This is a genomic window from Pseudomonas sp. NPDC087029 (assembly GCF_044745345.1).
Lineage (GTDB): Bacteria > Pseudomonadota > Gammaproteobacteria > Pseudomonadales > Pseudomonadaceae > Aquipseudomonas > Aquipseudomonas faucium.
In genome coordinates this window covers 510,686-558,110 of record NZ_JBIVAB010000002.1, presented here as the reverse complement: position 1 = coordinate 558,110, position 47,425 = coordinate 510,686, and the positions used below count along the sequence as shown (strand labels likewise).

26 protein-coding genes, 1 rRNA gene and 1 pseudogene (1 of these 28 only partly in view) are annotated in these 47,425 nt (G+C 63.4%); 18 read left to right on the top strand and 10 right to left on the bottom strand.

Annotated elements, in window-relative coordinates; translation table 11 throughout:
• The first annotated feature begins 179 nt into the window (after positions 1-179).
• A 5S ribosomal RNA gene (rrf, locus tag ACIPG5_RS05835) occupies positions 180-295 on the top strand.
• 57 nt (positions 296-352) lie between these two features.
• Here the strand turns inward: rrf and ACIPG5_RS05830 are convergent.
• From ACIPG5_RS05830 to ACIPG5_RS05815, 4 genes are all read right to left on the bottom strand, one after another.
• The gene (locus ACIPG5_RS05830) at positions 353-2,767 is read right to left on the bottom strand and encodes a TonB-dependent siderophore receptor (RefSeq protein WP_401373746.1); all 2,415 of its coding nucleotides are present in this window, start codon (positions 2,765-2,767) and stop codon (positions 353-355) included.
• A gap of 168 nt (positions 2,768-2,935) precedes the next feature.
• Positions 2,936-3,940: a FecR domain-containing protein gene (locus ACIPG5_RS05825; protein WP_401373744.1), complete on the bottom strand. Its 1,005-nt coding sequence runs from the start codon at positions 3,938-3,940 to the stop codon at positions 2,936-2,938.
• A complete protein-coding gene (locus tag ACIPG5_RS05820; RefSeq protein WP_176515978.1) occupies positions 3,894-4,397 on the bottom strand; it encodes a sigma-70 family RNA polymerase sigma factor in 504 nt (167 codons plus the stop codon). Before ACIPG5_RS05820 ends, ACIPG5_RS05825 begins: the two co-directional genes overlap by 47 nt.
• Positions 4,398-4,482: 85 nt before the next feature.
• The gene (locus ACIPG5_RS05815) at positions 4,483-5,172 is read right to left on the bottom strand and encodes a GntR family transcriptional regulator (protein ID WP_176515976.1); all 690 of its coding nucleotides are present in this window, start codon (positions 5,170-5,172) and stop codon (positions 4,483-4,485) included.
• 199 nt (positions 5,173-5,371) lie between these two features.
• Between ACIPG5_RS05815 and lapG the strand changes: the two genes are divergently transcribed.
• Entirely contained in the window at positions 5,372-6,133 is a 762-nt protein-coding gene (lapG, locus tag ACIPG5_RS05810; RefSeq protein ID WP_176515973.1) for a cysteine protease LapG, read from the top strand.
• Positions 6,134-6,143: 10 nt separating this feature from the next.
• A complete protein-coding gene (lapD, locus tag ACIPG5_RS05805) occupies positions 6,144-8,090 on the top strand; it encodes a cyclic di-GMP receptor LapD (RefSeq protein ID WP_401373741.1) in 1,947 nt (648 codons plus the stop codon).
• Between the two features lie 51 nt (positions 8,091-8,141).
• On the opposite strand, the gene ACIPG5_RS05800 is transcribed toward lapD, so the two are convergent.
• From ACIPG5_RS05800 to ACIPG5_RS05790, 3 genes are read right to left on the bottom strand one after another with little or no spacing between them, the layout of a single operon-like run.
• Positions 8,142-9,500 carry an HlyD family type I secretion periplasmic adaptor subunit gene (locus ACIPG5_RS05800; RefSeq protein ID WP_401373766.1) on the bottom strand — a complete coding sequence of 453 codons (1,359 nt, stop codon included), beginning with the start codon at positions 9,498-9,500 and terminating at the stop codon, positions 8,142-8,144.
• A gap of 7 nt (positions 9,501-9,507) precedes the next feature.
• The gene (locus tag ACIPG5_RS05795; protein WP_176515969.1) at positions 9,508-11,664 is read right to left on the bottom strand and encodes a type I secretion system permease/ATPase; all 2,157 of its coding nucleotides are present in this window, start codon (positions 11,662-11,664) and stop codon (positions 9,508-9,510) included.
• Positions 11,665-11,707: 43 nt separating this feature from the next.
• On the bottom strand, positions 11,708-13,045 hold the full coding sequence (locus tag ACIPG5_RS05790) for a TolC family outer membrane protein (RefSeq protein WP_176515967.1): 1,338 nt from the start codon (positions 13,043-13,045) through the stop codon (positions 11,708-11,710).
• Between the two features lie 353 nt (positions 13,046-13,398).
• On the opposite strand from ACIPG5_RS05790, the gene ACIPG5_RS05785 reads away from it, so the two are divergent.
• The 6 genes from ACIPG5_RS05785 (at position 13,399) to ACIPG5_RS05760 (ending at position 35,570) form a co-directional block, all read left to right on the top strand.
• Complete coding sequence (locus tag ACIPG5_RS05785; protein WP_401373738.1) at positions 13,399-31,176, top strand: immunoglobulin-like domain-containing protein; 17,778 nt, start codon at positions 13,399-13,401, stop codon at positions 31,174-31,176.
• 156 nt (positions 31,177-31,332) lie between these two features.
• Positions 31,333-31,674 carry a tryptophan synthase subunit beta gene (locus tag ACIPG5_RS05780; RefSeq protein WP_176511654.1) on the top strand — a complete coding sequence of 114 codons (342 nt, stop codon included), beginning with the start codon at positions 31,333-31,335 and terminating at the stop codon, positions 31,672-31,674.
• 210 nt (positions 31,675-31,884) lie between these two features.
• Positions 31,885-32,784, top strand: a complete 900-nt coding sequence (locus tag ACIPG5_RS05775; protein WP_176511603.1) for a TauD/TfdA family dioxygenase — start codon at positions 31,885-31,887, stop codon at positions 32,782-32,784.
• Between the two features lie 18 nt (positions 32,785-32,802).
• Entirely contained in the window at positions 32,803-33,822 is a 1,020-nt protein-coding gene (locus ACIPG5_RS05770; protein ID WP_176511604.1) for an ABC transporter substrate-binding protein, read from the top strand.
• 6 nt (positions 33,823-33,828) lie between these two features.
• Positions 33,829-34,692: an ABC transporter ATP-binding protein gene (locus ACIPG5_RS05765; protein WP_176511605.1), complete on the top strand. Its 864-nt coding sequence runs from the start codon at positions 33,829-33,831 to the stop codon at positions 34,690-34,692.
• A gap of 14 nt (positions 34,693-34,706) precedes the next feature.
• The gene (locus ACIPG5_RS05760) at positions 34,707-35,570 is read left to right on the top strand and encodes an ABC transporter permease (RefSeq protein WP_401373735.1); all 864 of its coding nucleotides are present in this window, start codon (positions 34,707-34,709) and stop codon (positions 35,568-35,570) included.
• Between the two features lie 113 nt (positions 35,571-35,683).
• Here ACIPG5_RS05760 and ACIPG5_RS05755 read toward each other — a convergent pair whose 3' ends face one another.
• Entirely contained in the window at positions 35,684-36,241 is a 558-nt protein-coding gene (locus ACIPG5_RS05755) for a WYL domain-containing protein (RefSeq protein WP_401373733.1), read from the bottom strand.
• 205 nt (positions 36,242-36,446) lie between these two features.
• Between ACIPG5_RS05755 and ACIPG5_RS05750 the strand changes: the two genes are divergently transcribed.
• The 8 genes from ACIPG5_RS05750 to ACIPG5_RS05715 all read left to right on the top strand — a co-directional run bounded on the left by ACIPG5_RS05750 (position 36,447) and on the right by ACIPG5_RS05715 (position 45,088).
• On the top strand, positions 36,447-37,241 hold the full coding sequence (locus ACIPG5_RS05750; RefSeq protein ID WP_236235963.1) for a tetratricopeptide repeat protein: 795 nt from the start codon (positions 36,447-36,449) through the stop codon (positions 37,239-37,241).
• 138 nt (positions 37,242-37,379) lie between these two features.
• On the top strand, positions 37,380-37,832 hold the full coding sequence (locus ACIPG5_RS05745; RefSeq protein ID WP_176511609.1) for a MarR family winged helix-turn-helix transcriptional regulator: 453 nt from the start codon (positions 37,380-37,382) through the stop codon (positions 37,830-37,832).
• Positions 37,829-39,916 (top strand): FUSC family protein, encoded by a 2,088-nt coding sequence (locus tag ACIPG5_RS05740; RefSeq protein WP_401373730.1) that lies wholly within the window; start codon positions 37,829-37,831, stop codon positions 39,914-39,916. The genes ACIPG5_RS05745 and ACIPG5_RS05740 overlap by 4 nt, the downstream gene beginning before the upstream one ends.
• Positions 39,913-40,125: a DUF1656 domain-containing protein gene (locus ACIPG5_RS05735; protein WP_176511611.1), complete on the top strand. Its 213-nt coding sequence runs from the start codon at positions 39,913-39,915 to the stop codon at positions 40,123-40,125. The genes ACIPG5_RS05740 and ACIPG5_RS05735 overlap by 4 nt, the downstream gene beginning before the upstream one ends.
• Complete coding sequence (locus ACIPG5_RS05730; RefSeq protein ID WP_236235964.1) at positions 40,122-40,997, top strand: HlyD family secretion protein; 876 nt, start codon at positions 40,122-40,124, stop codon at positions 40,995-40,997. Before ACIPG5_RS05735 ends, ACIPG5_RS05730 begins: the two co-directional genes overlap by 4 nt.
• Complete coding sequence (locus ACIPG5_RS05725; RefSeq protein WP_401373728.1) at positions 40,994-42,412, top strand: efflux transporter outer membrane subunit; 1,419 nt, start codon at positions 40,994-40,996, stop codon at positions 42,410-42,412. Before ACIPG5_RS05730 ends, ACIPG5_RS05725 begins: the two co-directional genes overlap by 4 nt.
• 161 nt (positions 42,413-42,573) lie before the next feature.
• Positions 42,574-44,505, top strand: a complete 1,932-nt coding sequence (locus tag ACIPG5_RS05720; RefSeq protein ID WP_401373726.1) for an FTR1 family protein — start codon at positions 42,574-42,576, stop codon at positions 44,503-44,505.
• A 130-nt stretch (positions 44,506-44,635) separates the two neighbouring features.
• Entirely contained in the window at positions 44,636-45,088 is a 453-nt protein-coding gene (locus ACIPG5_RS05715) for a YaiI/YqxD family protein (RefSeq protein ID WP_176511616.1), read from the top strand.
• Here the strand turns inward: ACIPG5_RS05715 and elbB are convergent, their stop codons facing one another.
• Positions 45,089-45,754, bottom strand: a complete 666-nt coding sequence (elbB, locus tag ACIPG5_RS05710; protein WP_176511617.1) for an isoprenoid biosynthesis glyoxalase ElbB — start codon at positions 45,752-45,754, stop codon at positions 45,089-45,091. It abuts the gene before it with no gap.
• A 112-nt stretch (positions 45,755-45,866) separates the two neighbouring features.
• Here elbB and ACIPG5_RS05705 point away from each other — a divergent pair.
• Positions 45,867-46,493 (top strand): annotated as a pseudogene (locus tag ACIPG5_RS05705) (sterol desaturase family protein); the annotation flags it as partial.
• A gap of 501 nt (positions 46,494-46,994) precedes the next feature.
• Here ACIPG5_RS05705 and ACIPG5_RS05700 read toward each other — a convergent pair.
• A protein-coding gene (locus tag ACIPG5_RS05700; RefSeq protein ID WP_176511618.1) for a DedA family protein crosses the window boundary here: on the bottom strand, positions 46,995-47,425 show its 3' portion. The gene runs 214 nt beyond the window's last position; only the last 431 of its 645 coding nucleotides appear in the window; the start codon falls outside the window, past its right edge; it ends in the stop codon at positions 46,995-46,997.

The following is a 47,425-nucleotide window of genomic DNA, read 5'->3' as shown; positions in this document are numbered from 1 at the left end:
AGCAGTGAAACGATGCATCGCCGATGGTAGTGTGGGGTTTCCCCATGTGAGAGTAGGTCATCGTCAAGATTCATTTCGCAAAACCCCTATCTGCGTGAGCAGGTAGGGGTTTTGTCTTTAAGTAGAAGCCATAGAGATTCGCAGGCACGTCCCGAGGGACGGGCCAGCACACAGAATTTCTTGACGACCATAGAGCATTGGAACCACCTGATCCCATCCCGAACTCAGCAGTGAAACGATGCATCGCCGATGGTAGTGTGGGGTTTCCCCATGTGAGAGTAGGTCATCGTCAAGATTCAAAACCAAAGCCCCTGTCTGCACTGCAGACAGGGGCTTTGTCTTTTCCGGGTGGTCAGAACTGATAGCTGACCGTCGCGCTGACATTGCGCTCTTCACCCATGTAGCAGTAGTTCAGGCTGGCGCATGAGGTGATGTAGGTTTCGTTGGTGAGGTTGTTGGCGTTCAGGCGCACGTCCACACCCTTGAGCCCGACCTTGCCCAGGTCATAGCCCACCGAAGCGTCGAACAACGTGTAGGAGGGCACCTTCATGCTGTTTTCCGCATCCACCCAGCTGTACCCCACATAACGCACTCCGCCGCCCAGGCGCAGGCCATCCAGCGGGCCCTGGCGGAAGTTGTAATCGGCCCACAACGAGAACATCTGCTTGGGCGCCTGGGTCGGCGAATGGCCCTTGTTGTCGAGATTGCCGGCGACCAGGCTCGGCATCGACTTGGCATACTCGATATCGGTAAAGGTGTAGCCACCCAGCAGCTTCAGGTTGTCGGTCACCTGTACATGGGCCTCCAGCTCCAGGCCTTGCGAGCGCACTTCACCCACAGGCCGATAGAAGTTCTCGTCCGGCTGCTTGGATGCCAGGTTCTCCTGCTCGATGTGGAAGACCGAGGCGGTGAACAAGTTGTCGCTGCCCGGTGGCTGGTACTTGATACCCGCCTCCCACTGGGTGCCTTCGGTCGGTGCCAGCGGTCGGCCGTCCTGATCGGAAACGGTGTTGGGGTTGAACGACTCGGAGTAGCTGACATAGGGCGCGATGCCGTTCTCGAACAGATAGAGCACGCCCGCCCGGGTCGTGAACTTGCTGCGCTCGTCGCTGACCTTGGTATCGCTGTCACGGTTCTCTTCCGAAACCCTCACCCAGTCCTGGCGCAGGCCCAGCGAGAAGCGCCACTGGTCCAGCTCGACCAGGTCCTGCAGGTATACCCCAGTCTGTTGCAGGCGGCGCTGATAGCGGTTTTCGCCCAGCACCTGCAGGTTGCCATTGCCGTACTGTGGGTGACTGGCGTCCAGCGGATCGACCGTGCCATAGCGCCAGGCCACGTCGGCCTTGCGCCGCTGATAGTCGGTGCCCAGCAGCAGCGTGTGCTTGGCTGGGCCTGTGAAGAATTCGGCCTGCAGCATGTTGTCGATGATGTAGGAATGCAGCCGCTCGTCCCCGCCGGTATAGGCGCGGTTGAGGATATTGCTGTCGGCATCGGCCCACCCGGCCGAGTAGACCTGGTCCATCGTCACGTCGGAATCCTGGTAGCGGAAGTTCTGCCGCGCAGTGAACACGTCGTTGAAGCGGTGCTCGAACTGGTAGCTGAACGACTGCTGGGTGCGCTCGTAGTTGTCGATGCCCGGCTCGCCTTCGAAGAAGTGATCCGACAGGCGCTGGCCATTGCGCTTGTGCAGCATGCCATCCGCCGGGTTGCCGCCATGGTAGCCACCGTTGGGGTCGTGCTGCAGATAGGCCTGCAGGGTCAGCGAAGTGTCTTCGCTGAAGTCGATGCTGATTGCCGGTGCGATGGCGTAGCGTTCTTCCTTGTTATGGTCGAACTGCGTGTCGGATGCGTCCGCCAGCCCGGTCAGGCGATAGGCAATGCGCCTGTCGTCATCCAGCGGGCCGCTGAAGTCGAAGCCCATGCCTCGCTGCCCCTGGGTGCCCACGGTCGCCTGCACCTGGTGATAGGCCTCGAACAGCGGCTTCTTGGTGGTAAGGGCCACCAGCCCGCCCGGCGAGCTGCGGCCATAAAGCACCGAGGAGGGCCCCTTGAGTATGTCGATGCGCTCGAGGAAGTAAGGGTCCACCTGCATGGTGCTGTAGGTGCCGTTGTCGCCCATCGACTTGAGGCCATCGACGTAGATGTTGTCCACCGAGCCGTCATTGAAGCCGCGCATGGCCACGTAGTCATAACGGTGGGTGGCGCCATAGGGGTTGGTCAGCACCCCAGGGGTGTAGCGCATGGCCTGGGCGACGGTTTGCGAGCCTTGGTCATCGATCTGCTGGCGGGTCACCACCGATACCGATTGCGAGGTTTCCACCAGCGGCATGCTGGTCTTGGTCGCCACCTGGCTATGGGTGGCGTTGTAGCCCTCCATGCTGCCCAGCGCATTGCCGAGGCTGAAACTGCGCACATCGGTGTCCGGCAGTGACAGCGCGGCATCCTCAGGCTGTGCACGCAGCACGTAGCTGTGGCCGCCCTGGCCGACGGCTTCCAGGCCGGTACCGTTGAGCAGCTGGCGTAGCGCCTGGTCAGTCGAGTAATGGCCCTGCAGGCCGCTGGAGCGCAGCTCGCCGGTCATTTGCGGGGTACTCGACAGGGTGATGCCTGCCTGCCGCGCAAATTGATTGAGCACGTCATCCAGCGGCCCTGGCGGGATTGCATAGGGCTGGCTTACCTGCGCAGGCTCGGCGGCGGATGCAATGACCGGCAGGCCTGCCAGGCCCAGTGCCGTGCCGAAGAGGGCGGCGCGTATCGCCTTGCGCAACAGGGGTGAATCTAAAGAAGGTCGAAAATCATTCTTGTGAAGAGGGTGAGCAGAAGGTGAGGCGATGGGCATCGTGAGGTCCGTCGAGGGGTCAAGGGCAGAAAGGTTGGTTTACTGTCCTTGCCGGACGGTGAAGCAAAACCCGCCAGTTATTTACCGTAGCTAGCGTCAGCTCAAGCGCTCGAGGCGTATCCACCAGCGGGTACGTTGGCGCAGTTGCACCGGCAGCGTCTGCGGGAGCAGTTGCAGCAGCTGCTCCGGGTCTTCCAGGCGGAACACCCCCGACAGGCGCAGGTCGGCGATATCTTCATCGCAGGCCAGGTAGCCATGGCGATAGCGGCTCACCTGGGTCAGGAAATCTGCCAGGCGCATGTCCCGGGTGACGATCAGCCCCTCGCTCCAGGCTGCAGCGTCCATGGCAACCTGCTCCAGGCGCCGGGCGCCCGAGGCATCCACCCGCCAGTCCTGGCCGTTACCGATCCACTGCAGCTCGCCACCTGGTTGATGCACAGCCACCTTGCCAGCGGTGACGCTGACCCGCGTGCAGTCCTCGTCCTGGCGCACCACGAAGCGCCCGGCAAAACCCTCCACCAGCGCATCGCGCGATTGCACCAGCAGCGGGCGCCCCGGGTCTGCGGTTTCGCTGCAGCTGAGCATCAACTCGCCCTGCTTCAGGCGGACCAGCCGCTGCTGCTCGGTGAAGGCCAGGTCCACGGCGCTGCGTGTGTTGAGCTGCAGCAGCGAGCCATCGGGCAAGCGCAGGCTGCGGCGTTCTCCGGTTGCGGTGGCGTAGTCCGAGGCCCAGGCGCTGACGCTCTGCAGGTCCCTGGCCAGCCAGCTCGCCGAGCCTACCAGGGCCACCCCGCCGAGCAGCTTGAGCGCCTGGCGCCGATGCAGCCGGCGCTGGCTGGTCTCCAGTGTCTGCAAGGCGACGCCGGCGCCGGGTATGGCGCGCAGGTCGAGATCCTGGTGCAGGCGCATCACCCGTTGCCAGGCCAGCTCATGTTCAGGCGCGGCGTTGCGCCAGCGCTCGCACTGCTGCGCCAATGACGGGTCGTTGCCCCGTTCACGCAGGCTGAGCATCCAGTGGATGGCCTGTTTCACGGCCGCAGGGGAGGGCGCCACGTTACGGCTCGTCTGCGTAGCGAAGCAGGTAACAGTGATACAGCGCATCGGCCACATAGCGCTCCACAGAACGCAGCGACACGCCCAACCGCTCGGCCACGGCCTGGTGGCTCAACCCTTCGCACTGGGCCAGCAGGAACGCCTGGCGCACCTTTGGCTTGAGCCCGTCGAGCATGCGCGCGATGCGTTCGAGCAGCTCCAGCAGCAGCTCGCGGGTTTCGGCCGAGGGTGCCTGGGCCTCGGGTAGCTGAGCCAGGGCTTCGAGGTAGGCGCGGTGCAGTTCCTCGCGCCGCCAGTGGTCGATCACCAAGCCGCGCGCCACGGTGCGCAGGAAGGCACGCGGGGTGTGCAGTTGCAGTTGATCCCGGCGTTGCAGCAAGCGCACGAAGGTATCCTGGGCCAGGTCCGCAGCATCGGCGGCATTGCCCAGCTGGCTGCGCAGCCAGGTGTTCAGCCAGCTGTGGTGGTCACTGTAGAGCGCGTGCACGGAGTCGTTGGAGGGCATGACGAGCCATCGGCATAAATGATAATTAGTCTCATTGTTTGCCGCGGCGGGGTTGGTTTGCAACCGTCATTTGCCGGCCGGGCCGTCAGCGGGCTGCCTGCTTGTCCAGATAAGTGCGGATCACCCGGGCGCCATGGTTCAGATGCTGCTCCAGCACGCTCACGGCAAGCTCCACCTGCTTGTCGCTGGCGGCATCGACCAAGGCGTTGTGGTCGTCCTGGGTCAGCTTGCCCAGCCCCATCGATGACAGGTGAAAACGCAGGAAGCGCTCTTCCTCGTTGAGCTCGTTCTCGATCAGGCGCAAAAGCTTCTGGTTCGACGCCTTGCTGTACAAGGCCATGTGCAGCAGCCGGTTGAGGCGGCCGATCTCGGCATGGCGGGTTTCGTTTTCCAATTGCTCGATGTAGCCGCGGGCGCTGGCGATGTCCTCGGGCTCGAGCAGCGGGATGGACTGGCGCAGGGCTTCACTTTCCAGCAGCACCCGCAGCTCATAGGTATCGACCGCGTCCTCGCCGATCAGCGGCGCCACCACCGCGCCCTTGTGCATCTCCACGGTCAGCAGCGATTGCGCCTCCAGCTGGCGCAGGGCTTCGCGCACAGGCATGCGGCTGACGCCGTACAAGGTGGCCAGTTCCTGTTGACGCACGGCGGTGCCGGGCGGCAGGCGCCCATCGAGGATGGCGCTGCGCAGGCGCTCTTCGATCACGCCACGGGCCAGGTGCGCCGGTACCTGTTCGCTTACCAGCACATTACTGAGTTTGATTTTCTCGGCCACGCGGAGTCTGCCTCGACGAAGAAAGTTGGATCCAATGACACTAGTGATTGGCAAGGGGGCTTGTCAAACCAACGCACGGGGGCGTGCGAAGCAAGACCACGGATATGGTGGATGAAGTCGGCCGGCAAAGGAAGCGACACCTACTAAAGCGCTAGCAAGAAAGTGATGGCCGGCCGACTGCCGGTGCCATGATTGCAGGGTGCCATTGTCTTTTGCGCTGGCACACCGCACCATCGCTGCTTTCGATCGGTCAGAACAGGTCTTCGCAGTGGCGATACCCTGGGTGCTCAAAACCGCCATGCGACGTCTCGGCCTTGCCGTGCTGCTCGGCAGCTTGCTGCTGGGCGGTTTGCATGCGGATTGGGATTTTGCCCAGATCAGCCGCAAGGCCCAGGCCCTGTATGGCCCGCTGGGCGCCGGCAAGGGCCGGATCGACGCCTGGCAGCAGCTGATGGCCACGCAAGGCCAGGGCACCGAACTGCAGCGCCTGCAGGCGGTCAACCTGTTCTTCAACCAGCAATTGCGTTATGTCGAAGACATCGACCTGTGGCACGAAGTCGATTACTGGGCGACGCCGATCCAGGCACTGATCAAAGGTGCCGGGGACTGCGAAGACTACGCCATTGCCAAGTACTTCAGCCTGCGCCGCATGGGCGTGCCCAGCGAAAAACTGCGCATCACCTACGTCAAGGCCCTGCGCCAGAACCGGGCGCACATGGTGCTGACCTATTATTCAAGCCCACAGGCCCAGCCCCTGGTGCTCGACAGCCTGATGGACGCGATCAAGCCGGCCAGCCAGCGTACCGACCTGTTGCCGGTGTATGCCTTCAACGGCGAGGGCCTGTGGCTGACGGGGGCCGCGGGCAACAAGAAAGTCGGCGACACCAAGCGCCTGTCACGCTGGCAGGACGTGCTGAAGAAAATGCAGGCCGAAGGGTTCCCGGCCGAACCGGTTTACTGAAGGAGCACAGATGTCACTGTTCAAACAATTGCTGTTGGCCATTTGCCTGTTCCTGGTAGTCGCGTTCAGCGGCAGCTTCATGGTCAGCCTGGAGAGTTCGCGCAGCCAGTACGTCAACCAATTGCGCTCGCATGCCCAGGATGCAGCCACCGCGCTGGCGTTGTCGCTGACGCCGAACATCGACGACCCGGCCATGGTCGAGCTGATGGTCAGCTCGATCTTCGACAGTGGCTACTACGCGAGCATCAAGGTCATCGACATGGGCTCCAACGCCGTGCTGGTCGAGCGCCATGCCGAACCAGACCCAGGTGGCGTGCCGGCCTGGTTCATCCACCTGATCGGCCTGGAGCCGGCTGGCGGCGATGCCATCGTCAGCCGCGGCTGGCAGCAGGCGGCGCGGGTGGAGGTGATCAGCCATCCGATGTTCGCCATCGGCAAGCTTTGGCAGAGCGCACTGGGCAGCCTTGGCTGGCTGCTGCTGTGCGGGGCGGCGAGCGCTGTGCTCGGTGCCTTGCTGCTGCGCCGCCAGCTGCGCCCGCTGGACTACATGGTCGAGCAATCCCACGCCATTGCCCGTCGCGAGTTCCTCAGCCTGCCAGAGCTGCCGCGCACGCCAGAACTGCGGCGCGTGGTGCAGGCGATGAACCAGATGGTCGAGAAGCTCAAGGCGCTGTTTACCGAACAGGCCGAACGCAGTGAGCGGCTGCGTAGCGAGTCGTACCAGGACAGCCTCACCGGGCTGTCCAACCGCCGCTACTTCGAGATGCAGCTCAACACCCGGGTCAGCAACCTGGAAGATGCACGCGCCGGCTACCTGTTGCTGCTGCGCGTGCAGGACCTTGCCGGGCTCAATGCTCGCCTCGGTGGCCAGCGCACCGACCAGCTGCTGCAGGCGGTGGGCGAACAGCTGCGGCGCACCTGTGCCACCTTCCCCGAGACCAACGACCTGATTTCCCGCAGCCGCGGCGGTGAATTCGCGGTGCTGGCGCCCGGCATGGTGCACGAAGAGGCCGTGCAGCTCGCCCAGGCCCTCGAAGCCACCTTGCAGAGCCTGCACGAGACCGGCGCCACCGACGTCGACCCGGTCGCCTGCATCGGCCTTGCCCCCTTCAGCCCGGGCGACGCCCCGCAAGCGCTGCTCAAGCTCGCCGACGAGGCCCTGGCGCGTGCCGAAAACCAGCCGACGCCAGGCTGGGTGTGCCTGGAGCAGGGTGCGGCAGCGGTTGCCGGTGACAGCCATCACGACTGGCACACGCGGCTCGACCAGGCCTTCGTCAAAGGCCAGTTCGAGCTGTTCTTCCAGCCGGTGGTCGATTGCCGGGCGGTTGAGCGCGTGCTGCACCACAAAGTCATTTCACGGCTGCACGATGACCAGGGCGAGGCGCTGCCGGCCGGCCGCTTCCTGCCCTGGCTGGAGCGCTTCGGCTGGATGCCGCGGCTGGACCTGTTGGTGCTGGAAAAGGTGCTGGCGCACCTGCGCAGCCATGACCAGGTGCTGGCGCTGAACCTCTCCGCCGCGACGCTCGCCGACCCCAAGGCTCTGCAGCGGGTGTACGAACTGCTCGGCCAGCACAGCGCCCTGGGGCCGCGCCTGGTGCTGGAAATCGGCGAAGAGCAGTTGCCTGTCCAGGCCGTGCTCGAGCAACTGACCCGGCGCCTGCACAGCCTAGGTTTCGGCCTGGCGCTACAGCGTTTTGGCGGGCGTTTCAGCATGATCGGCAACCTGGCGCACCTGGGCCTGGCCTACCTGAAGATCGACGGCAGCTACATTCGCGACATCGACCACGAACAGCACAAGCGCCTGTTCATCGAGGCGATCCAGCGCGCGGCGCACAGTATCGACCTGCCGCTGATCGCCGAGCGGGTCGAGACCGAAGGCGAGCGGCAGGTGCTGCTGGAGATGGGTGTGGAAGGCATTCAAGGCCAGCTGGTGGGCGAGCCGGCGCCCTGGCGCTGAAAGCTCAAAGAAGCCTGAGGGTGGTTGCATCACACCCTCAGGCTGGCCGCCTCAGCGCTCGCGCAGGGCCTCGGAGCGGGCCTTCATGATCGGCTTGAGCAGGTAGCTCATGATGGTCTTCTTGCCGGTCATGATATCCACCGTGGCCACCATCCCGGGGATGATCAGCAACGGTTTGTCCTTGGTGCCCAGGTGGCTCTTCTCGGTGCGCAGCTTGATCAGGTAGTAGGTGGTCTTCTTGTCTTCATCGGTGATGGTGTCGGCACCGATCTGCTCCAGCTTCGCCTTCAACCCGCCGTAGATGGTGTAGTCATACGCCGTGAACTTGACCGTGGCTTCCTGCCCCGGGTGCAGGAAGGCGATGTCCTTGGGCAGGATCTTCGCCTCCACCACCAGGGTGTCATCCAGCGGCACGATCTCGATGATGTCGCTGCCCGGCTGGATCACACCGCCGACGGTGTTCACCAGCAGCTGCTTGACGATACCCCGTACCGGCGAGGTCACCATGGTGCGGTGCACCCGGTCGTCCAGGGCCTTGCCAGTGGCCGTGGCCTTGTTCAGCTCGGTACGGGCCTCGTTCAGCTGGGTCAGGGCTTCGCTGCGGAACTTGCCGCGGGTCTCTTCGATCTTGCTCTGGACTTCCTTGATCGCCGCTTCGGCACGCGGGATGGCCAGTGCGGTCGAGTCCATCTGGCCGCGGTTTTCCACCTCGGCGCGGCGCAGGCGCAGCACTTCCACCTGGGAGATCGCGCCCTGGGCCACCAGGGGCTCGGACATGGCGATTTCCTGGCGCAGCAGCTGCAGGCTGTTGGCGTACTGGGCGCGCTTGGAGGTGAACTCGCGCAGCTCCTGCTGCTTCTGCACCAGTTGCTGTTCCAGGCCGCTGATTTCGTCCTGCAGCTGCTGGCGCCGGCTCTGGTACAGCGACTGCTCGCTGGCCGCCTGGCTCGGCGCGGCCTTGCGCAGTTCTTCGTCGATCTGCAGGGGCTTGTCGTCCACCTCGGCGCTCAGGCGTTGCACGCGCAGGGCCATGGCCAGGCGCGAGGCCTCGGTTTCGTCGACGTTGGAGGCAAAGCGGGTTTCATCCAGGCGCAGCAGCGGCTGGCCGACCTCGACGATTTCCCCTTCCTTGGCATAGATCTGCGCGACGATGCCGCCTTCCAGGTTCTGGATCTTCTGCACCTTGGAGGAGGGAATGGCCTTGCCTTCGCCGCGGGTCACCTCGTCGATCGGCGCCACGCTGGCCCAGATGATCATCACCACGAAGAACGCGATGATGCCCCAGATGGTCAGGCGCACGATGCGCGGCGCGTCTTCGATCAGCGCCTTGTTGACCTCGGGCAGCGGCTGCCCGGCAAGTGACTCGGAGCCCTTGAAGTAGCGGCGCAGGCTGTCCTTGAAACGCCCCATATCCAGCTTATGCAACACTGATCTGCCCCTTCTTCAGCGCATCCATGACGGCGGCTTTCGGGCCGTCCGCGACGATCTGTCCACGGTCGATGACGATCAACCGGTCCACCAGCGACAGCAACGAAGCCCGGTGGGTCACCAGCAACACGGTCTTGCCTTCGATCACCGCGCCCAGGCGTTGCTTGAGGCGTTCTTCACCGGTGTTGTCCATGGCACTGGTGGGCTCGTCGAGCAGCAGGATCTGCGGGTTGAGCAGCAGCGCCCGGGCCAGGGCGACGTTCTGCCGCTGGCCGCCGGAAAGGTTCTGGCCGCGTTCGCCGACCTGCAGCTCGTAACCGTCGGGGTGCAGGCGGGCGAATTCGTGCACGCCGGCCAGCTCGGCGGCCTGCAGGATCAGCTCGTCCTCGATGTAGCGGGCGCCGCTGACCAGGTTGTCGCGCAAGGTCCCGGCCAGCAGCTGGATGTCCTGGGGGACGTAGCCGATGTTGTGGCGCAGTTCACTGACGTCGATCTGGCGAATGTCCACGCCATCGACCAGCAACGAGCCATTGTCCGCCTCGTAGAGGCCGACGATGAGCTTGGCCAGCGAGCTCTTGCCCGAACCGCTGCGGCCGATGATGCCGACCTTCTCGCCCGGGCGGATGTTCAGGTTGATGCCCCTGAGCGCCTGGTTCTGCTGGTTGGGGTAGGTGAAGTCGACGCCGCGGAACTCGATCGCGCCCTGCAGCACCTGGCGGCTCAGTGGGCGCTCCTCGAAGTTGCGCTCTTGCGGCAGCTCCATCATCTGGTCGGTCGAGACCATGGTCACCTTGGCCTGCTGGTAACGCGCCAGCAAGCCGTTGAGCGAACCCAGCGGGCCGAGCGCACGGCCGCTGAGCATGTAGCAGGCCACCAGGCCGCCCATGCTGAGCTTGCCGTCGATGATCAGGTACACGCCCACGCAGATCATCGCCACACCCGCCAGCTGCTGGATGAGCATGGTGATGTTCATGGCCAGGCTCGACAGCACCTTGACCCGCAACTCCAGGCGGCTGAGGGTGCCGAGGGTCTGCTCCCACATGTACTGGCGTTCGCTCTCGGCGTTGTTGACCTTGACCGCATCCAGGCCCGCCAGGGTTTCGATCAGGCTCGACTGGCGCTCCGAGGCCAGGGCCATGGTCCGTTCCATGGTCGCCATCAACGGTTTTTGCAACGCATAGCCGATGCCCAGGGCCAGCGGGAAGGCGAGGATCGGGATCCACACCAGGTGCCCGCCGATGATCGCGATCACCAGCAGGATCAGCAGCGTGAAGGGCAAATCGATCAGCGTGGTCAGCGTGAGCGAGGCGAGGAAGTCGCGCAGGCCCTGGAACTCGTGGATGTTCTGGGCAAAGCTGCCGACCCGCGCCGGGCGATACTTCATCGACATGCCGACGATGCGCTCGAACAGCGTGGCCGAAATGATCAGGTCGGTCTTCTTCCCGGCAAGGTCCAGGCACAACCCGCGCAGCCCTTTGAGAATCAGGTCGAAGACGTAGGCAAAGCCGATGCCCGCAGCCAGTACCCACAGCGTCGCGGTGGCCTGGTTGGGCACCACGCGGTCGTACACGTTCATCACGAACAGCGGCGCGGCCAGGGCGATCAGGTTGATCACCAGGCTGGCGGCGATGGCATCGATGTACAGCCACTTGCTGCGCAGCAACGTGTCGCGGAACCAGGAGCGCGCCCGCGGGATGAGGTTGCCGTGGTTGACGTCGAACTTGTGCTGCGGCTGGGCGAAGAACACCTTGCCGCTGTAGTCGTCCTGCAGCGCCTCGCGGCTGACCAGCACCTCGCCACCGTCGCTTTCGCTGAGCAGCAGGCGCGCGGTGTCGGTGTTTTCCCAGCCCACCAGGATGGCGCTGCGGCCCTCCTTGAGCAGCAACATGGCCGGCATGGCGATGCTCGGGATCTGCTCCAGCTTGCGCTGCAGCAGGCGGCCCTGCAGCCCCGCGCGCGCCGCTGCACGGGGCAGCAGCTCGGCGTTCAGGCGCTGGGCCGGCAAGGGCAGGCCGGTGGTCAGCATCGCCCGGCTGGCGGGCTTCTGATGCAGGACACACAGGGTCAGCAGACTATCCAGCAAGGGGTCGTCATGCTGACTGCGTGGATCGTGGCTGAGTTGAACTCGACTGACTTCGGATTCCACGCGGCGCTCTCTTCATCCTTGTGGTAGATGGATCGGGTGCGCCTCAGTTCATGCCTGGCAGGTTCACCCGCGGTTTCAAATCGTTCTGCACAACGGTGGCCATCGGCGCTACGACGCCCTGGCTCTTGAGCAGCTGGCCAATGGTCGCCTTGATTCGGTACTGAGTAAACAATTGTATGTTCTTCACCTCTACCAGACGGCGCTGTGCGGTGAAGGTTTCATTCTCGCTGTCGAGCAGGTCGAGCAGGGTCCGTTCGCCGAGGCTGAACTGCTGCTGGTAGGCGCTGCGCACCCGGTTGCTGTGGTCCACGTACTGCTGGGCGATCGGCACCTGGGCGTTGGCGTTCTCTTGAGCATTCCAGGCCAGGCCCAGTTCTTCATTGAGCTGGCGCAGGGCATTGTTGCGAATGTCCAGCGCCTGGTTGGCCAGGTACGACTTCGATTCGAGGTCGGCCTTGTTGCTGCCGCCGGCATACAGGTTGAAGTTCATGCGCAGCATGGCCTGCCACTCGTTGTTGTGGCCAACCGTGCCATCGATGTTGTTATCGGCCGTTCGTCCGAGTTCTGCATCGAAGCGTGGATAGAAGCTCGACTTCGCAGCGTCGTACTGCTTTTCTGCCGCGGCGATATCCGACTCGGCGGAGCGCAGCACGGGGCTGCTTTCTACCATTTGCGCGCGTGCCTCTTCCAGCGTGGCCGGGAGCATGTCGATGAAAGGTGCGGGTGCGCTCAGTTCTTCCGGCATCCGGCCAACGACGCTGAGGTAGTTGGTGTTGGCATCGGCCAGGTTGGTCTGCTCGGTGATCAGGTTGTTGCGGGCCTGTGCCAGGCGCGCCTCGGCCTGGTCGAGGTCGGCCAGGCGGCCGACGCCGCGGCTGGTGCGCAGCTTGATCTGGTCGAGGATGCGTTCGTGGTTGCGCAGGTTCTCTTCGGCCAGGCGCACCATTTCGCGGCGCGAGAGGACATCGAGGTAAACCTGGGCGACATCCAGTGCGGTGCGCTCGGAAGTGCCCATCAGCGAGTAGGCGCGGGCATTGGCGGTGGCTTGTTGGCGGCCCACTTCGCTCGAGGTGGCAAAACCGTCAAAAACCATTTGGCGAAGACGGATTGCTGACTCGCCTCGGTTGAGGCTTTCCCAGCGATTGCCGGTGCTGGGGCTGTCGGTGCGCTCACGGCCATAGCCTGCGGTCACATCGACCCGCGGCAAATAGCCGCCCTTGGCGGCACGTACCTGGTAGTCGGCAGCCACGCGCGCGTTGACCCCGGCCTGGATCTCCGGGTGCACGTCGAGGGCGTTCTGCATGGCTTCGGGCAGGGTTTGTGCTTGTACCAAAGAGGCGGCAAAGGCTAGTGGTAGAGCGGTAAACAGTGACGCACGCATTGTTGCTGATCCCCCGGGGGCGCTGTTGTCCTGAATCACGGCCGAAGCTGTTCAGGTCTGAAAAAATGGCAACCTGATTTGACCGCTGAGCAGACTTCCGAGGGGGCACTGGTATTAGTACTAAAGGAAGGGATGGCAAACGTTCAAATATCAATGTGACATTACATAGCCGATTGTTTAGGATGGCGGAGATAAGGTCAATAGTTTGGCATAAAGTTAATCGCCAAGAGTTATAGACAGAATTTTGACGTCAAATACGTCGAAAACATTATTGAAACAATTCCCCCGACAGCGGCCCCTGCGCGCCGCTCGGAGCTTGGAATCAGATCACATCGGGTCAGCCGGAGAGTCCAATGAGCAGCGTTGTAGCCATCGTTAAAAGTATTGTTGGCCAAGTCATCGCAGTATCCCCAGAAGGCATCCGGCGCGTATTGATCGAAGGTGATCGCCTGCTGGCCGGTGAAGAGGTTCTTACCGGCCCGGGCGGCGCCGTTACCCTGGAGCTGGCCGATGGCCGCCTGCTCGATCTGGGCCGTGATACCCAGTGGAGCGCCGATGCGCCCGACAGCAGCACCGACCTGAGCCAGGCTACCGCTCAGGCCGCGCCGTCGGTGGAAGAGCTGCAGCAGGCAATTGCTGCTGGCGCCGACCCGACCACCGAGCTCGAAGCGACCGCAGCCGGCCCAGCGGCGGCTGGCGGTGGCGCCGTGGGTGGCGGCCACAGTTTCGTCATGCTGCAGGAGACCGCCGGGGCGGTAGACCCGACCATCGGCTTCCCCACCGGCCCACTTGCCTTCAATGCCGGGCTGACCACCCAGGAGGTGGGCGGCCTCGAGCAGAACACCTCGACCACCGATACACCGTTTGCGACCGGCGTGGCCCTCAGCGCCACCCCTTCGATCACCGAAGCGGGTGGCGTCATCGTCTATACCGCCACCGTTGGCCGTGCGCCCCTGAGCGACCTGACCATCACGCTGTCCAACGGCAGCGTCATCGTCATTCCCGCCGGCCAGACCAGCGGCGCCGTCAACGTCGTGATCGCGCCCAATGACACGCCTTACATCGACGCTGGCCAGATCGCCACCACCATCACCGGCACCAGCGGCGGCAATGGCCTGGTGGTGACCCCGAGCACTACGCCGGCGGTGACCCAGGTCACGGACACCATCGACACCACTACCGTGGTGGTCACGGCGGATCCGGCGAAAGAAGGCGATGCGAACGTCACCTTCCACTTCCAGCTGAGCAACCCGCCGCAGGCTGGCAGCACCACGACGTTGACCGTGAACGTGGGGGGTACCAGCTACACCGTCAATGTCGATGCCTCGGGTAAAGGCACGCTGAGTGTTCCCAACGCCAATGGTGACGATGTCTACAAAGATGGCTCTACCGTCACTGCCGAGGTGACTGCCGTCAATGGCGGCAACTTCGAAGCGGTCGACTTGAGCAAGTCGAACGTCACGGCTGAGGTCAAGGACACTATCGATACCACCACTGTGGTGGTTACCGCTGACCCTGCGAAAGAGGGCGATGCGAACGTTACCTTCCACTTCCAGCTGAGCAACCCGCCACAAGCGGGCAGCGCCACGACGCTGACCGTGAACGTGGGGGGGACCAACTACACCGTTAACGTCGATGCTTCGGGCAAAGGCACTTTGAGTGTCCCGAACGCCAACGGTGAAGATGCTTACAAAGATGGCAGCACCGTGACTGCCGAAGTGACGGCCGTAAATGGCGGCAACTTCGAAGCCGTTGACCTGAGCAAGTCGAGCGTCACTGCTGAGGTCAAAGACACCATCGACACCACCACTGTGGTGGTCACCGCTGATCCTGCGAAAGAAGGCGACGCGAATGTCACCTTCCACTTCCAGCTGAGCAACCCGCCGCAGGCTGGCAGCGCAACCACCCTGACGGTGAACGTGGGTGGTACTAATTACACCGTCAACGTCGATGCCTCGGGCAAAGGCAGTTTGAGTGTCCCGAACGCCAACGGTGAAGACGTTTACAAAGATGGCAGCACCGTGACTGCCGAGGTCACTGCCGTAAACGGTGGTAACTTCGAAGCTGTGGACCTGAGCAAGGCCACCGCAACGGCCGACGTCAAAGACACCATCGATACCACCACTGTGGTGGTGACGGCAGATCCTGCGAAAGAAGGCGACGCCAACGTCACTTTCCACTTCCAGCTGAGCAATCCGCCGCAAGCGGGCAGCACCACGACTCTGACCGTGAACGTCGGCGGGACCGACTACACCGTCAAAGTCGATGCGACGGGCAAAGGTGTCCTGGAAGTTCCAAACACCAACCTGGAAGACGTCTACAAGGATGCAAGTACCGTTACTGCAGAAGTGACTGCAGTGAACGGCGGCAACTTCGAAGCCGTTAACCTCGATAACGCCACGCATACCGTTACGGTCGAAGACACCATTACACCGGAAGGCACCACTACCGTTGTGGTGACGGCAGATCCTGCGAAAGAAGGCGATGCGAACGTCACTTTCCACTTCCAGCTGAGCAACCCGCCACAAGCGGGCAGCACCACGACGCTGACCGTCAACGTCGGCGGTACCGACTACACCGTTAAAGTCGATGCGACTGGTAAAGGCGTTCTGGAAGTCCCGAACACCAACGGCGAAGACGTCTATAAAGACGGCACCACCGTGACTGCCGAAGTAACGGCTGTAAATGGCGGTAACTTCGAAGCCGTGGACCTGAGCAAGTCGAGCGTGACTGCTGAAGTCAAAGACACCATCGATAGCACTACTGTGGTGGTTACCGCTGATCCTGCGAAAGAAGGCGATGCGAACGTCACCTTCCACTTCCAGCTGAGCAACCCACCGCAGGCTGGCAGCACCACCACGCTGACTGTCAACGTCGGTGGCACCGACTACACCGTCAAAGTCGATGCGACCGGTAAAGGCGTCCTGGAAGTCCCGAACACCAACGGTGAAGACGTCTATAAAGACGGCACCACCGTGACTGCCGAAGTCACTGCCGTAAATGGCGGCAACTTCGAAGCCGTGGACCTGAGCAAGTCGAGTGTCACTGCTGAAGTCAAAGACACCATCGATACGACTACTGTTGTGGTCACCGCCGATCCAGCGAAAGAAGGCGACGCGAACGTCACCTTCCACTTCCAGCTGAGCAACCCGCCGCAGGCTGGCAGCGCAACCACGCTGACCGTGAACGTCGGGGGTACCGACTACACCGTTAAAGTCGATGCGACCGGTAAAGGTGTCCTGGAAGTCCCGAACACCAACGGCGAAGACGTCTACAAAGACGGCACTACCGTGACTGCCGAAGTGACGGCCGTAAATGGCGGCAACTTCGAAGCCGTGGACCTGAGCAAGTCGAGCGTCACTGCTGAAGTCAAAGATACGATCGACACCACCACGGTCACCGTGACGGCCGATCCTGCGAAAGAAGGCGATGCGAACGTCACTTTCCACTTCCAGCTGAGCAACCCGCCACAAGCGGGCAGCACCACGACGCTGACCGTGAACGTCGGTGGTACTGACTACACCGTCAAAGTCGATGCGACTGGTAAAGGCGTTCTGGAAGTCCCGAACACCAACGGCGAAGACGTCTATAAAGACGGCACCACCGTGACTGCCGAGGTCACTGCCGTAAACGGTGGTAACTTCGAAGCCGTGGACCTGAGCAAGTCGAGCGTGACTGCTGAAGTCAAAGACACCATCGATAGCACTACTGTTGTGGTCACCGCCGATCCAGCGAAAGAAGGCGACGCGAACGTCACCTTCCACTTCCAGCTGAGCAATCCGCCGCAAGCGGGCAGCGCCACGACCCTGACCGTTAATGTCGGTGGTACCGACTACACCGTCAAAGTCGATGCGACCGGTAAAGGTGTCCTGGAAGTCCCGAACACCAACGGCGAAGACGTCTACAAAGACGGCACTACCGTGACTGCCGAAGTGACGGCCGTAAATGGCGGCAACTTCGAAGCCGTGGACCTGAGCAAGTCGAGCGTCACTGCTGAAGTCAAAGATACGATCGACACCACCACGGTCACCGTGACGGCCGATCCTGCGAAAGAAGGCGATGCCAACGTCACCTTCCACTTCCAGCTGAGCAACCCGCCGCAGGCTGGCAGTGCCACGACGCTGACCGTTAATGTCGGTGGTACCGACTACACCGTCAAAGTCGATGCGACCGGTAAAGGCGTCCTGGAAGTTCCGAACACCAACGGTGAAGACGTCTACAAAGACGGCACCACCGTGACTGCGGAAGTGACGGCCGTAAATGGCGGCAACTTCGAAGCCGTGGACCTGAGCAAGTCGAGCGTCACTGCTGAAGTCAAAGATACGATCGACACCACCACGGTCACCGTGACGGCCGATCCTGCGAAAGAAGGCGACGCGAATGTCACCTTCCACTTCCAGCTGAGCAACCCGCCGCAAGCGGGCAGCACCACGACCCTGACCGTGAACGTCGGTGGCACTGACTACACCGTCAAAGTCGATGCAACCGGCAAAGGCGTCCTGGAAGTTCCGAACACCAACGGTGAAGACGTCTACAAGGACGGCACCACCGTCACCGCAGAGGTGACTGCAGTCAACGGCGGCAACTTCGAAGACGTTGACCTGAGCAAGGCCACTGCGACGGCCGACGTTAAAGACACCATTGACACCACCACTGTGGTGGTCACCGCTGATCCAGCAAAAGAAGGCGACGCGAACGTCACCTTCCACTTCCAGCTGAGCAATCCGCCGCAAGCGGGCAGCACCACCACGCTGACTGTGAATGTCGGCGGTACTGACTACACCGTCAAAGTCGATGCGGCCGGTAAAGGTGTTCTGGAAGTTCCGAACACCAACCTGGAAGATGTCTACAAAGACGCCAGCACCGTTACTGCAGAAGTCACAGCAGTGAACGGCGGTAACTTCGAGGCCGTTAACCTCGATAACGCCACGCATACCGTTACAGTCGAAGACACCATTACACCGGAAGGCACCACTACCGTTGTGGTCACCGCAGATCCTGCGAAAGAAGGCGACGCGAACGTCACCTTCCACTTCCAACTGAGCAATCCGCCGCAGGCGGGCACCACGACGCTGACCGTGAACGTCGGCGGCACCGACTACACCGTCAAAGTCGATGCCACTGGCAAGGGTGTCCTGGAAGTCCCGAATACTAACGGCGAAGACGTCTACAAAGACGGCACGACCGTGACTGCCGAAGTGACTGCCGTAAACGGCGGCAACTTCGAAGCCGTGGACCTTAGCAAGTCGAGCGTCACTGCTGAAGTCAAAGACACGATCGACACCACCACCGTGGCAGTCACGGCTGATCCTGCGAAAGAAGGCGATGCGAACGTCACCTTCCACTTCCAACTGAGCAATCCGCCGCAAGCGGGCAGCACCACGACGCTGACCGTCAACGTCGGCGGCACTGACTACACCGTCAAAGTCGATGCAACTGGCAAAGGCGTCCTGGAAGTTCCGAACACCAACGGCGAAGACGTCTACAAAGACGGCACGACCGTCACCGCCGAGGTGACTGCGGTCAACGGTGGCAACTTCGAAGAAGTTGACCTCAGCAAGGCCACCGCGACGGCCGACGTCAAAGACACCATCGATACGACTACTGTTGTGGTCACCGCTGATCCAGCGAAAGAGGGCGACGCGAACGTTACCTTCCACTTCCAGCTGAGCAATCCGCCGCAAGCGGGCAGCACCACCACGCTGACCGTGAACGTCGGCGGGACCGACTACACCGTCAAAGTCGACGCGACTGGCAAAGGTGTCCTGGAAGTCCCGAACACCAACGGTGAAGACGCCTACAAAGACGGCACTACTGTGACCGCCGAAGTCACTGCCGTGAACGGTGGTAACTTCGAAGACGTTGACCTGAGCAAGGCCACTGCGACGGCCGACGTCAAAGACACTATCGACACCACCATTGTGGTGGTCACCGCTGATCCAGCGAAAGAAGGCGATGCGAACGTTACCTTCCACTTCCAGCTGAGCAATCCGCCGCAAGCGGGCAGCACCACCACGCTGACCGTGAACGTCGGCGGGACCGACTACACCGTCAAAGTCGACGCGACTGGCAAAGGCGTTCTGGAAGTCCCGAACACCAACGGCGAAGACGTCTACAAAGACGGCACCACCGTCACCGCCGAGGTGACTGCGGTCAACGGTGGCAACTTCGAAGAAGTTGACCTGAGCAAGGCCACCGCGACTGCCGACGTCAAAGACACCATCGACACCACCACGGTCACCGTGACGGCCGATCCTGCGAAAGAGGGCGACGCGAATGTCACCTTCCACTTCCAGCTGAGCAACCCGCCGCAGGCTGGTAGCGCTACGACCCTGACCGTGAACGTCGGCGGGACCGACTACACCGTCAAAGTCGATGCGACTGGCAAAGGTGTGCTGGAAGTTCCGAACACCAACGGCGAAGACGTCTACAAAGACGGCACCACCGTGACGGCGGAAGTCACTGCCGTAAACGGTGGCAACTTCGAAGAAGTTGACCTGAGCAAGGCCACTGCAACGGCCGACGTTAAAGACACTATCGACACTACCACTGTGGTGGTCACGGCCGATCCTGCGAAAGAAGGCGACGCGAACGTCACCTTCCACTTCCAGTTGAGCAACCCGCCGCAGGCTGGCAGCGCTACCACCCTGACTGTGAACGTCGGTGGTACCGACTACACCGTCAAAGTCGACGCGACTGGCAAAGGCGTCCTGGAAGTCCCGAATACCAACGGCGAAGACGTCTACAAAGACGGCACCACCGTGACTGCCGAGGTAACGGCCGTAAACGGTGGCAACTTCGAAGACGTTGACCTGAGCAAGGCCACTGCCACTGCCGACGTTAAAGACACGATCGACACCACCACGGTGACCGTGATGGCCGATCCTGCGAAAGAAGGCGATGCCAACGTCACCTTCCACTTCCAGTTGAGCAATCCGCCGCAAGCCGGCAGCACCACCACGCTGACTGTGAACGTCGGTGGTACCGACTACACCGTCAAAGTCGATGCGACCGGCAAAGGTGTCCTGGAAGTCCCGAATACCAACGGTGAAGACGTCTACAAAGACGGCAGCACCGTGACTGCGGAAGTCACTGCCGTGAACGGTGGCAACTTCGAAGAAGTTGACCTGAGCAAGGCCACCGCAACGGCCGACGTCAAGGACACGATCGATACCACCACGGTCACCGTGACGGCCGATCCGGCGAAAGAAGGCGATGCCAACGTCACCTTCCACTTCCAACTGAGCAATCCGCCGCAAGCGGGCAGCACCACCACGCTGACCGTGAATGTCGGCGGTACCGACTACACCGTCAAAGTCGATGCGGCCGGAAAAGGCGTCCTGGAAGTCCCGAACACCAACGGCGAAGACGTCTACAAAGACGGCAGCACCGTGACTGCCGAGGTGACTGCGGTCAACGGTGGTAACTTCGAAGAAGTTGACCTGAGCAAAGCCACCGCGACTGCCGACGTCAAAGACACCATCGACACCACCACGGTCACCGTGACGGCCGATCCTGCGAAAGAAGGCGACGCGAATGTCACCTTCCACTTCCAGCTGAGCAACCCGCCGCAGGCTGGCAGCACCACGACGCTGACCGTCAACGTCGGTGGCACCGACTACACCGTCAAGGTCGATGCAACCGGTAAAGGTGTCCTGGAAGTTCCAAACACTAACGGTGAAGACGTCTACAAAGACGGCAGCACCGTGACTGCCGAGGTGACTGCGGTCAACGGTGGTAACTTCGAAGAAGTTGATCTGAGCAAGGCCACTGCAACGGCCGACGTTAAAGACACGATCGACACCACGACTGTGGTGGTCACCGCTGATCCAGCGAAAGAAGGCGACGCGAACGTCACCTTCCACTTCCAGCTGAGCAACCCACCGCAGGCTGGTAACACCACGACGCTGACCGTCAACGTCGGCGGGACTGACTATACCGTCAAGGTCGATGCGACCGGCAAAGGTGTCCTGGAAGTCCCGAATACCAACGGTGAAGACGTCTACAAAGACGGCACCACCGTGACTGCCGAAGTGACTGCCGTAAATGGCGGCAACTTCGAAGCCGTGGACCTGAGCAAGTCGAGCGTCACTGCTGAAGTCAAAGACACGATCGACACCACCACCGTGGTGGTCACCGCTGATCCAGCGAAAGAAGGTGATGCCAACGTCACCTTCCACTTCCAGCTGAGCAATCCACCACAAGCGGGCAGCACCACGACTCTGACCGTCAACGTCGGCGGTACCGATTACACCGTCAAAGTCGATGCAACCGGTAAAGGTGTTCTGGAGGTTCCAAACACCAACCTGGAAGATGTCTACAAAGACGCCAGCACCGTAACTGCGGAAGTCACTGCCGTGAATGGCGGCAACTTCGAGGCCGTTAACCTCGATAACGCCACGCATACCGTTACGGTCGAAGACACCATTACGCCAGAAGGCACCACCACCGTTGTGGTGACGGCCGATCCAGCGAAAGAAGGCGATGCGAACGTCACCTTCCATTTCCAGCTGAGCAATCCACCGCAGGCTGGCAGCACCACGACCCTGACCGTCAACGTCGGTGGCACCGACTACACCGTCAAAGTCGATGCCACTGGTAAAGGGGTCCTGGAAGTTCCGAATACCAACGGTGAAGACGTCTACAAGGACGGCACGACCGTGACTGCCGAAGTGACTGCCGTAAATGGCGGCAACTTCGAAGCCGTGGACCTGAGCAAGTCGAGCGTCACTGCTGAAGTCAAAGACACGATCGACGCCACCACCGTGGCAGTCACGGCTGATCCTGCGAAAGAAGGCGATGCGAATGTCACCTTCCACTTCCAGCTGAGCAATCCACCGCAAGCTGGCAGCACTACGACTCTGACCGTGAACGTCGGTGGGACCGACTACACCGTCAAAGTCGATGCGACTGGCAAAGGCGTCCTGGAAGTCCCGAATACCAACGGTGAAGACGTCTATAAAGACGGCACCACCGTCACCGCCGAGGTGACTGCGGTCAACGGTGGCAACTTCGAAGAAGTTGACCTGAGCAAGGCCATTGCGACGGCCGACGTCAAAGACACCATCGACACCACCACTGTGGTGGTCACCGCTGATCCAGCGAAAGAAGGCGACGCGAACGTTACCTTCCACTTCCAGCTGAGCAATCCACCGCAGGCTGGCAGCCCCACGACCCTGACCGTGAACGTCGGCGGTACCGACTACACCGTCAAAGTCGACGCGACCGGTAAAGGTGTCCTGGAAGTCCCGAATACTAACGGTGAAGACGTCTATAAAGACGGCACCACCGTCACCGCCGAGGTGACTGCAGTTAACGGCGGGAACTTCGAAGAAGTTGACCTGAGCAAGGCCACCGCGACGGCCGACGTCAAAGACACGATCGACACCACCACGGTCACCGTAACAGCCGATCCTGCGAAAGAAGGCGACGCGAATGTCACCTTCCACTTCCAGCTGAGCAACCCGCCGCAGGCTGGTAGCGCCACGACCCTGACCGTCAACGTCGGCGGCACCGACTACACCGTCAAAGTCGACGCGACTGGTAAAGGCGTCTTGGAAGTCCCGAACACCAACGGCGAAGACGTCTACAAAGATGGTTCGACGCTGACCGCGACCGTCACCAAAGTTGATGGCGGTAACTTCGAAGCGGTCGACCTGAGCAAGTCGAGCGTGACCGCCGACATCAAGGACACCCTCGACACCACCACCGTGGCAGTCACGGCTGATCCTGCAAAAGAAGGCGACGCCAACGTCACCTTCCACTTCCAGCTGAGCAACCCGCCGCAGGCTGGTAGCGCCACTACTCTGACCGTGAACGTCGGCGGTACCGACTACACCGTCAAAGTGGATGCAACTGGCAAAGGCGTCCTGGCAGTTCCGAACACCAACGGCGAAGACGTCTACAAAGATGGTTCGACGCTGACCGCGACCGTCACCAAAGTCGATGGCGGCAACTTCGAAGCGGTGGACCTGAGCAAGTCGAGCGTCACCGCCGAGATCAAGGACACCACCGACACCACCACCGTGGCGGTCACGGCTGACCCTGCGAAAGAAGGCGATGCCAACGTCACCTTCCACTTCCAGCTGAGCAACCCGCCGCAGGCTGGCAGCGCCACCACGCTGACTGTCAACGTCGGCGGTACCGACTACACCGTCAAAGTCGATGCGACCGGTAAAGGTGTCTTGGAAGTCCCGAACACTAACGGTGAAGACGTCTACAAAGACGGTACTACCGTGACTGCGGAAGTGACGGCCGTAAATGGCGGCAACTTCGAAGAAGTTGATCTGAGCAAGGCGACTGCGACGGCCGACGTCAAAGACACGATCGACACCACCACGGTCACTGTGACGGCCGATCCTGCGAAAGAAGGCGACGCGAATGTCACCTTCCACTTCCAGCTGAGCAATCCGCCGCAAGCGGGCAGCACCACCACGCTGACCGTGAACGTCGGTGGGACTGACTACACCGTCAAAGTCGATGCGACCGGCAAAGGCGTCCTGGAAGTCCCGAATACCAACGGTGAAGACGTCTATAAAGACGGCACCACCGTCACCGCCGAGGTGACTGCAGTTAACGGCGGGAACTTCGAAGAAGTTGACCTGAGCAAGGCCACCGCGACGGCCGACGTCAAAGACACGATCGACACCACCACGGTCACCGTGACGGCCGATCCAGCAAAAGAAGGCGACGCGAATGTCACCTTCCACTTCCAGCTGAGCAATCCACCGCAGGCCGGCAGTGCCACGACGCTGACCGTGAACGTCGGTGGCACCGACTACACCGTCAAAGTCGACGCGACTGGTAAAGGCGTCTTGGAAGTCCCGAACACCAACGGCGAAGACGTCTACAAAGATGGTTCGACGCTGACCGCGACCGTCACCAAAGTTGATGGCGGTAACTTCGAAGCGGTCGACCTGAGCAAGTCGAGCGTGACCGCCGACATCAAGGACACCCTCGACACCACCACCGTGGCAGTCACGGCTGATCCTGCAAAAGAAGGCGACGCCAACGTCACCTTCCACTTCCAGCTGAGCAACCCGCCGCAGGCTGGTAGCGCCACCACTCTGACCGTGAACGTCGGCGGTACCGACTACACCGTCAAAGTGGATGCAACTGGCAAAGGCGTCCTGGCAGTCCCGAACACCAACGGCGAAGACGTCTACAAAGATGGCTCGACGCTGACCGCGACCGTTACCAAGGTCGATGGTGGCAACTTCGAAGCGGTCGACCTGAGCAAGTCGAGCGTGACCGCCGACATCAAGGACACCCTCGACACCACCACCGTGGCGGTCACGGCTGATCCAGCAAAAGAAGGCGATGCCAACATCACCTTCCACTTCCAGCTGAGCAACCCACCACAGGCTGGTAGCGCCACGACCCTGACCGTGAACGTCGGCGGTACCGACTACACCGTCAAAGTCGACGCGACCGGTAAAGGTGTCCTGGAAGTCCCGAACACCAACGGCGAAGACGTCTACAAAGACGGCACGACCGTGACTGCCGAAGTAACAGCGGTCAACGGCGGTAACTTCGAAGAAGTTGATCTGAGCAAGGCCACTGCAACGGCCGACGTCAAAGACACGACCGACACCACCACGGTCGCCGTGACGGCAGATCCAGCGAAAGAAGGCGACGCGAACGTCACCTTCCACTTCCAGCTCAGCAATCCACCGCAGGCCGGCAGTGCCACGACGCTGACCGTGAACGTCGGCGGCACCGACTACACCGTCAAAGTCGATGCGACCGGTAAAGGTGTCCTGGAAGTCCCGAACACTAACGGTGAAGACGTCTACAAAGACGGTACTACCGTGACTGCGCAAGTGACGGCCGTAAATGGCGGCAACTTCGAAGAAGTTGATCTGAGCAAGGCGACTGTGACGGCCGACGTCAAAGACACGATCGACACCACCACGGTCACCGTAACAGCCGATCCTGCGAAAGAAGGCGACGCGAATGTCACCTTCCACTTCCAGCTGAGCAACCCGCCGCAGGCTGGTAGCGCCACGACCCTGACCGTGAACGTCGGCGGCACCGACTACACCGTCAAAGTCGACGCGACTGGTAAAGGCGTCTTGGAAGTCCCGAACACCAACGGCGAAGACGTCTACAAAGATGGTTCGACGCTGACCGCGACCGTCACCAAAGTTGATGGCGGTAACTTCGAAGCGGTCGACCTGAGCAAGTCGAGCGTGACCGCCGACATCAAGGACACCATCGACACCACCACCGTGGCAGTCACGGCTGATCCTGCAAAAGAAGGCGACGCCAACGTCACCTTCCACTTCCAGCTGAGCAACCCGCCGCAGGCTGGTAGCGCCACGACTCTGACCGTGAACGTCGGCGGTACCGACTACACCGTCAAAGTGGATGCAACTGGCAAAGGCGTCCTGGCAGTTCCGAACACCAACGGCGAAGACGTCTACAAAGATGGTTCGACGCTGACCGCGACCGTCACCAAAGTCGATGGCGGCAACTTCGAAGCGGTCGACCTGAGCAAGTCGAGCGTCACCGCCGACATCAAGGACACCCTCGACACCACTACCGTGGCGGTTACGGCTGACCCAGCAAAAGAAGGCGATGCCAACATCACCTTCCACTTCCAGCTGAGCAACCCGCCGCAAACCGGCAGCACCACCACGCTCACCGTCGATGTCGGCGGCGTCAGCCGCACCGTGAACATCGATGCGACCGGCAAAGGCACCCTGGTCATCGCCAACACCAACGGCGAAGACGTGTACCTGGACGCCAGCAGCGTCACTGCCAAGGTCACTGCCGTGAACGGCGGCAACTTCGAGAACGTGAGCCTGACCGGCGCCACTGCGACTGCCGAGATCAAGGACACCATCGACACCACGACGGTCAATGTGACCGCCGACCCAGCGAAAGAAGGCGACGCCAACGTCACCTTCAACTTCCAGCTGAGCAACCCGCCACAAGCCGGCAGCGCCACCACGCTGACCGTCAACGTCGCGGGCACCAACTACACGGTCAAGGTCGACGCGACTGGCAAGGGCACCCTGTCGGTACCGAACCCCAACGGTGAAGACGTCTACAACGACGCCAGCACCCTCAAGGCCACGGTCACCGCAGTCAACGGCGGCAACTTCGAGAACGTCAGCCTGACCGGCGCCACTGCGACCGCGAACATCGCCGACACAATCGATACCACCACCGTGGCGGTCACGGCCAACCCGGCGAAAGAAGGCGATGCCACCGTCATCTTCAACTTCCAGCTGAGCAACCCACCGCAAGCCGGCAGCACTACCACGCTGACCGTCAACGTCGCGGGCACCAACTACACGGTCAAGGTCGACGCGAGCGGCAAGGGCACCCTGGCGGTACCGAACCCCAATGGTGAAGACGTCTACAACGACGCCAGCACCCTCAAGGCCACGGTCACTGCCGTGAACGGCGGCAACTTCGAGAACGTGAGCCTGACCGGCGCCACCGCGACCGCTGAAATCAAGGACACCATCGACACCACCACCGTGGCGGTGACGGCTGACCCAGCAAAAGAAGGCGATGCCAACATCACCTTCCACTTCCAGCTGAGCAACCCGCCGCAAACCGGTAGCACCACCACGCTCACCGTCGATGTCGGCGGCGTCAGCCGCAGCTTGAACATCGATGCGACCGGCAAAGGCACCCTGGTCATCGCCAACACCAACGGCGAAGACGTGTACCTGGACGCCAGCAGCGTCACTGCCAAGGTCACTGCCGTGAACGGCGGCAACTTCGAGAACGTGAGCCTGACCGGCGCCACTGCGACTGCCGAGATCAAGGACACCATCGACACCACCACCGTGGCGGTCACAGCCAACCCGGCAAAAGAAGGCGACGCCACCGTCACCTTCAACTTCCAGCTGAGCAACCCGCCACAAGCCGGCAGCGCCACCACGCTGACCGTCAACGTCGCGGGCACCAACTACACGGTCAAGGTCGACGCGAGCGGCAAGGGCACCCTGGCGGTACCGAACCCCAATGGTGAAGACGTCTACAACGACGCCAGCACCCTCAAGGCCACGGTCACTGCCGTGAACGGCGGCAACTTCGAGAACGTCAGCCTGACCGGCGCCAACGCCACCGCGAACATCGCCGACACCCTCGACACCACCACCGTGGCGGTCACGGCCAACCCGGCAAAAGAAGGCGACGCCAACGTCATCTTCAACTTCCAGCTGAGCAACCCGCCACAGAGCGGCAGCCCGGCAACCCTGACCGTCAACGTTGCCGGCACCAACTACACGGTCAACCTCGACGCCACCGGCAAAGGCACCCTGGCGGTACCGAACCCCAATGGCGAGGACGTGTACAACGACGCCAGCACGATGACCGCGACCGTCACCGCGATCAACGGCGGCAACTTCGAAGCCACCAGCGTGGCCGGCGCCACCGCGGTCGCCAACATCGCCGATACCCTCGACACCACGACCCTGTCGATCACCGGCACCACGGCCGTCGCCGAGGGCGGCAACGCCACCTACACGCTGACCCTGACCAGCCCGGCGAAGACCGATGTCACGGTCAAGCTGAGCTACACCGGCACCGCTACCAACGGCGCGGACTACACCGGCGTGACCACGGTGACCATCAAGGCTGGCAGCTCCACCGCCAACTTCACCATCCCGACCCTCAAGGACAACGTCACCGAAGGCACCGAGCAGTTCACCGTCAAGGTCGACTCGGCCACCGGCGGCAACTTCGAGAAGCTGGAAGTCAGCGGTACCGCCGGCAGCGTCACCACGCAGATCTTCGAGCCCGCCCCGGTGCTGGACCTGGACGCCAACGATTCCAGCGGCAAGACCGGCGCCGACTACCAGACCACCTTCACCGAGAACCAGCCGGGCAGCGGCGTGTCGATCGGTGATGTGGACGTGTCGATCACCGACTTCGACAGCTCGATGCTCACCGGCGCCACCGTGATCCTGACCAACCGCCAGCCAGGCGATGCCCTGAACCTGGGCAACAGCGTCGGCGGCATCACCATCAACGCCAACAGCACCGACGGCAAGGTGGTGCTGACCCTGAGCGGCAACGCATCGCTGGCCGACTACATCCAGGCCATCAAGAACATCACCTTCATCAACACCAGTGAAGACCCGAGCACCACGCCGCGGATCATCACGGTGACCGTGACCGATGGCGTCAACACCTCGAACACCGCCACCACCACGGTCAACGTCATCGCGGTCAACGACGCGCCGGTCAGCACCGGCGGCGCCGTCACCGGCCAGGAAGATACCGACCTGGTGCTGGGCTGGAACGACTTCAATGTCCGCGACGTCGACTCGCCGACCAGCAGCCTGGGCATCACCATCACCAAGCTGCCGGACGCCGGCACGCTGAAACTGTTCAACGGCACCAGCTGGGTCGACGTCAAGGCCGGCCAGACCATCAGCCAGGCCGACATCGACGCAGGCAAGCTCAAGTTCGTGCCGTTGGCCAACCAGTCGGGCATCGACGGCTACGGCGGCAGCGGCGTGGGCAACAAGCAGGCCGACTACGCGCAGATCAAGTACAAGCCAACCGATGGCAAGGACGCGGGCAGCGAGGCGACCTTGAAGGTCGACATCGCCCCGGTTGCCGACAAGCCGGACCTGAGCATTGGCAGCAACAACGTCAACTCGCTCGGCCTGACCAAGGAAACCTGGACCAGCCTCACCGGCCTGGGCACCAACGGCAATGGCATCACCGGCGATGCGCTGAAGAACGTGTTCGCCAACTCCGGCAACGCCAGCAAAAGTGAGCTGGTGAACACGGTCGATACCTCGGCCACCGTCACCCCGGGCACCGGTTCGAAGACCTCCGGCCTGATCTACCTGGAAGCCGGCAAGACTTACACCTTCAGCGGCACCGCCGACGACAGCCTGCAGATCGTCATCGGTGGCAAGAACGTCGCCGGCGCCACCTGGGGCTCGGGCAGCGGCAGCATTTCCGGCAGCTTCACGCCGACCACCAGCGGCTACTACACCCTGGAAATCTACAACGCCAACCAGGCAGGCCCAGGCAGCCTCGACGTCAACATCAAGGTGGGCAACGGCGCGGTCACCGACCTCAACAGTGCCAACATCCCGATGTACCCGAACGTCGGTGCGCTGGCTGGCGCCGGGGTCACGGTGTCCGACCTGCATGGCAGCAACGGCCAGGGCTACTACGACGGCTACAAGCTCAACGAAGGTGGCGAGAACGGCGCGCCGGTCAAGCTGGTGGGCATCAGCACCGGGCTGACCGACACCGACGGCTCCGAGAGCCTGAACGTCAAGCTCAGCGGCATCCCGGCAGGCTCGGTGGTCGCCGACAACGCAGGCCACACCTTCACCGTCGGCTCGAGCCCGGTGGATGTCACCGGCTGGAACCTCGGCAGTCTGACCATCAAGCCGCCGGCCTACTACGCCGGCCAGTTCGACGTGAAGGTCACCTCGACCTCCACCGAGAGCGTTGGCGGCAGCACCGCCACCAGCGAAGGCAGCATCAAGGTCACGGTCTACCCGCAGGCGTACACCACCAGCAACCTGTCCTCCGACAGCGACAACATCACCGGCACCGATGGCAACGACATCATCGTCGCCGATGTCAGCGGCCTGCACGTGGTGCCGGGCCAGGACTACAACATCGCCTTCATCGTCGACACCTCGGGCAGCATGGGCTCCTCGGGCGTGAACGCGGCGAAGAGTTCGCTGGAGTCGGTGTTCAAGACCCTGGCTGCCAGCGTCAAGGGCTCGCAGTCGGGTACCGTGAACATCCTGCTGGTCGACTTCGCCACCCAGGTCAAGAGCACCGTTTCGGTGACCCTCAACGACGCCGGCCTGCAGACGCTGCTCAATGCCCTGAACGGCCTGAAGTCCAACGGCGGCACCAACTACGAAGACGCCTTCAAGACCACTGCCAACTGGTTCCAGAACCTCAAGGACGCCGGCAGCACGGGCAGCAACCAGACGTTCTTCATTACCGATGGCCAGCCGACCTACTACCAGACCAACGAGCAGGGCAACCCGAAACTGGGTTACAGCAACGTCAACCTGGATACCTACCTGTCGTCGATCAACTACAAGATGGGCGACACGGTCTACCGTGGCAGCGTGGACAGCAGCACCCGGGTGAACATCGATTCCGATGGCTCCATGACCGTCCAGTACAAGTACGGCAGCAGCTGGTACAACTACAGCTCGTACTCGATCCACGCCCAGGGCGATGGCACCTACGAGCTGTCGACCTTGGCCGGTACTGGCAACAGCACCGACAAAGCCACCACCACCAACTCCACCGACAGCTTCAAGATCCTGGCGGGGCTTTCGGACGTGGAGGCCATCGGCCTCAACAACGACGTCAAGACCAGCGATCTCAAGCCTTACGACACTGATGGCAAGCCGCAGACCAACATCGACCCGAGCAAGCTGGCCGATGCGATCCTCGGCCACACCGAAGTCACCCAGCCGGGCAACGACACGGTCAACGGCGGTGATGGCAACGACATCATCTTCGGCGACCTGCTGACCTTCCCGTCGATCGCCGGTACCGGTGTCGAGGCGATCCAGGGGTATGTCGCCAGCAAGCTGGGCGTCGATGCCGGTGATGTGGACGCGCGGGCGATGCACAAGTACGTCAGCGAGCACTACACCGAATTCGATGTCTCCGGCGCCAACGACGGTGCCGACACCCTGATGGGTGGCGCGGGCAATGACATCATCTTCGGCCAGGGTGGCAACGACCTGCTCGATGGCGGCAAGGGCAATGACATCCTGCTGGGCGGTTCGGGCAACGACACCCTGATCGGCGGCCAGGGCAACGACATCCTGATCGGTGGCAGCGGTGCCGACACCTTCGTGTGGAAGGCCGGCGACCTGGGCAACGATGTGATCAAGGACTTCAAGTCCAGCGAGGGCGACCGCCTCGACCTGCGCGACCTGCTGCAGGGCGAGAAGGCCAGCACCATCGACAACTTCCTGAAGATCACCACCGTCGATGGCTCCTCGACCCTGCAGGTGAGCACCGAGGGCAAGCTCAACGCGGCCGGCGGCCTGGCCAATGCCGACGTGACGATCAAGCTCGAAGGGGTGAACTGGTCCAATACCACGATCAACTCGTTGATCAGCGGTGCCGACCCGACCATCAAGATCGACAACAACTGACCCCACTGCCGCGGTGGCCGTACCTGGCCACCGCGGCAGCGGTCTTTTCTCCCACCCTCGCGCAGCGCATACTCATGCGCCGGGCTGACGCGCCCGGAGAACTTTGCCTATGCTGCTGTCTACCAACAAGGAATCATCGTGACGAGGGACGACGCCATGTTCTACGTGCAACGCGACGCCGATGGCCAGTTGCTGCGGGTAGAAGCCGCACCCTATGCCGAATACACGGAAATCCTCCCGGCCGACCACGCCGAAATCCAGGAATGGTTTGCCGACGACGTGGTGGAGAACAGCCTCAAGCAGCTCAAGCAGAGCGACCTGGACATGATCCGGGTGCTCGAGGACTTGATCGAAGTGCTGACCGCCAAAGGCGTGTTCAGCATCACCGACCTGCCGCCCGGTGCCCAGGCCAAGCTGCTCAACCGCTCAACGGCGCGCAAGGCGCTCGGCAGCCTGAACAACCTGATCGAGGAAGAAGAGGAGGGCGGGTTGATCTGACCCCCCTTCAGCACCAGAAGCGCGCACTGCCCCCTTCATATCGTTATTCATTAACGGTATTTAAATTATTTTTCTTATGACTTTATAGTCACCCCCACTGCGTACCCGTCGACCAATCGATGCGCCGCACGACTCGAACCCACACGGGTAAACCCCGTGCGTTTCTGATCGTTGCGCGCCATGAAGTCGCGCACTGCGTGGGAGTGAACAATGTCCGCCGCCTCGAACGCCTTGTCGTCCATCGACAGCGCCCAGCCGCAAAGCTTCGAAATCCGCCCGTTCTCCGGTGCCGTGGGCGCCGAAATCATCGGCCTGGACCTGGCCAAACCGGTCAATGGCGAAGATTTCAGCCGTATCCACCGCGCCCATCTCGACCACCACGTGCTGGTGTTTCGTGACCAGCGCATCAGCCCGCAACAGCAAATCGCCTTCAGCCGCCGCTTCGGCGAGCTGCAGATCCACGTGCTCAAGCAGTTCCTGCTGGCGGGCCACCCCGAGATCCTGATCGTTTCCAACATCATCGAGAACGGCCAGAACATCGGCCTGGGCGATGCCGGCAAGTTCTGGCACTCGGACCTCTCCTACAAGGAGCTGCCAAGCCTGGGCTCCATGCTCCACGCCCAGGAGCTGCCCAGCGAAGGCGGCGACACCCTGTTCGCCGACATGCACAAAGCCTGGGACGCGGTGCCGCCGGCGCTGCGCAAGGTGGTCGAAGGCCGCGCTGCCGCGCATTCCTACACCGCCCGCTATGCCGAGACCAAGTTCGAGGGCAACTGGCGCCCGACCCTGACCGCCGAACAGCTGGCCCAGGTGCAGGAAGTGATCCACCCGGTGGTGCGTACCCACCCGGAAAACGGCCGCAAGGCGCTGTTCGTCAGCGAAGGCTTCACCACCCGCATCGTCGGCCTGCCCGCCGATGAGAGCCGCGACGTGCTGCAGCAGCTGTATGCCCTGAGCGTGCTCGAGCAGAACATCTACCGCCACCAATGGCAGCCCCACGACCTGGTGTTCTGGGACAACCGCTCGCTCATCCACCTGGCCACCGGTTGCCCCGCGCACCTGCGGCGCAAGTTGTTCCGCACCACCATCCAGGGCGATGCCCCGTTCTGACGACTGAGGAAAATCCATATGCGCAACTCCATCAGCCGCCTGGCGGCAAGCATCGGCCTGGGCGCCAGCCTCGTTCTAGGCAGCCTTGCCGCGCCGACCCTGGCCCATGCCGAAGGCAAGATCCGCATCGCCGAGCAGTTCGGCATCGTCTACCTGCTGCTCAACGTGGTGCGTGACCAGCACCTGATCGAAAAACATGGCAAGGAGCAGGGCCTGGACATCGAAGTCGACTGGGCCCAGCTTTCCGGCGGCGCGGCGATCAACGATGCGCTGTTGTCCGGCTCGGTCGACATCGCCGGTGCTGGCGTCGGCCCGCTGCTGACCGTGTGGGACCGCACCAAGGGCCGGCAGAACGTCAAGGCCGTGGCTTCGCTGGGCAACTTCCCGTACTACCTGGTCAGCAGCAACCCGAACGTGAAGACCATCGCCGACATCTCCGACAAGGACCGCATCGCCGTGCCTGCAGTGGGCGTCTCGGTGCAGTCGCGCTTCCTGCAGTACGCCGCCGCCCAGCAGTGGGGCGACAAGGAATACAACCGCCTCGACAAGTACACCCTGGCCGTCCCGCACCCGGATGCCACCGCCGCCTTGCTGGCCGGCGGCACCGAGCTCAACGGGCACTTCTCCAACCCGCCGTTCCAGGACCAGGCGCTGGCCAACAAGAATGTGCACGTGGTGCTCAACAGCTATGACCTGCTCGGCCCCAACTCGCCGACGCTGCTGTTTGCCACCGAGAAATTCCGCAACGACAACCCCAAGACCTACAAGGCCTTCGTCGATGCCCTGGCCGAGGCCGCCGACTTCGCCCAGAAGGACAAAGCCGCCGCCGCCGACACCTACATCCGCGTGACCAAGGCCAAGATCGACCGCGAGGCGCTGATCAAGTTGATCGACAACCCGCAGTACGAATTCACCGTCACGCCGAAGAACACCTACAAACTGGCCGACTTCCTGTACCGGGTCGGCGCCATCAAGCACAAGCCGGAGTCGTGGAAGGACTACTTCTTCCAGGACGAACGCCCGCTGCAGGGGAGCTGAGCGCCGATGACCGCCCCATTGCCAGGCCACACGGCCAGCAACCTGAGCCGTGTCGCTACACCCGCGTTGCTCAAGGTGGACAACCTGAGCCTCGAATACCGCACCGCCCAGCGCGTGGTGCGGGCCACCCACCAGGTCAGCTTCGAAGTCGACCGCGCCGACCGCTTCGTGCTGCTCGGCCCGTCCGGTTGCGGCAAGTCGACCTTGCTCAAGGCCGTGGCCGGCTTCATCAGCCCCCAGGAAGGGCAGATTCTGCTGCAGGGCCAACCGGTCAGCGGCCCTGGCCCCGATCGCATCGTGGTGTTCCAGGAGTTCGACCAGCTGCCGCCCTGGAAGACGGTGAAGCAGAACGTGATGTTCCCGTTGCTGGTGTCTGGCCAGCTCAAGCGCGCCGAGGCCGAGGAGCGGGCGCTGCACTACCTGGACAAGGTTGGCCTGGCGGCATTTGCCGATGCCTACCCGCACACGCTGTCGGGCGGCATGAAGGCGCGCGTGGCGATTGCCCGGGCGCTGGCCACCCAGCCGAAGGTCCTGCTGATGGACGAACCGTTCGCCGCCCTCGATGCGCTGACCCGGCGCAAGATGCAGGAGGAGCTGTTGCTGCTGTGGGAGGAGGTGCGCTTCACCTTGCTGTTCGTCACCCACTCCATCGAAGAAGCGCTGGTGGTCGGCAACCGCATCCTGCTGCTGTCGCCGCACCCCGGGCGCGTGCGGGCCGAGGTGCACAGCCACCAGTACGACCTGGGCAGCCTCGGCGCCAGTGACTTCCAGGCCAGCGCCAGGCGCATCCATCGGCTGCTGTTCGACGAGGCCGATGCCCCCGAACAGGCCCAGGACCTGGGCTTCAACGACATTCGTATCGCTTACTGACAGGAGCTCGAGCCATGACCACTACCCCTGTTCGGCAGGAATACGAAGTGCAGCTGGAGCCGCTGCTGAGTGTGCCGCTGGAGCGCAACCTGCCACTGGCCCAGCGCCTGTGGCAGCACGGCTGGCTGCGCAAGGCGGTGATCCTCGTGGTGATCGCCGCATTGTGGGAGGCCATTGCCCGTTACCAGGGCAACGACCTGCTGTTGCCAACCTTCCTGCACACCGCGGCAGCCCTGTGGGACGGCCTTTTGAGCGGGGAGCTGCCCGCCAAGGTCGGCGTGTCGCTGGTGATTCTGCTCAAGGGCTACGTGCTGGGTATCGTCCTGGCCTTCGGCCTGACCAGCCTGGCCGTATCGACCCAGCTGGGCCGTGATCTGCTGGGCACGCTGACCTCGATGTTCAACCCGCTGCCGGCGATCGCCCTGCTGCCGCTGGCCCTGCTGTGGTTCGGGCTGGGCGACAACAGCCTGATCTTCGTGCTGGTGCATTCGGTGCTGTGGGCGCTGGCGCTCAATACCTATGCCGGCTTTCTCGGCGTCTCGGAAACCTTGCGCATGGCCGGGCGCAACTATGGCCTCAAAGGGCTGCGCCTGGTGCTGCACATCCTGGTGCCGGCGGCGCTGCCGTCGATTCTGTCGGGGCTGAAGATCGGCTGGGCCTTTGCCTGGCGCACCTTGATCGCCGCCGAGCTGGTGTTCGGCGCCAGCAGTGGCAAGGGCGGGCTGGGGTGGTACATCTTCCAGAACCGCAACGAGCTGTATACCGACAAGGTGTTTGCCGGGTTGGCGGTGGTGATCCTGATCGGGTTGCTGGTGGAAGGGTTGGTGTTCAATACCCTGGAGCGGCTGACCGTGCGGCGCTGGGGGATGCAGCGCTGATCTGCTGCGGCCCTATCGCCGGCAAGCCGGCTCCCACAGGTACACCGCAGACCTCGAAAGCGCTGCAATTTCTGTGGGAGCCGGCTTGCCGGCGATAGGGCCAGGACAGGCCACTACGCCTGATACTGCGCAGCCGCGTTGTTCAAGGTCCGGGCAATCTCATCGCGCAGCTCATCAGGCTGCTCCACCCTCACCCCATCCCCCTGGCTCAACACCCACCAGCGCACCCCCCAGCCATCCTCCAGGGTGACCTGCAGCCGGTGCCCCTGCTCAAGCGCTGTAAGCTGCATGCCCGCACTCAACGGCATCTCCCGCAACTGCCGCGCCACCTGGTCGCTGACCCAGGCCTGCAGCTGCATGCCCTCTTCCTGCGCCGGCTGCAAGGCCTCACCACGCAGATAGCCCAGCAGGTCGAAGTTGCCACGCAGCTCCGCGCCGGCATTCACTGACCAATGCCAGCCAAACGGAATGCTCTTGTCATTACGCTCCAGCGGAAAGATCAGCGACAGCTCGTTGAGGTCGCGCTCCACCGTGCGTTTGCTGACATTGAACCCCACATCGCGCAGGCGCCACACCAGCTCCGCACTGGTAATGCCCGGAGAGCGGCTGGGCAACTGGCGCAGCATTGCCCATTGACGGCTGAGGGTGGCGCGGGTGGTGGCGAACGGCAAAAGGGAACGTCCTTGTCTAGGCTTGCCGCATTAGCATGGCGGCATGATCGGGTCATGGCAATTAGCCATTAATCGATCAGATCAACGAATACGCAATTGGTTGCCCCCGCCGAATCGTTCGCGACAGGTTTTGACGTGACGTCACGCAGAATCACGCCTCATCACAGCCGCGGTCGGGCCTGTGGGTCGTTCAATGAGGATGAACATGTCTGCTGTCAGCAATATCCATTCGCTGCTCGCCCGTCTTCTGCCGGAGCAGGTCATTTGCGCACCCACCCCTGCCGGCAGGCGGCAGCGGCTGTTCGCAGGCGTCGGGTTGCCCAGCCAGCGGGCGTTGCTGGTCAGCCGGCTGGATGAAGCCGCCGACCTGCAGGCGGTGTATGCCGACCTGCGCCAGCAGGCGCTGGCTGGCAATGTGGCGGCGCTCAACGACCTGGGCTGGGTCTGGCTCAATGGCAAGTACTGGCGCGCCGACACCGTGCTGGCCGGGCACCTGCTGCGCATGGCGGCGTTGCAGGGCAATGCGCCGGCCTGGTTCAACCTGGGGCAGCAGCATTATTTCGGCAAGGGCGTCGAGGCGTCCTACGTGCAGGCGGCGGAATGTTACCGGCAGGCCTTTGAGCGGGGCATGCTGCACGCTGCGGCGGCGCTGGGCGATCTGTACGAGGAAGAAGTGTGCGATGCCGCGTTGGGCTGGCAGGTCGACCTGGTGCAGGCCTATCAGTGGTTCTTCCGTGGCGCGGAGCGCGGGGACGCACGTTGCCGCTTCGAGGTGGGCTATCGTCTGTTGCATGGCCTGTGTGTGGAGGCTGATCTCAAGGCGGCGCTTTACTGGCTGGAGCTGGCGGCGGCGGCCGGGGTGATGCAGGCGGCCGAGGAGTTGGCGGTGCATTTCAGCCGGTGCGATGCGGCGCGGTACCTGGATTGGCGGGATCGGGCGGTGCAGATGGGCAGCACCTTGGCCTTGGCGATGAAGCTTGAAGATCAGGTACAGCCTTGAGCGCCAGCACAAACACCTTCAACCTCCCAGAATGAACAACTATTCATCCATTCCCCTCGTCGCCCCCGGTTGACGACAGGGGGAGGGCAAGGCGTATATTGATAGTTAGCAAACTATGAATATCCTTGGTTCTTCTACATGACCCTTGACTCCCTGCGCCTGCAAGTCAGCACCGGCATGGTGGTTGCTGCCCGCCATTGGCGGCGGATCTGCCACGCGGCCCTGACCAGCTACGGTATTTCCGAGGCCTGCGCGGCGCCGTTGCTGATGATCGTGCGCCTGGGCGATGGCGTGCATCAGGTGGCCGTGGCCCAGGCCGCCGGCCTGGAAAGCCCGTCGCTGGTGCGCCTGCTCGACCAGCTGTGCAAGGCCGGCCTGGTGTGCCGCAGCGAAGACCCGCTGGACCGCCGCGCCAAGGCCCTGAGCCTGACAGCCGAAGGCCGGCGCCTGGCCGAGGCCATCGAAGCGGAGCTGGTGCGGGTGCGCCACGAGGTGCTGCAAGGTATCGATGACGCCGACCTGCAGGCCACCCTGCGCGTGCTGCGCGCCTTCGAAGCCGCGGGCCTGGGCACGGCAGGCGGGGTGGCATGAACGGTTTCTTCAGCTCGGTGCCGCCTGCCCGCGACTGGTTCTACGGCGTGCGCACCTTCGCCGCGTCGATGATCGCCCTGTACATCGCCCTGCTCATGCAGCTGCCGCGCCCGTACTGGGCCATGGCGACCGTGTACATCGTCTCCAGCCCGTTCGTCGGGCCCACCAGCTCCAAGGCCCTGTATCGCGCCCTGGGTACGTTGCTGGGTGCTGGCGGGGCGATCTTCCTGGTACCGCCGCTGGTGCAGTCGCCGTTGCTGCTGACGGTGGCCATCGCCCTGTGGACCGGCACCTTGCTGTACCTGTCGCTGAACCTGCGCACCGCCAACAACTACGTGCTGATGCTGGCCGGCTACACCTTGCCGATGATTGCCCTGGCGGTCGTCGACAACCCCTTGGCGGTGTTCGACGTGGCCTCTTCGCGTGCCCAGGAAATTTGCCTGGGCATCGTCTGCGCGGCAGTGGTCGGCGCGATTTTCTGGCCTCGGCGCCTGGCCCCCGTGGTGGTCGGCGCCACCGGCAACTGGTTCCAGGAGGCGATCCGCTACAGCGATACCTACCTGGCCCGTGACGTGGCTGCCGACAAGGTCGGCGGCATGCGTGGCGCAATGGTCGCCACCTTCAACTCCCTGGAACTGATGATCGGCCAGCTCGGCCATGAAGGCGCCGGCCCGCACACCCTGAAAAACGCCCGCGAACTGCGCGGCCGGATGATCCACCTGCTGCCGGTGATCGATGCCCTGGATGATGCCCTGGTCGCCCTCGAAGGCCGTGCCCCGGCGCATTTTGCCCAGTTGCAGCCGGTGCTCGAGGTTGCGCGCCAATGGCTCGAAGGCACCGCCCAGAGCGCCTCGGTAGCGCGCTGGACGGCGCTGCACGAACAGATCGACCGCCTGCAGCCAGGCGCTGCCGCCCTTGACCAGAAAGCCGAGCTGCTGCTGTCCAACGCCCTGTACCGCCTGACCGAATGGGCCGACCTCTGGCAGGACTGCTGCACCCTGCAACACGCCCTGCGCACCGACGACGCCACGCCCTGGCGCGCCGTCTACCGGCACTGGCGCCTGGGCCGCCTGACGGCGTTCTTCGACCGTGGCCTGATGCTCTATTCGGTGTTGTCCACAGTGCTGGCGATCATCGTCGCCTGTGGCCTGTGGATAGGCCTGGGCTGGAACGACGGCGCCAGCGCGGTGATTCTCGCCGCCGTGTCGTGCAGCTTCTTCGCCGCCATGGACGACCCGGCGCCGCAGATCTACCGGTTCTTCTTCTGGACGTTGATGTCGGTGATCTTCTCCAGCCTGTACCTGTTCCTGGTGCTGCCCAACCTGCACGACTTCCCGATGCTGGTGCTGGCTTTTGCCGTGCCGTTCATCTGCATCGGCACCTTGACCGTGCAGCCGCGCTTCTACCTGGGCACCTTGCTGACCATCGTCAACACCTCCACCTTCATCAGCATCCAGGGCGCCTACGACGCCGACTTCTTCACCTTCCTCAACTCCAACCTGGCCGGCCCGGTCGGGCTGCTGTTCGCCTTCATCTGGACCCTGGTGATGCGCCCGTTCGGCGTGGAACTGGCGGCCAAGCGCATGACCCGCTTCCTCTGGCGCGACATCGTCGAAATGACCGAGCCGGCCAGCCTGGCCGAGCATCGCCAGGTCGGCGTGCAGATGCTCGACCGCCTGATGCAGCACCTGCCGCGCCTGTCGCAGACCGGCCAGGACAGCGGCGTGGCCCTGCGCGACGTGCGCGTTGGCCTGAACCTGCTCGACCTGCTGGCCTACCTGCCGCGTGCCGGCACCCAGGCCCGTGAACGCCTGCAAACGGTGATCGAGGAAGTGGGCAGCCACTACGCGGCCTGCCTGCGCGCCGGCGAACGCCTGCATGCGCCGGCCGCACTGCTGCGCAACATGGAGCGTGCGCGCCAGGCGCTGAACCTGGATGAACTGTACGAACGCGGCGATGCCCGCACCCACCTGCTGCATGCCCTGAGCGGCCTGCGCCTGGCGCTGTTGCCGGGTGTGGAGGTGATGCTCGAGCCTGCCGAACAACCGCAACTGCCCCCCGGGCTCGACGGAGCGCCCCTGTGATCGGTGAAGTGGATATCAGCGGGGTGTTCCTGCCCACGCTGCTGGTGATGATGTTCTGCACCTACCTGCTGTTTCTGGGGGTGCACGCCGTGCTGGTGCGCCTGCACTTCTACCGCCTGGTCTGGCACCGGGCGCTGTTCAACGTTGCTTTGTATGCCGTGCTGCTTGGCGCGGTGGACCACTTTTGCCGAAGCCTGATGCTGCCATGAAAAAACCTTTGCTGACCTTGGGCCGTGTGGTCCTGACCTTGCTGGTAGTGACCTTCGCCGCCGTGCTCGTGTGGCAGATGGTGGTGTACTACATGTTCGCCCCCTGGACCCGCGACGGCCACATCCGCGCCGACGTGATCCAGATTGCCCCGGACGTCTCTGGCTTGATCCAGAAGGTGGAGGTGCGCGACAACCAGACCGTCAAGCGCGGCGACGTGCTGTTCACCATCGACCAGGACCGCTTCAGCCTGGCCCTGCGCCAGGCCAAGGCCACCCTGGGCGAGCGCCAGGAAACCCTGGCCCAGGCCTCCCGCGAGGCGCAGCGCAACCGCAAGCTGGGCAACCTGGTGGCGGCCGAGCAGCTGGAAGAGAGCCAGTCCCGCGAGGCGCGTGCCCGCTCGGCGGTGAGCGAGGCGCAGGTGGCGGTGGATACCGCCCAGCTCAACCTCGACCGTTCGGTGGTGCGCAGCCCGGTGGATGGCTACCTCAACGACCGCGCCCCGCGTAACCACGAGTTCGTCACCGCCGGCCACCCGGTGCTGTCGGTGGTCGACAGCGCGTCCTACCATGTCGATGGCTACTTCGAAGAGACCAAGCTGGGCGGCATCCACATCGGCGATGCCGTGGACATCCGCGTGATGGGCGACAACACCCGCCTGCGCGGCCGGGTGCAGAGCTTTGCCGCCGGCATCGAAGACCGCGACCGCAGCAGCGGCGCCAACCTGCTGCCCAACGTCAACCCGGCGTTCAGCTGGGTGCGCCTGGCCCAGCGGATCCCGGTGCGCATCGCCTTCGATGAAGTGCCGCAAGACTTTCGCATGATCGCCGGGCGTACTGCCACGGTGTCGATCATCGAGGGGCAGAACCCATGAAACAGCTGATCCTGGCGGGTTTCTGCCTGTCGCTGGGGGCCTGCATGATGGTCGGCCCGGACTATGAAGTGCCCAAGGACGCCGCCGTGCAGCGCAGCGACCTCAACGGCCCGCTGCGCCAGGATGCCGATAGCGTGGTGTCGGCGCCGGTGCCGGAGGACTGGTGGCAGCTGTATCAGGACCAGCGCCTGAACGAACTGGTGCGCCAGGCGCTCAGTGCCAATACCGAGCTGCGCGTGGCGGCGGCCAACATCGCCAAGGCTCGCGCCCAGGTCGAAGTGGCCGAGTCGCAGGGCGGCTTCAACGGCGGCATCAAGGCCGGCGCCCAGCGCTTGCAGGAGTCGGGCGAAGCCTTCCTGCTGCCCGAGAAGGTGCCGGTGGCCAACATCGGCGAGGCAATCATCAGCGCCTCCTACCAGTTCGACCTGTGGGGCACGTTCAAGCGCGGTACCGAAGCGGCCAAGGCCAATGCCGACGCCGTGCAGGCCGCCGCCGACACGGCGCGCATCACCTTGGTGGCGGACGTGGTCAAGGCCTACACCCAGGTGTGCTCGGCCAACGAGGAATACCACATCGCCCGCGAATCGCTCGATTTGCAGGAACAGAGCGTGCAGCTCAACCAGCGCCTGCGTGATGCCGGCCGTGGCGATGAAACCCAGGTCACCCGCTCGCAGACCCAGTTCAAATCCCTGCGCGCCGAACTGCCGCGCTTCAAGGCCGAGCGCGAGACCGGCATGTACACCCTGGCAGCGCTGCTGGCCAAGCCGGTGGAGCAACTGCCCGCCGGCACCGCCGATTGCGCCGAGCTGCCACACCTGAACCAGCTGGTGCCGGTTGGCGACGGCGCCGCACTGCTCAAGCGCCGCCCCGACGTGCGCCAGGCCGAACGCCAGCTGGCGGCCGCCACCGCGACCATCGGCGTGGCCACCGGCGCGCTGTACCCCGACATCAGCTTCGGCGCCCAGGTGGGCACCATCGGTATCCTCGAGAACCTCGGCGAGCCCTCGACCAACCGCTGGGGCTTTGGCCCGCAGATCAGCTGGACCATCCCCACCAACGGCACCCGCGCGCGTATTCGCATGGCCGAGGCCTCGACCCAGGCGGCGTTGGCGAACTTCGACGGTGTGGTGCTGAACGCCATTCGCGAAACCCAGACCCGCCTGGCGCAGTACAGCGCCTTGCTGGATCGCCGTGATGCGCTGGCCGAGGCGGAAAAATCGGCGAAGGAAGCGGCGGACCAGACGCACCGCTACTACCAGGCGGGGCGCGAGTCGTTCCTGGCGGACCTGCAGGCGACGCGTACCTACACCGACATGCGTGCGCAGTTGGCGGCGGCCAATAGCCAGGTGGCCATGGGGCAGATTGGGGTGTTCCTGGCGTTGGGCGGTGGCTGGAAGGATGCCGCCAAGCATTGAGGCCCAATCGCCGGCAAACCGGCTCCCACAGGTAAGGCGCTGGCATTTGTGGGAGCCGGCTTGCCGGCGATTCGAGGGCGCAGCCCTCGCCAAGCATTTGTCTCAAGATTTTTCATGAAATCCGTCCGTAAACCTTGAGGGAAGCTGAGTGGAAGTGAACAATGTTCTCTTTCGTATTCCCTTCGAGATTGGCCATGAATTCCCGTTCCCGTCTGCTTGCCTGGTTGCTGTGGCCCATGCTGGCGCTGTGCAGCACCGTGGTGCTGGCCGAATCCCCTGCCGAGGCCGGCAAGGCCCTGCACTTGCTCGACTACATTGGTGCCGACTACCCGCCGACCGTGCGTGGCGGCAAGGTGATCGACGACGGTGAATACCGTGAGCAGCAGGAATTCAGCGCGGTATTGGCCGACCTGGTCAAAGGCTTGCCGGCGAATGCCGAGCAAAACGCCCTGGAGCAGGGCGTCCAGGCGCTGCGCCAGGCCATCGACCAGCGCCAGGAGGGCGCCGCAGTCGCCAAGCAGGCACGCCAGCTGGGTGCACGCCTGGCGGTGGCCTACGAGGTCAGCCAGGCGCCGGTGATTACCCCGGACCCGGCCCGCGGCGCTTCGTTGTATGCGCAGAACTGCTCGATCTGCCATGGCGACACGGGGGCGGGCGATGGCCCGGCCGGCGTGGGCCTGGAGCCGGCACCGGCCGATCTGCGCAATGCCGAACGCCTCGACCAGCTCAGCCTGTACGACCTGTACAACACCCTGGGCCTGGGCATCGACGGCACCGAAATGCCCTCATTCGCCGACCAGCTCGACGAGCGTCAGCGCTGGGACGTGGCAGCCTATATCGCCAGCTTCTCGGCCAACCCGCAGGCGGCCAAGGGCGACAAGACCTGGAACCTCGCCGACCTGGCCCGCCAGACCCCGGCCGAAGTCGCCGCCAACGAAGGCGCCGCGTCGGTCCAGGCCTTCCGTGCCCAGCGCGCGCAGCCGCCGCAGGCCAAGCGTGGTCCGGCGCAGCTGCTCGAATACACCGCCAGCACCCTGGACAAGAGCCTGGCCGCCTATCGCGCAGGTGACCACGACCAGGCCTACGACCTGTCGGTAGCCGCCTACCTGGAAGGCTTCGAGCTGGTGGAAAGCTCGCTGGACAACATCGACACGCAAACCCGCAAGGACACCGAAAAGTCCCTGATGGCCTACCGCCAATCGCTGCAGGACGGCTTGCCGGTCGCCCAGGCAGAACAGCGCCTGGCCGAAGCCAAGGTCAAGCTCGACCAGGCGTCCAAGCTGTTGGGCAGCGATGGCCTGAGCTGGTCGCTGAGCTACATTTCCGGCTTGCTGATCCTGCTGCGCGAGGGCCTGGAAGCCATTCTGGTGCTGGCCGCGATCCTGGCCTTCCTGCGCAATACCGGGCAGCAGTCGGCGGTGCGCAGCGTCAACATCGGCTGGGGCCTGGCGCTGGTCGCCGGTTTCGCCACCTGGGCGGTGGCGGCCTACGTGATCGACGTCGGCGGCGCCCAGCGTGAACTGCTCGAAGGCTGCACGGCGCTGTTCGCCTCGGTGATGGTGCTGTGGCTGGGTGTGTGGATGCACGACCGCCGCCACGCCGCGGCCTGGCAGGACTACATCAAGAGCAGCCTGGTCAGCGGCGGCGGGCGCTTCGGCTTTGCCGTGCTGGCGTTCTTCTCGGTGTACCGCGAGCTGTTCGAAGTGATCCTGTTCTACGAAACCCTGTGGCTGCAGGCAGGCCCGGCTGGCCACCAGGCGGTGCTGGCCGGTGGTGCCACGGCGCTGGTGCTGCTGGTGGGCCTGGCTTGGGTGATCCTGCGCGGTTCGGCGAAGCTGCCGCTGGCGCTGTTCTTCAGCATCAACGCGGCGTTGCTGTGTGCCTTGTCGGTGGTGTTCGCCGGGCATGGCGTGAAGGCGCTGCAGGAGGCCGGCGTGCTGGGCACGCGGCCGGTGGCGTTCTTCGAGTTCGACTGGCTGGGGATTCATGCCGATGCCTACTCGCTGGCCGCCCAGGCGGTGGCGTTGCTGGCGATTGTGGTGTTGTATGGGCGCAGTCGCCTGGCCGAGAAGCGCCGGGCTACGGCACACTGAGGCCGCCATGCGGCCTATCGCCGGCAAGCCGGCTCCCACAGGTTCGGCGCAGGCCTTCGGGGCAACGCGCCTCCTGTGGGAGCCGGCTTGCCGGCGATAGGCCAGTGCCGATCAAGAAGAGAATAGCGACATGCGCATATGGATCGACGCCGACGCCTGCCCCAAGCCGGCCAAGGACCTGATCGTCAAGTTCGCCCTCAAGCGCAAGCTGGAGGTGATCATGGTGGCCGGCCAGGCCGTGGCCAAGCCGGCCTTCGCCGTGGTGCGGCTGATTGTGGTACCCAGCGGCATGGACGCCGCCGACGATTACCTGGTGGAGCACGCCATGCCTGGCGAGCTGGTGATCTGCAGCGACGTGCCGCTGGCCGATCGCCTGATCAAGAAGGGCGTGGCGGCGCTGGACCCACGCGGCCGCGAGTTCGACGAGCGCAACATGGGCGAGCGCCTGGCGGTGCGCAACCTGTTCACCGAGCTGCGCGAGCAAGGCCAGGTCGGCGGCGGGCAGGCACCCTATGGCGAACGCGAGAAGCAGGCGTTCGCCAATGCGCTGGACCGTATCCTCACCCGCCTGGCCAAGGGCTGATCACTCACCCTCGTGGGTCAGCTCCAGCACGCGGTCCACCAGCTTGTAGATGCCACCCGCCGCTTCACTGATCGACTTGGCCACCATGTAGGCGGGGGTGGTCACGAGCTTGCGCTGGGTGTCTTCGACGATGTCATGCACATCGCACTCTTGATGGGTGGCGCCCATCTTCACCATCGCACCGGCGGTGCCGGCATCGTTGCCAATGGTGCAGACCACGCCCGGGCCATAGATCTTCGCCGCCAGCGCCGGCGAAATGCAGATCAGGCCGACCGGCTTGCAGGCCTCGGCAAAGGCTTCGGCCAGGGCCAGCACGTCCGGGTTCACGCTGCACTCGGGGCCATCGACGGCAAAGCTGGACAGGTTCTTGGCCGCGCCAAAACCGCCCGGCACGATCAACGCATCGAAGTCCTCGGCCTTGGCTTCGCGGATGTCCTTCACCTCGCCCCGGGCAATGCGCGCCGATTCCACCAGCACGTTGCGCGATTCGGGCATTTCTTCGCCGGTCAGATGGTCGATCACATGCATCTGCGCGATGTTCGGCGCAAAGCACTGCACCTGCGCGCCGCGCTGGTCGAGGCGCAGCAGGGTGATCACGCTTTCGTGGATTTCGGCACCGTCATACACGCCACAGCCGGACAGAATCACCGCTACCTTTTTTGTCATGCTCATTACTCCAGTTTCGAGGCGCTAAATGTCCTCTAGTTTGGCAGATGTGGCCATAGGGGTTGGCGCGGGCGCATCCTAATCTCTGTGGATAACCTTCGAGGCGAGCTCCATGGACCTTATTCTGCTGGCCGTGCCGTTTTTCTTCGTGCTGATTGCGGTGGAGCTGATTGCCGACCGCGTGCGCGGCCAGCGCAATTTCACCGTGGCCGACTCGATCAACAGCCTGAGCACCGGGGCGTTGTCCACCAGCACCGGGTTGCTGACCAAGGGCGTAGGGCTGCTTACCTATGCGCTGGCCTGGGAGCACCTGGCGCTGCTGCATTTGCCGCAGCAGGCCTGGTGGGTGTGGCTGCTGGCGTTCGTGCTGTATGACCTGTGCTACTACTGGCTGCACCGCCTGGGGCACGAACGCAACGTGCTGTGGGCCGCGCATTCGGTGCACCACCAGAGCGAGGAGTACAACCTCACCACCGCCCTGCGCCAGACCAGCAGCGGCTTCATCTTCTCCTGGATCTTCTACCTGCCGCTGGCGCTGATCGGTGTGCCGCCGCTGGTGTTCATCACCGTGGCGTCGTTGAACCTGCTGTACCAGTTCTGGGTGCACACCCGGCACATCCCCAAGCTGGGCTGCCTCGAGTGGGTACTGATCACACCGTCCAACCATCGCGTCCACCATGCGCAGAATCCTGTCTACTTGGATCGTAACTATGGCGGGGTGTTCATTCTCTGGGACCGCCTGTTCGGCACCTTCAAGGAAGAAGACCCGGCCGAGCCGGTGGTGTTTGGCGTGACCACGCCGCTGGCGAGCTGGAACCCGCTGTGGGCCAACCTGCAGTTCTACGCTCAGCTCTGGGACGACGCCCGGCGTACCCGCAGCTGGCGTGACAAGCTGCGCATCTGGTTCATGCCGACCGGCTGGCGCCCCGCGGATGTCGCGGCGCGTTATCCACAGGCCAAACAGAACCTGGCGCTGTTTCGCAAGTTCGAGGTCGCCCTGGGGCGTGCGCAGCAGGTGTATGTGGCCGTGCAGTTCGTGGCCTACATCGCCCTGGGCAGTTACTTGATGGATGTAGCCGAAAAGGTGCCGGGCGCCGCCCTGGTGCTGGGCTGGGCGGTCATGGCGTTTGGCTTGTTCGTGCTGGGTGCGGCCCTGGAAAACCGGCCGTGGGCGGCGCGCCTGGAGCTGGCGCGGCTGCTGGCGAATGCGCCGGCGCTGTACCTGGCCGGCGTGTCTGGCCTAGTGCTGGTCACGCCCCTGGCGTGGTTCCTGCTCGCTGCGTACAGCCTCTGCAGCTTCTGGGCTCTGGGCGTCTGCCGCCGCCTTGCGCTCCGCGCGCAGGGTGCGAAAGCGCCGGCGCAGCCACAGCAGGACACCCAGCAGCAGCAGGCCGCCGAGCACCCATAGTTCGTACTTCTTGACGTTGCCCAGCATGCCTTCGAGGATCGCCCCGAAGTGATAGGCGGCGGCGCCCAGGGCCAGGGCCCAGATCGCCGCGCCGATACCGTTGAGCAGCAGGTAGCGCCGCGGCGGGTAGCCGGACAGGCCGATGGCCACCGGCATCACCGTGCGCAGGCCGTAGACGAAGCGGAAGCTCAGCACCCAGATATCGGGGTGGCGACGAATGTGCTCGAGTGCACGGTCGCCCATCGCCTGCCAGCGCGGCTTGC

Excerpts from the sequence above, each read along its gene's own strand:
- ACIPG5_RS05800 (WP_401373766.1), bottom strand. The coding sequence starts at position 9,500 with ATGGGGCGTTTCAAGGACAGCCTGCGCCGCTACTTCAAGGGCTCCGAG.
- ACIPG5_RS05720 (WP_401373726.1), top strand. The coding sequence starts at position 42,574 with ATGTTCTCTTTCGTATTCCCTTCGAGATTGGCCATGAATTCCCGTTCC.
- ACIPG5_RS05745 (WP_176511609.1), top strand. The coding sequence starts at position 37,380 with ATGACCCTTGACTCCCTGCGCCTGCAAGTCAGCACCGGCATGGTGGTT.
- ACIPG5_RS05740 (WP_401373730.1), top strand. The coding sequence starts at position 37,829 with ATGAACGGTTTCTTCAGCTCGGTGCCGCCTGCCCGCGACTGGTTCTAC.
- ACIPG5_RS05775 (WP_176511603.1), top strand. The coding sequence starts at position 31,885 with ATGTCCGCCGCCTCGAACGCCTTGTCGTCCATCGACAGCGCCCAGCCG.
- elbB (WP_176511617.1), bottom strand. The coding sequence starts at position 45,754 with ATGACAAAAAAGGTAGCGGTGATTCTGTCCGGCTGTGGCGTGTATGAC.
- ACIPG5_RS05790 (WP_176515967.1), bottom strand. The coding sequence starts at position 13,045 with ATGCGTGCGTCACTGTTTACCGCTCTACCACTAGCCTTTGCCGCCTCT.
- ACIPG5_RS05730 (WP_236235964.1), top strand. The coding sequence starts at position 40,122 with ATGAAAAAACCTTTGCTGACCTTGGGCCGTGTGGTCCTGACCTTGCTG.
- ACIPG5_RS05770 (WP_176511604.1), top strand. The coding sequence starts at position 32,803 with ATGCGCAACTCCATCAGCCGCCTGGCGGCAAGCATCGGCCTGGGCGCC.
- ACIPG5_RS05780 (WP_176511654.1), top strand. The coding sequence starts at position 31,333 with ATGTTCTACGTGCAACGCGACGCCGATGGCCAGTTGCTGCGGGTAGAA.
- lapD (WP_401373741.1), top strand. The coding sequence starts at position 6,144 with ATGTCACTGTTCAAACAATTGCTGTTGGCCATTTGCCTGTTCCTGGTA.
- ACIPG5_RS05765 (WP_176511605.1), top strand. The coding sequence starts at position 33,829 with ATGACCGCCCCATTGCCAGGCCACACGGCCAGCAACCTGAGCCGTGTC.
- ACIPG5_RS05760 (WP_401373735.1), top strand. The coding sequence starts at position 34,707 with ATGACCACTACCCCTGTTCGGCAGGAATACGAAGTGCAGCTGGAGCCG.
- ACIPG5_RS05715 (WP_176511616.1), top strand. The coding sequence starts at position 44,636 with ATGCGCATATGGATCGACGCCGACGCCTGCCCCAAGCCGGCCAAGGAC.
- ACIPG5_RS05785 (WP_401373738.1), top strand. The coding sequence starts at position 13,399 with ATGAGCAGCGTTGTAGCCATCGTTAAAAGTATTGTTGGCCAAGTCATC.
- ACIPG5_RS05820 (WP_176515978.1), bottom strand. The coding sequence starts at position 4,397 with ATGCCCTCCAACGACTCCGTGCACGCGCTCTACAGTGACCACCACAGC.
- ACIPG5_RS05750 (WP_236235963.1), top strand. The coding sequence starts at position 36,447 with ATGTCTGCTGTCAGCAATATCCATTCGCTGCTCGCCCGTCTTCTGCCG.
- ACIPG5_RS05725 (WP_401373728.1), top strand. The coding sequence starts at position 40,994 with ATGAAACAGCTGATCCTGGCGGGTTTCTGCCTGTCGCTGGGGGCCTGC.
- ACIPG5_RS05825 (WP_401373744.1), bottom strand. The coding sequence starts at position 3,940 with ATGCGCTGTATCACTGTTACCTGCTTCGCTACGCAGACGAGCCGTAAC.